General features: G+C 45.7%; 67 protein-coding genes (1 of these 67 running past the window's edge). 61 read left to right on the top strand and 6 right to left on the bottom strand.

Translation table 11 applies throughout. The annotated features are described in order from the left end of the window. From K401_RS0105040 to K401_RS0105030, 3 genes are all read right to left on the bottom strand, one after another. Positions 1 to 1108, bottom strand: partial view of an ABC transporter ATP-binding protein gene (locus K401_RS0105040; RefSeq protein ID WP_024291934.1) — the 5' portion only. The gene continues 677 nt to the left of window position 1, outside the view; the window shows 1108 of its 1785 coding nt (coding positions 1-1108); its start codon is at positions 1106 to 1108; its stop codon lies beyond the left edge, outside the window. Continuing rightward, positions 1105 to 2856, bottom strand: a complete 1752-nt coding sequence (locus K401_RS0105035) for an ABC transporter ATP-binding protein (RefSeq protein WP_024291933.1) — start codon at positions 2854 to 2856, stop codon at positions 1105 to 1107. The genes K401_RS0105040 and K401_RS0105035 overlap by 4 nt, the downstream gene beginning before the upstream one ends. 89 nt (positions 2857 to 2945) lie before the next feature. Beyond that, positions 2946 to 3557, bottom strand: a complete 612-nt coding sequence (locus K401_RS0105030) for a TetR/AcrR family transcriptional regulator (RefSeq protein ID WP_027352184.1) — start codon at positions 3555 to 3557, stop codon at positions 2946 to 2948. A 300-nt stretch (positions 3558 to 3857) separates the two neighbouring features. On the opposite strand from K401_RS0105030, the gene K401_RS32740 reads away from it, so the two are divergent. The 12 genes from K401_RS32740 (at position 3858) to K401_RS0104960 (ending at position 17355) form a co-directional block, all read left to right on the top strand. Continuing rightward, positions 3858 to 5552 (top strand): DUF5722 domain-containing protein, encoded by a 1695-nt coding sequence (locus K401_RS32740; protein ID WP_024291932.1) that lies wholly within the window; start codon positions 3858 to 3860, stop codon positions 5550 to 5552. 302 nt (positions 5553 to 5854) lie between these two features. Further along, on the top strand, positions 5855 to 6754 hold the full coding sequence (locus K401_RS0105015) for a LysR family transcriptional regulator (protein WP_024291931.1): 900 nt from the start codon (positions 5855 to 5857) through the stop codon (positions 6752 to 6754). Positions 6755 to 6862: 108 nt separating this feature from the next. Continuing rightward, complete coding sequence (nikA, locus tag K401_RS0105010) at positions 6863 to 8479, top strand: nickel ABC transporter substrate-binding protein (RefSeq protein WP_024291930.1); 1617 nt, start codon at positions 6863 to 6865, stop codon at positions 8477 to 8479. A gap of 46 nt (positions 8480 to 8525) precedes the next feature. Next, entirely contained in the window at positions 8526 to 9467 is a 942-nt protein-coding gene (gene opp1B / locus K401_RS0105005) for a nickel/cobalt ABC transporter permease (RefSeq protein ID WP_024291929.1), read from the top strand. A 2-nt stretch (positions 9468 to 9469) separates the two neighbouring features. Continuing rightward, entirely contained in the window at positions 9470 to 10294 is an 825-nt protein-coding gene (gene opp1C / locus K401_RS0105000; RefSeq protein ID WP_024291928.1) for a nickel/cobalt ABC transporter permease, read from the top strand. Further along, positions 10291 to 11121, top strand: coding sequence for an ABC transporter ATP-binding protein (locus tag K401_RS0104995; RefSeq protein WP_024291927.1), 831 nt, complete (start codon positions 10291 to 10293; stop codon positions 11119 to 11121). The genes opp1C and K401_RS0104995 overlap by 4 nt, the downstream gene beginning before the upstream one ends. After that, positions 11114 to 11902, top strand: coding sequence for an ABC transporter ATP-binding protein (locus K401_RS0104990; RefSeq protein WP_024291926.1), 789 nt, complete (start codon positions 11114 to 11116; stop codon positions 11900 to 11902). Before K401_RS0104995 ends, K401_RS0104990 begins: the two co-directional genes overlap by 8 nt. Beyond that, positions 11902 to 12837 carry a M14 family metallopeptidase gene (locus K401_RS0104985; RefSeq protein ID WP_024291925.1) on the top strand — a complete coding sequence of 312 codons (936 nt, stop codon included), beginning with the start codon at positions 11902 to 11904 and terminating at the stop codon, positions 12835 to 12837. Before K401_RS0104990 ends, K401_RS0104985 begins: the two co-directional genes overlap by 1 nt. A 227-nt stretch (positions 12838 to 13064) precedes the next feature. After that, the gene (locus K401_RS0104975) at positions 13065 to 13922 is read left to right on the top strand and encodes a MurR/RpiR family transcriptional regulator (RefSeq protein WP_024291924.1); all 858 of its coding nucleotides are present in this window, start codon (positions 13065 to 13067) and stop codon (positions 13920 to 13922) included. Continuing rightward, a complete protein-coding gene (murQ, locus tag K401_RS0104970; RefSeq protein ID WP_024291923.1) occupies positions 13915 to 14808 on the top strand; it encodes an N-acetylmuramic acid 6-phosphate etherase in 894 nt (297 codons plus the stop codon). Before K401_RS0104975 ends, murQ begins: the two co-directional genes overlap by 8 nt. 66 nt (positions 14809 to 14874) lie before the next feature. Next, a complete protein-coding gene (locus K401_RS0104965) occupies positions 14875 to 16305 on the top strand; it encodes a PTS transporter subunit EIIC (protein ID WP_034619907.1) in 1431 nt (476 codons plus the stop codon). Then, positions 16306 to 17355 (top strand): MupG family TIM beta-alpha barrel fold protein, encoded by a 1050-nt coding sequence (locus K401_RS0104960; protein WP_024291921.1) that lies wholly within the window; start codon positions 16306 to 16308, stop codon positions 17353 to 17355. A gap of 261 nt (positions 17356 to 17616) precedes the next feature. Here the strand turns inward: K401_RS0104960 and K401_RS0104955 are convergent, their stop codons facing one another. Then, entirely contained in the window at positions 17617 to 18909 is a 1293-nt protein-coding gene (locus K401_RS0104955; protein WP_024291920.1) for a S8 family peptidase, read from the bottom strand. A gap of 318 nt (positions 18910 to 19227) precedes the next feature. Then, positions 19228 to 19695 (bottom strand): hypothetical protein, encoded by a 468-nt coding sequence (locus K401_RS0104945; RefSeq protein WP_024291919.1) that lies wholly within the window; start codon positions 19693 to 19695, stop codon positions 19228 to 19230. A 615-nt stretch (positions 19696 to 20310) separates the two neighbouring features. Here K401_RS0104945 and K401_RS0104940 point away from each other — a divergent pair. Next, positions 20311 to 21348: an acyltransferase family protein gene (locus K401_RS0104940; RefSeq protein WP_024291918.1), complete on the top strand. Its 1038-nt coding sequence runs from the start codon at positions 20311 to 20313 to the stop codon at positions 21346 to 21348. A 6-nt stretch (positions 21349 to 21354) separates the two neighbouring features. Here the strand turns inward: K401_RS0104940 and K401_RS0104935 are convergent, their stop codons facing one another. Beyond that, a complete protein-coding gene (locus K401_RS0104935) occupies positions 21355 to 22215 on the bottom strand; it encodes a class I SAM-dependent methyltransferase (RefSeq protein ID WP_024291917.1) in 861 nt (286 codons plus the stop codon). A 393-nt stretch (positions 22216 to 22608) separates the two neighbouring features. Between K401_RS0104935 and K401_RS32735 the strand changes: the two genes are divergently transcribed. From K401_RS32735 to rpsI, 48 genes are all read left to right on the top strand, one after another. Next, entirely contained in the window at positions 22609 to 22761 is a 153-nt protein-coding gene (locus K401_RS32735; RefSeq protein ID WP_156945248.1) for a hypothetical protein, read from the top strand. A 274-nt stretch (positions 22762 to 23035) separates the two neighbouring features. Continuing rightward, a complete protein-coding gene (locus tag K401_RS0104925) occupies positions 23036 to 24388 on the top strand; it encodes a PspC-like choline-binding domain-containing protein (protein WP_024291916.1) in 1353 nt (450 codons plus the stop codon). A gap of 196 nt (positions 24389 to 24584) precedes the next feature. Next, positions 24585 to 25445 (top strand): SAM hydrolase/SAM-dependent halogenase family protein, encoded by an 861-nt coding sequence (locus K401_RS0104920; protein ID WP_024291915.1) that lies wholly within the window; start codon positions 24585 to 24587, stop codon positions 25443 to 25445. Positions 25446 to 25726: 281 nt separating this feature from the next. Next, on the top strand, positions 25727 to 27220 hold the full coding sequence (locus K401_RS0104915) for a GNAT family N-acetyltransferase (protein WP_024291914.1): 1494 nt from the start codon (positions 25727 to 25729) through the stop codon (positions 27218 to 27220). A 14-nt stretch (positions 27221 to 27234) separates the two neighbouring features. Next, complete coding sequence (locus K401_RS0104910; RefSeq protein ID WP_024291913.1) at positions 27235 to 28953, top strand: ABC transporter ATP-binding protein; 1719 nt, start codon at positions 27235 to 27237, stop codon at positions 28951 to 28953. Further along, positions 28950 to 29783: an energy-coupling factor transporter transmembrane component T family protein gene (locus K401_RS0104905; RefSeq protein ID WP_024291912.1), complete on the top strand. Its 834-nt coding sequence runs from the start codon at positions 28950 to 28952 to the stop codon at positions 29781 to 29783. The genes K401_RS0104910 and K401_RS0104905 overlap by 4 nt, the downstream gene beginning before the upstream one ends. 98 nt (positions 29784 to 29881) lie before the next feature. Then, positions 29882 to 30724 (top strand): SAM hydrolase/SAM-dependent halogenase family protein, encoded by an 843-nt coding sequence (locus K401_RS0104900; RefSeq protein WP_024291911.1) that lies wholly within the window; start codon positions 29882 to 29884, stop codon positions 30722 to 30724. A 33-nt stretch (positions 30725 to 30757) separates the two neighbouring features. Next, the gene (locus K401_RS0104895) at positions 30758 to 31321 is read left to right on the top strand and encodes an ECF-type riboflavin transporter substrate-binding protein (RefSeq protein WP_024291910.1); all 564 of its coding nucleotides are present in this window, start codon (positions 30758 to 30760) and stop codon (positions 31319 to 31321) included. 352 nt (positions 31322 to 31673) lie between these two features. Continuing rightward, positions 31674 to 31991, top strand: coding sequence for a 30S ribosomal protein S10 (gene rpsJ, locus K401_RS0104890; RefSeq protein ID WP_013274341.1), 318 nt, complete (start codon positions 31674 to 31676; stop codon positions 31989 to 31991). A gap of 214 nt (positions 31992 to 32205) precedes the next feature. Further along, the gene (gene rplC, locus K401_RS0104885) at positions 32206 to 32841 is read left to right on the top strand and encodes a 50S ribosomal protein L3 (protein WP_024291909.1); all 636 of its coding nucleotides are present in this window, start codon (positions 32206 to 32208) and stop codon (positions 32839 to 32841) included. Positions 32842 to 32870: 29 nt separating this feature from the next. Next, on the top strand, positions 32871 to 33491 hold the full coding sequence (gene rplD, locus K401_RS0104880; RefSeq protein WP_024291908.1) for a 50S ribosomal protein L4: 621 nt from the start codon (positions 32871 to 32873) through the stop codon (positions 33489 to 33491). Then, positions 33491 to 33790 (top strand): 50S ribosomal protein L23, encoded by a 300-nt coding sequence (rplW, locus tag K401_RS0104875; RefSeq protein ID WP_024291907.1) that lies wholly within the window; start codon positions 33491 to 33493, stop codon positions 33788 to 33790. The genes rplD and rplW overlap by 1 nt, the downstream gene beginning before the upstream one ends. A 220-nt stretch (positions 33791 to 34010) precedes the next feature. After that, positions 34011 to 34859 carry a 50S ribosomal protein L2 gene (rplB, locus tag K401_RS0104870; protein ID WP_024291906.1) on the top strand — a complete coding sequence of 283 codons (849 nt, stop codon included), beginning with the start codon at positions 34011 to 34013 and terminating at the stop codon, positions 34857 to 34859. Between the two features lie 19 nt (positions 34860 to 34878). After that, entirely contained in the window at positions 34879 to 35160 is a 282-nt protein-coding gene (rpsS, locus tag K401_RS0104865; RefSeq protein ID WP_013274336.1) for a 30S ribosomal protein S19, read from the top strand. Positions 35161 to 35231: 71 nt separating this feature from the next. Beyond that, complete coding sequence (gene rplV / locus K401_RS0104860; RefSeq protein WP_027352185.1) at positions 35232 to 35618, top strand: 50S ribosomal protein L22; 387 nt, start codon at positions 35232 to 35234, stop codon at positions 35616 to 35618. A gap of 11 nt (positions 35619 to 35629) precedes the next feature. Continuing rightward, positions 35630 to 36286 carry a 30S ribosomal protein S3 gene (rpsC, locus tag K401_RS0104855; protein ID WP_024291904.1) on the top strand — a complete coding sequence of 219 codons (657 nt, stop codon included), beginning with the start codon at positions 35630 to 35632 and terminating at the stop codon, positions 36284 to 36286. Beyond that, on the top strand, positions 36286 to 36711 hold the full coding sequence (gene rplP / locus K401_RS0104850; protein ID WP_024291903.1) for a 50S ribosomal protein L16: 426 nt from the start codon (positions 36286 to 36288) through the stop codon (positions 36709 to 36711). Before rpsC ends, rplP begins: the two co-directional genes overlap by 1 nt. A 2-nt stretch (positions 36712 to 36713) precedes the next feature. Continuing rightward, positions 36714 to 36920 (top strand): 50S ribosomal protein L29, encoded by a 207-nt coding sequence (rpmC, locus tag K401_RS0104845; RefSeq protein ID WP_024291902.1) that lies wholly within the window; start codon positions 36714 to 36716, stop codon positions 36918 to 36920. A 95-nt stretch (positions 36921 to 37015) separates the two neighbouring features. After that, on the top strand, positions 37016 to 37270 hold the full coding sequence (rpsQ, locus tag K401_RS0104840; protein ID WP_024291901.1) for a 30S ribosomal protein S17: 255 nt from the start codon (positions 37016 to 37018) through the stop codon (positions 37268 to 37270). A gap of 26 nt (positions 37271 to 37296) precedes the next feature. Beyond that, on the top strand, positions 37297 to 37665 hold the full coding sequence (gene rplN, locus K401_RS0104835; RefSeq protein ID WP_024291900.1) for a 50S ribosomal protein L14: 369 nt from the start codon (positions 37297 to 37299) through the stop codon (positions 37663 to 37665). Between the two features lie 14 nt (positions 37666 to 37679). Beyond that, positions 37680 to 37985 carry a 50S ribosomal protein L24 gene (gene rplX / locus K401_RS0104830; protein WP_024291899.1) on the top strand — a complete coding sequence of 102 codons (306 nt, stop codon included), beginning with the start codon at positions 37680 to 37682 and terminating at the stop codon, positions 37983 to 37985. A 21-nt stretch (positions 37986 to 38006) separates the two neighbouring features. After that, positions 38007 to 38546 (top strand): 50S ribosomal protein L5, encoded by a 540-nt coding sequence (gene rplE / locus K401_RS0104825; protein WP_024291898.1) that lies wholly within the window; start codon positions 38007 to 38009, stop codon positions 38544 to 38546. 15 nt (positions 38547 to 38561) lie between these two features. Beyond that, on the top strand, positions 38562 to 38747 hold the full coding sequence (locus tag K401_RS0104820) for a type Z 30S ribosomal protein S14 (RefSeq protein WP_024291897.1): 186 nt from the start codon (positions 38562 to 38564) through the stop codon (positions 38745 to 38747). Between the two features lie 24 nt (positions 38748 to 38771). Next, a complete protein-coding gene (rpsH, locus tag K401_RS0104815; protein WP_024291896.1) occupies positions 38772 to 39173 on the top strand; it encodes a 30S ribosomal protein S8 in 402 nt (133 codons plus the stop codon). 67 nt (positions 39174 to 39240) lie between these two features. Then, the gene (rplF, locus tag K401_RS0104810) at positions 39241 to 39783 is read left to right on the top strand and encodes a 50S ribosomal protein L6 (RefSeq protein ID WP_024291895.1); all 543 of its coding nucleotides are present in this window, start codon (positions 39241 to 39243) and stop codon (positions 39781 to 39783) included. A 17-nt stretch (positions 39784 to 39800) separates the two neighbouring features. Further along, the gene (gene rplR / locus K401_RS0104805) at positions 39801 to 40169 is read left to right on the top strand and encodes a 50S ribosomal protein L18 (RefSeq protein ID WP_024291894.1); all 369 of its coding nucleotides are present in this window, start codon (positions 39801 to 39803) and stop codon (positions 40167 to 40169) included. 20 nt (positions 40170 to 40189) lie between these two features. After that, positions 40190 to 40699, top strand: coding sequence for a 30S ribosomal protein S5 (rpsE, locus tag K401_RS0104800; protein WP_024348300.1), 510 nt, complete (start codon positions 40190 to 40192; stop codon positions 40697 to 40699). 13 nt (positions 40700 to 40712) lie between these two features. Next, the gene (gene rpmD / locus K401_RS0104795) at positions 40713 to 40895 is read left to right on the top strand and encodes a 50S ribosomal protein L30 (RefSeq protein ID WP_024291892.1); all 183 of its coding nucleotides are present in this window, start codon (positions 40713 to 40715) and stop codon (positions 40893 to 40895) included. A gap of 26 nt (positions 40896 to 40921) precedes the next feature. Further along, on the top strand, positions 40922 to 41362 hold the full coding sequence (rplO, locus tag K401_RS0104790) for a 50S ribosomal protein L15 (protein ID WP_024291891.1): 441 nt from the start codon (positions 40922 to 40924) through the stop codon (positions 41360 to 41362). Position 41363: 1 nt separating this feature from the next. Further along, a complete protein-coding gene (secY, locus tag K401_RS0104785) occupies positions 41364 to 42686 on the top strand; it encodes a preprotein translocase subunit SecY (RefSeq protein WP_024291890.1) in 1323 nt (440 codons plus the stop codon). Between the two features lie 98 nt (positions 42687 to 42784). Next, positions 42785 to 43429, top strand: coding sequence for an adenylate kinase (locus K401_RS0104780; protein ID WP_024291889.1), 645 nt, complete (start codon positions 42785 to 42787; stop codon positions 43427 to 43429). 3 nt (positions 43430 to 43432) lie between these two features. Continuing rightward, positions 43433 to 44197, top strand: a complete 765-nt coding sequence (gene map, locus K401_RS0104775; protein WP_024291888.1) for a type I methionyl aminopeptidase — start codon at positions 43433 to 43435, stop codon at positions 44195 to 44197. A gap of 10 nt (positions 44198 to 44207) precedes the next feature. Further along, positions 44208 to 44489 carry a KOW domain-containing RNA-binding protein gene (locus tag K401_RS0104770; RefSeq protein WP_051153238.1) on the top strand — a complete coding sequence of 94 codons (282 nt, stop codon included), beginning with the start codon at positions 44208 to 44210 and terminating at the stop codon, positions 44487 to 44489. A gap of 5 nt (positions 44490 to 44494) precedes the next feature. Beyond that, positions 44495 to 44713 carry a translation initiation factor IF-1 gene (gene infA / locus K401_RS0104765; RefSeq protein ID WP_013274317.1) on the top strand — a complete coding sequence of 73 codons (219 nt, stop codon included), beginning with the start codon at positions 44495 to 44497 and terminating at the stop codon, positions 44711 to 44713. A gap of 348 nt (positions 44714 to 45061) precedes the next feature. Beyond that, the gene (gene rpmJ / locus K401_RS32275; protein WP_003497809.1) at positions 45062 to 45175 is read left to right on the top strand and encodes a 50S ribosomal protein L36; all 114 of its coding nucleotides are present in this window, start codon (positions 45062 to 45064) and stop codon (positions 45173 to 45175) included. Positions 45176 to 45201: 26 nt separating this feature from the next. Next, positions 45202 to 45570 carry a 30S ribosomal protein S13 gene (rpsM, locus tag K401_RS0104760; protein ID WP_024291886.1) on the top strand — a complete coding sequence of 123 codons (369 nt, stop codon included), beginning with the start codon at positions 45202 to 45204 and terminating at the stop codon, positions 45568 to 45570. 108 nt (positions 45571 to 45678) lie between these two features. After that, positions 45679 to 46080, top strand: a complete 402-nt coding sequence (gene rpsK, locus K401_RS0104755) for a 30S ribosomal protein S11 (protein ID WP_024348298.1) — start codon at positions 45679 to 45681, stop codon at positions 46078 to 46080. Between the two features lie 16 nt (positions 46081 to 46096). Then, positions 46097 to 46690 (top strand): 30S ribosomal protein S4, encoded by a 594-nt coding sequence (gene rpsD / locus K401_RS0104750; protein ID WP_024291884.1) that lies wholly within the window; start codon positions 46097 to 46099, stop codon positions 46688 to 46690. A gap of 107 nt (positions 46691 to 46797) precedes the next feature. Beyond that, positions 46798 to 47766 (top strand): DNA-directed RNA polymerase subunit alpha, encoded by a 969-nt coding sequence (locus K401_RS0104745; protein ID WP_024291883.1) that lies wholly within the window; start codon positions 46798 to 46800, stop codon positions 47764 to 47766. A gap of 98 nt (positions 47767 to 47864) precedes the next feature. Next, positions 47865 to 48401, top strand: a complete 537-nt coding sequence (locus K401_RS0104740) for a bL17 family ribosomal protein (protein WP_024291882.1) — start codon at positions 47865 to 47867, stop codon at positions 48399 to 48401. 408 nt (positions 48402 to 48809) lie between these two features. Continuing rightward, a complete protein-coding gene (locus tag K401_RS0104735) occupies positions 48810 to 50036 on the top strand; it encodes a cell wall-binding repeat-containing protein (RefSeq protein WP_024291881.1) in 1227 nt (408 codons plus the stop codon). Between the two features lie 24 nt (positions 50037 to 50060). Beyond that, a complete protein-coding gene (locus tag K401_RS0104730; RefSeq protein WP_024291880.1) occupies positions 50061 to 51086 on the top strand; it encodes a cell wall-binding protein in 1026 nt (341 codons plus the stop codon). 384 nt (positions 51087 to 51470) lie between these two features. Further along, positions 51471 to 52376, top strand: a complete 906-nt coding sequence (locus K401_RS0104725) for an energy-coupling factor transporter ATPase (protein ID WP_024291879.1) — start codon at positions 51471 to 51473, stop codon at positions 52374 to 52376. Then, the gene (locus K401_RS0104720; RefSeq protein WP_024291878.1) at positions 52366 to 53214 is read left to right on the top strand and encodes an energy-coupling factor transporter ATPase; all 849 of its coding nucleotides are present in this window, start codon (positions 52366 to 52368) and stop codon (positions 53212 to 53214) included. Before K401_RS0104725 ends, K401_RS0104720 begins: the two co-directional genes overlap by 11 nt. A 13-nt stretch (positions 53215 to 53227) precedes the next feature. Continuing rightward, positions 53228 to 54028 (top strand): energy-coupling factor transporter transmembrane component T family protein, encoded by an 801-nt coding sequence (locus tag K401_RS0104715; RefSeq protein WP_024291877.1) that lies wholly within the window; start codon positions 53228 to 53230, stop codon positions 54026 to 54028. Positions 54029 to 54053: 25 nt separating this feature from the next. Continuing rightward, positions 54054 to 55079, top strand: a complete 1026-nt coding sequence (truA, locus tag K401_RS0104710) for a tRNA pseudouridine(38-40) synthase TruA (protein WP_024291876.1) — start codon at positions 54054 to 54056, stop codon at positions 55077 to 55079. Positions 55080 to 55338: 259 nt separating this feature from the next. Further along, the gene (gene rplM, locus K401_RS0104705; RefSeq protein WP_024291875.1) at positions 55339 to 55773 is read left to right on the top strand and encodes a 50S ribosomal protein L13; all 435 of its coding nucleotides are present in this window, start codon (positions 55339 to 55341) and stop codon (positions 55771 to 55773) included. A 28-nt stretch (positions 55774 to 55801) separates the two neighbouring features. Then, positions 55802 to 56194, top strand: a complete 393-nt coding sequence (gene rpsI, locus K401_RS0104700) for a 30S ribosomal protein S9 (RefSeq protein ID WP_024291874.1) — start codon at positions 55802 to 55804, stop codon at positions 56192 to 56194. The last annotated feature ends 224 nt before the right edge of the window (positions 56195 to 56418 follow it).

The raw sequence follows: 56418 nt of genomic DNA, 5'->3' as shown, positions 1-56418 counted from the left end.
GACCGACCAGCGCCAGCATCTGCTCCTTTGATAAGTCAAAGGTGACGTCATGGAGCACTTCCTTTTCGCCATAGGCAAAGCTGACATGCTGAAACTGAATCTCCGGAACATTTCCGGTTTCCGGAATGATGTCTGTACCGTTGTCCGGAAGTTCCGGCTCTGCAAATACCCCTTCAATGCGGTCCATGCAGCTGTTCATGACCGTGAGCCGCGCACTTTGGCCATAGAGAGCCTTCAGTGGGCCGAAAAGATCAAACACAAAAAGCATGATGCCCACGAGGAACGTTACATCCAGCAGGCCGCAGGAATTTAAATAAACGGAAAGGGCAATTATGGCGGTGGCGCCAAATCCGTAGAGGATATTCAGACGGCGCTGCCATGGTGTATGGTTTTCCTCAAACGCAATGCTGGTGCGGCAGGTCTCACGGAAGTTGTCGGTAAGTGCCTTTGATTTTTCTCCTATCAGGTTATAGGCTTTTATGATCCCTATTCCCTCGGTGAAATCCAGAACTGCCTCGGTCAGGCTTTCGCTCTGTTCCTGCCGGATAGCGGAATCCATAAGCGCCTCTTTTTTCAGTCCCTTTGCCGTCAGAAGCAGAAGCAGCACAATTCCAATGGCCGCAAGACCCAGCCATATATTAAACATCAGCATAAATACCAGCATAATGCCCTGGGCAAAGATATAACTCATCATATCTGCCAGCACTGTCATGCAGTTTTCTTCGATAAACACCATGTCAGTGGAAAGAACCGAGCTGATTTTGCCGATATTGCCCTCGGTAAAGTACCCCATGGGCATTTTTCGCAGATGCCTGCCCAGCTCCATGCGTTTCTCTGCAAATACCAGGAATCCTGCCGCCGATTGCAGACGGTCGGCAATGTGATGGAACAGCATTTGAAGCAAAAGGCAGGCTGCCATGGCAAAACCGATCCACAGGCACATTTCTGTGGTAGCCGTACCGTGATAAAAGGCGGCAAGGACGAAAAATCCGAAGCCGATGGGCGCTTTAGCCAGAATTGATTTTAAAAAGGAAAATACAAAGGCCAGCTTGATCCTGCCCTGATAATTTCCTGAAACAGCGAGAATGCGTCTCATTAAAGCGATCATTGAGCATTTCCTCCTTTCGCAGTGGTGACCTTCCACTGGGCGCTGCCCTGGGCGGCCTGCCAGAGTCTTTGGTAGACAGGGCAGCTGTTAAGCAGCTCTTCGTGGGTTCCGGCAGCGGCCAGCCTTCCTGAGTCCAGAACACAGATCTGATCCGCGCCTACTATGGAATGCAGGCGGTGGGCGATAACAATGACGGTTTTCCCCTGAATGACCTGGGCAATAGCCTCATTCATCTTTTCCTCATTTTCAGGATCCATAAAAGCGGTGGCTTCATCCAGAACAATAATGGGTGCATTTTTTAAAATGGCACGGGCCAGTGAGATACGCTGGCGTTCACCTCCGGAAAGCTGCTTTCCGCCGTCACCTGCAATGGTGTGAATGCCGTTTTCCAGCCTGGCCAGAAATTCGCCGCACTGGGCCTTTTCTGCTGCTTCCATCACCTGGGCATCCGTTGCCTCCGGCTTGCCGAGACGAATATTTTCCAAAAGGCTGATGTTAAATAAAAACTGTTCCTGGGCAACATAAGAGATTTCATTATTAAGAGCTTCCAGACTCATGTCCCGGATGTCCTGTTCTCCTATTTTGACAGCACCTCCGGTCACGTCATAAAAATGGACCAGCAGCTTGGCGAGGGTAGACTTGCCGCCGCCGGATTCCCCTACCAAAGCGGTCAGCGTGCCCTCCGGTACATCCAGTGTGATACGGTGCAGAACGTCAGCCTCCTTGTAGGCAAAGCGCACATCCTCAAAACGCACCCCATGGTCCTTTCCGGTAAAGGGCTTATTGGATTGCTGAAGGGGCGGCGCGTTCAGCATCTGCTCCAGGTTGGTGATTTTATGATTGATCTGAGGCAGTGTGGACATAAAGCCAAGGGCTCTGAGAAGGGGGCCTCCCACCCCAAAGGACATACACAAAACCAGGGCCAGATCCGGAAGTGTGGAATATCCCTGAATGACGAAGTAGGAACCTACGGGCAGAACAAAAAGCGCCACGCAGGGCACAAGGCTGGAATAAAGCGCCATCCAGGGCCAGCAGGCCTTATACCATGCCAGGGTGAAATCCCGGTAGCTTTTTACATCTCCCTCAAACCGGTGATAGGACTCCCCATCCCGGTTGAACACCTTGACGACCTCCATGCCGTTTATGTATTCCACAATGGTATTGTTCATCTTCTGTGCCGCAGCATAGTAATTGCCCATATCTTTCATGCCGATCCGGTACATCACCATCATGGCAATCATTCCAAGAGGCAGGGAGCACAGGGCCAGAAGAGCCAGCTTGGGATCCACAAGAAACATTCCGGCAAATACCAGAGCCGGGATGGCCAGGTTTGCAATTCCCTCAGGAAGCGCATGGGCCAGCAAAAGCTCGATGGTTTCGATGTCGTCGATAAACATTTTCTTTATGGCGCCCACTCCCTTTTCCTCAATAGCGCCAAGGGGCTGCTTCTCCAGCTTGCCCTGGAGGGAGATGCGCAGATTTTTCAGCGTGTTGTAGGCTGAATGGTGAGAGAGGGAAAGGCCCCAGATATAGAACAGGGCATACAGCAGTGCGCAGATGGCGATGGCGGCGATGCGCCAGGCCACATACCCGCCCGTGATTTCCTCCCTCATGAGCAGCGGGCGGATGATCTGGTAGATGAACCAAAACGGCAGTACGTTCATGACCATGCCTATGAGCATGGCGGCAATTGCCCGGTAGGTTGTTTTCCGGTAATCACCTGCATATTCCAGCACTTTTTGAAACACGTTCGTTACCTCCTTTATATTTTATATAAGTTAGTTAAAACTAACTAACAGATAAACAGGAACCCCTCCGCAGGAGGGGCTGCGGGGCGTTAAAACCCCAAAACCTGGCGCCAGTTAAACAGGCCGCAGATGAGTTTGTTATGGGATTCTATCTGTTCCCATGTAAAATCGTGGATAAACGGCTCATAAATTGTCGTCCAGAATGCAGAAAGCAGGATATGAAACTCCTCAATGGAGGTGTTTGTGCGGGTCAGCCCCCGTTTTTGTGCTTCCAGGAAATACTCATAAGTCTTTTCAGTCATTTTCTCAACCCAGTCATGCTGAAAGTTGGAATGGGCCGTTCCCTCCGCACATGTTAAGAGCAGAATAAAACCGTCGCGGTATTCATGGAAGAACCGGAAATAATCCAACGTGTTTTCTTCGTCCATATCCCACGCCTTTACCAATGCGTCATCGGACAGGGAGCTGGCTTCTACCTTGCATCGCTGTTCAATAAAATCATCAAGTGCTGCAACCGTCTCCGCCACCACTGCGTTAAACAAGGCTTCCTTTCCTTTGTACCGCTTATACAGGGCACCCGTGGTGATTCCGGCAGCCTCGCAGATTTCCTTTAAGGATGCATTCTGAAACCCATGTGTTAAAAATACTTTTTTTGCGCTGCTTAGAATCCGCGGATCAATGGAACGATCAGGTTTGGACATTTGTCTGTTTTACCTCCTGCTGTTATACTGATAATCTGATTATCGGTAATTCGATTATCAGTTTATCAGGTGATTTATCATATGTCAAGCATTATATACAGAGTTTGGTTACCTTTTTTAGGTTCACATATTCATTTGGCCTTCTTTGAAATATCCCGTATTTGCAGCATTTTAATGCGTTGAAGCGTACGGTCCTTAAGGTTTTTTTACAAATACGTAATAAAAACGTTATTGTAAAAAGCAGGAAAATTGGTTATCATTGTAAAGAACCTGATTAAGACAACATGGAGGGATGCGAAAATGAAGGAAAGAAAAATAGGCAGAACCGTGACCGGATTTTTAACCGCTGCATTTTTATGCTGCGCTTCTGCCTTTGTTTCATTGGCAGATGCAGATACAGCCGCAGACACAGCTGCAGCCGCAGCAGTACAGGCGGCGATTCAGTCCTGCCTGATCAATTCTGATAAGAACAGCGTGACAGTTCAGGCAGAAATCAATGCCGATATGACGGGAACGGATGGCGTCCTCTATCTGGTAGAACTGCAGCCATACCAGAATAATCTGGACGGCAGAACGGATTACGCGGCTTCTTCAGCGCCGGGAGGCAAGGTCAGCTTTACGTTTCCGTTAAACCGCAATACGGCTGAGGACAGACTTTACAGCAAATTCGTCATTGCAGTTTGGGATGGAACGAAATATATTGAAATCAGCAAACCTCATTATATTACAAATCCTGAGATGGTTGCGGCCAACACCCAGCCATTTAATGATCCCCTTACCAAGAAGGGCTTGAATATCCAGCTGAACATGCTGGGAGATGCCTTTGAATTAGGGGTGAAGCACGTTGCAACCAATATTTCTTTCCATCAGATCCTGGGCCAGGGAATTGATTACCAGTACGATGGAAAGACCTACCATTTCGATAAAAATGCCATCACAAGCTACGATGAGACCATCAGCGCACTGTCCGGGAAAGGAATGACGGTAACCGCCATTATTTTAAATGGCTGGAATGATGCCACACCGAACTTAATCTACCCTGGAACAAAGAAAAATGCCAATGCATTTTACTATATGTTCAATCCGGCCACCCAGGAAGGGCTTGACCAGACGAGGGCTATTGCCTCCTTTTTAGCGGAGCGGTACAATGGTTCCAATCCAAACCACGGAAAGATATCCAACTGGATCGTTGGAAATGAGATCAACAACCAGCAGTGGAATTACATGGGAGAAAAGGATATTACCAGCTATGTGCAGGCTTACCAGGATGCCTTCCGGATCTTTTATACAGCCATCAAGAGTACCAGCGCCAATGACAGGGTGTATTATTCCCTGGACTACAACTGGAACAATGAGATCGATAATAAGCTGAAATACGGCGGAAGAGCCATCGTAGATACTTTTAACTCCATTGCCAATGAACAGGGACAGATGGATTGGGGCTTATCCTATCATCCCTATCCCTGCCCCATGACGGAGCCGGAATTCTGGGATGATGACCAGACCGGACTGATCACCAATGATTATAACTCTCCTGTCATTAACTTTAAAAACCTTACCACTCTGACGGATTACATGGCTCAGGATCCATTAAAATCTCCTGCCGGCCATGTGCGTCACATCATTCTGACAGAGCAGGGCTTTACGGCCACCAGCCAGACAAGGGGCAATGTGGCCCAGATTCAGGCAGCTGCTTATGCTTATTCCTATTACATGGTTGACAGCAATCCTTATATTGACGCTTACATCTTAAGCCGCCAGGTGGATGCCCCTCTGGAGGTGAGGAGCGGCTTATCCTTTGGACTTTGGGAATGTAACATGAACAGGGGAGACGATATTGTAGCAACAAAACGCCGTAAGATCTGGCAGGTGTTCCGGGATATTGATAAAAAGAAATATACCCTGGAATCAACGGAATTCGCCAAATCCATCATAGGAATTGAGAAATGGTCTGATGTGGTTCCAAACTTCCGGTGGAGATCATTGGAGAAATAATAGCAGGAATAAAAAAATCATGCCGTAACGGTATGCAGTGAATATCGGCCTTTTAGCATTAAAACCGCCTTTAAAAATATTTTAAAGGCGGTTTTAATGTGTTAAAAACAGGCTGGAAGGGAAGTAACCGTATGAAAGGGATAATTAAATCAGGAAGGCTGAAGAATGCAAAGAAAAATAGGTAAAGTCTAAGAATGATCGGGGGTCTCATCATTGACAAACTGGTATGATTCTAATACAATAATGGTTAGCTTTTACTAACCGATTATAATTGATTTTGTTTTATATGAAAAGGAGAGAGTATGGAATTAAAGCAGCTGGAATATTTTCTTGTGGCTTGTGAACGCGGAAGCCTTAACAAGGCGGCGGAAGCATTATTCACATCCCAGCCGAATGTCAGCAAGGCGATCTCAGCATTGGAAAAGGAACTGGGCTACACGGTATTTGAGCGTACGAGCAAGGGACTTCGCCTGACAGAAAAAGGGAAATCCACGCTTACATACGCACAAAATATTGTAAAGAATCTCTCTGTTATGAAGAGCCTCAATAAATTCAATGCTCCTGCGGCCCTGTCCCTGTCCTCTTACCCCAGCAATATGATTGCTCACATTCTTGTGGACTTGTGCAAGGAGAATGCGGAGCTTGTCATGCGGCACCAGCAGGGATCTGTGGAGGAAATCACAAGTCAGGTGGGGTGCGGGGAGGCTGAGATTGGAATCCTGTATGTGGCGCAAAAGCAGTTACAGGCATTCCGCCACATCATTGCCCATAAAAAGCTGGAATATCAGGAATTGGATATCAAAGAAGCTTGTATCTATGTTGGTCCCCATCATCCCATGTATCAACGGGATTCCATCGATATTTCCGAGCTTGGAAATCTGCGTTTTGTCAGGGGAACACAAGAATATTTTTCCATGGAACATCATCTTGAGCAGGTGAGTCTTGGAACCATCAGCACGGAACAGCTGCATTATGCTGCACTTACCAACAGCGATCACCTGACCATTGACCTCCTGTTGCATACAGACGTATGCAGTCTCAGCATTAACTTTATGTGTTCCAAGTACGAGCAGTATGATATCCGGATGCTGCCAATCCGAAACTGTGAACCCTTTTTGTCCATTGGGTATGTTTACGAGCAGGGGCATGAGCTTTCTCCTATTGCGCGAAAATTTTTACAAAACTTTCAGGCTGCGTTATAACATATTGGAATAACGCAGCCTGCTTTTTTGGTCACTGGTTAGATAAGCCTAACCGATGTATAATATTTCCTGCTAAAACTATTTCAAATGAGACGTGAGGAGAATATTATGAAAAAACATCGTTTTGGAGCCCTGCTCCTGACAGGGGCACTGTTTATATCGCTGATGACTGGCTGCAGCGGCAAGGCTGCGCCTGAAGTTTCAACAAATACCCCCAATGATTCTGTGGTATCGGACGGAAAAAAAGAGGAACTGGTTTTTGTCAATTACCGGGATATCCGTGATTTAAATCCTCACTTGTACGCCGGTGAGATGTATGCACAGGAGATGCTTTATGAAAGTCTTGTAAATATTACGGAGGCTGGTTATGAAGGCTGTCTGGCAGAAAGCTGGGAGATCAGCGAGGATGGAAAGGTTTATACTTTCAAAATCCGGGAGGGTGTAACTTTCTCTGACGGAACGGCCTGTGATGCCAACGCCATTTTAGCAAACTTCAATGCCATTCTTGAAAACAAGGATCGCCATACATGGCTGGAGATGATGAATCTGCTGGTAGGGGTCTCCGCTCCTGATAATAATACTTTTGTGATCCAATTGTCTGAGCCATATTATCCCATGCTTACGGAACTTGGAGTTACCCGTCCCTTTGCCATGATCTCTCCGGCAGCCATGAAGGATGGCAGCACCAAGGACGGTGTGGAAGCCTACATAGGAACAGGGCCTTATGTTCTGAGCGATTTTGTAACCGATGAATACGCAATATTTGAGGCCAATGAGAATTATTGGGGGGAACAGCCTGCCATTAAGAAAATCACGGTCAAGGTGATTCCCGACAACCAGACCCGGATTTTGGCTTTGGAAAAAGGTGAGATCGATTTAATCTTCGGCAAGAACATGATCGATGCCGACGCAGTCAATAAGTATGTGGACAGTGAGAAATTTAAGGTGTCCTTATCTGATCCCACCTCCACCAGACATATCGTTTTAAATACCGCCAACAGCATCTTATCCGACACTGCCGTGCGTCAGGCTTTGCAGCACGCCACCAACCGGCAGGCCATCTCTGACGGTATTTTCTACGGTTTGGAGCAGCCTGCCGACACCCTGTACTCCACCACCATTCCCTATTGTGATGTAAACCTGAAACCCTATGCATATGATACGGAGGCTGCCGGACAAATGCTTACGGATGCAGGCTGGATCCTGGGAACTGATGGCATCCGGGAAAAGGACGGTAAGAAGATGACGCTGGCTCTGCTGTATAACAGTGACAGTGTGACTGAAAAATCCATTGCAGAGTATCTGCAGGCTGAATACGCCAAGCTGGGAATCAAAATTGATATCACCGGCCAGGAGGAGCAGTCCTACCGTGATAACATGAAGGCCGGTCACTTTGACATGGTGTTTAACATCTGCTGGGGCACACCTTATGATCCTCAGTCCTCCCTGGCAGCCATGCGCGCCCCTGTATACGGCGACTACGCTGCTCAGCAAGGTCTTCATGACAAGGCTGAGATTGATGAAGCGATCACCAATATTCTGATTTCTACCGATGAAGAGAAACGGCAGGAGCTGTACAGCTTCGTGCTCACCCGCCTTCACGAGGATGCGGTGTACATTCCTCTGACCTTTGAGTGCAATAAGGCTATTTACCGCACCGATCTGAAGGGGGTAGGCTTCACTCAGACTCAGTATGAGGTTCCTTTCGCAGATATGTATTACTAAAACATGAGAAACAAGGATCACCTTTCTTTTGAAAAAGGAGAAGCCTATGAAGCATTATGTCATCAAACGAATCCTGGCGGCCATCCCGCTGCTTCTGTGTATTTCGTTTATCTGCTTTGTATTTATTAATTTAATTCCCTCTGATCCTGCGGAGGTTGCTCTCCGTGTACGTCAGGTACCGGTCATTACAGAGGAGGCCATTGCAGAGGTACGGGCAGAGCTGGGACTGGACAAACCTTATCTGGTGCGTTATGCTGACTGGCTTCTGGAATGCCTGCGGCTGGACTTTGGCATCAGCTATACCAATCCCTCCCGCACGGTGGCAGGGGAATTGCTGCGATGTCTGCCTGCCACCCTGATGCTGGCAGGCGCGTCACTGGTACTGGTCATCCTGCTGAGTCTCCCCGTGGGATTTCTCTGCGCGGTTTATAAGGACAGCTGGTTTGACCGTCTGACCCGGGGTTTTATCTTTATGACCACTGCCATGCCGGCTTATTGGGTGGGTCTGCTTCTGATGTGGTTTGTGTCCATCAGGCTGGATCTTCTGCCCACCAGCGGAAGCGGTACCTGGAAGCATTTGATTCTACCGGCGTTCACCGTATCGCTGACCTATATTTCCACCTATATCCGTCTGATCCGCAACAATATGCTGGAAAATATGAGAGAAGATTACGTGCTTTACGCCAATGTGCGGGGACTGACCCAAAGGTCGATTCTCACCAGGCACATCCTGAAAAATTCTCTGCATACCTGTATTGTAGCCATTGGTATGAGCATTCCCCAGCTGATTGCCGGCACGATTGTAGTGGAAAACGTATTTGCGTGGCCGGGACTTGGCACCCTTTGCATCACTTCCATCTTTAACCGGGATTATCCGGTTATTCAGGCCTATGTGCTGCTCATCGGGGTGTTGTTTGTGGTTTTTAATCTCCTGTTCGATATCCTGCAGACGCTGGCAGACCCGCGTCTGAGAAACGAGGTGGCCTGACCATGATGAAAAAATTCCTTGGAAACAAGGTGGCGGTCCTGACCACTCTGGTGGTGGCGGCAGTTGCCCTGCTGGGCCTTATGGCCCCTGTCATTGCACCCCATGATCCCTATGAAACGGACATTCTTAATAAATTTGCGGCCTTCAGCGCCGGTTATCCTCTTGGCACCGACCATTTGGGACGCTGTGTTTTATCCCGTATGCTTTATGGTATCCGGCCTACCCTGGGACTTGCGGTGCTGACCATGCTGGGGACCATCGGGCTCGGCGCCCTGATGGGCCTTTTGGCCGGTTACTTTCGGGGATGGACAGACGAGCTTATCATGCGGGTGGTGGATGTGATGCTGTCCTTTCCCAGCCAGATCATGGTGTTTGCCGTGGTCGCTCTCCTTGGAGTGGATGTACGCAATGTCATTTTAGCTAATGTCTTTATTAAATGGGCCTGGTATGCCCGTATGATCCGTACCGGAGTCTTGAAGTACCGGGACCGGAATTTTGTTCTCTTTTCCCGGTGCATCGGCAACCGGGAGAGCTTTATTCTGGGGCGGCATCTGCTGCCCAGCATTGCCTCAGAAATGGCGGTGCTGGCATCACTGGACATCGGCTGGGCAATCATTAATATTTCTACCTTATCCTTTCTTGGCCTTGGGGTCCAGGCACCCACTCCGGAGTGGGGGGCAATGCTCAATGAGGCAAAAAATGTACTCACTACCAATCCGGTGCAGATGCTGGCGCCCGGCATTGCCATTGTTATTCTGGTAACTGCATTTAATCTGCTGGGTGATGCCCTGCGGGATGTGCTGGATCCAAGGGAGGCGGCAGTATGAACATAATTTTAGAGGTATCCGGCCTTTCTGTTTCCCTAAGGAAGAGGAAAGACTCCCAGATGATACTGGAAAATATCAGTTGTTCTGTCCGGAAAGGAGAATGTCTGGGAATTCTGGGAGAGAGCGGCAGCGGAAAAAGTATGACAGCCAAAGCGATCCTCGGATTGCTGGACGATGATTTTGCAGTATCAGGCAAAGTTCTGTATCAGGGAAAGAATCTGCTGGATCAGAGCGGGGAAGCCCTGCGGCAGCTGCGCGGGAAAGAGATTGCCATGGTGCTGCAAAATCCCATGACCTGCTTTGACCCGCTGTACAGGATCGGCTATCAGCTGGCAGAAACTCTGGCGGTGCATACGGACTGGAGCAAGGATGAGATTTACACACGGTCTGAAGAAATCCTCCATACCATGCAGATCCGGGATCCTGCCCTGGTGCTGGAAAAATATCCCCACCAGCTTTCCGGAGGTATGCTTCAGCGCATCATGATCGGCCTGGCTATGGCTTTAAAGCCCGCCCTGCTCATTGCAGATGAACCGACGACAGCCATTGACGCCATCACCCAGTACGCGGTCATGGAGGAGTTCCGGAAAATCAAGTGTGAACACGGTACGGCAATGATATTCATTTCCCACGATCTGGGAGCTATCTCCTGTGTGGCGGACAAGCTTTTGGTTTTAAATCAGGGTAAAGTGGCGGATCAAGGCAGTTTCCGCCAGGTTCTACACCACCCGGCAGATCCGTATACCCGTCTGCTCATTGAAAAGAGGGCGGCGGTCATGGGAAAATACCGCACCGCGCTCCAGAAAGGAGAGGTGATCTATGCTTGAACTACGCGATGTTAATGTCAGCTTCCGCAGTGAGAGGCAGGATACCCTGCTCCGTACCAAGCGGCAGCAGGTGCTTTATCATGTATCTCTGACTGTTCCGGAGGGGTGCTGCCTGGGTGTGCTGGGAGAGAGCGGCAGCGGAAAATCCACTGCCGGCCGGGTATTGTGCGGTTTGCTGAAGCCGGATAAGGGGCAGGTTTTGTTTCGCGGCCAGGATATCTATCGCACCAAAAGCGGCCGCCGGGCGTTACAGGAATCCATCAGTGTCGTGTTCCAGGACTACACCACTTCTGCGAATCCCCGCTTTCATGTGAGGGATATCATTGCCGAAGGGCTGATGGTCTATCAGCGCCGCACAGGCAAAAGACTTGATATTTCAGAAGAGGTCACGGCCCTGCTGGAGCAGGTGGGCTTAGATGGCAGCTATGCCTCCCGCTATCCCCATCAGCTTTCCGGCGGACAGCTTCAGCGGGTATGCATCGCCAGAGCCATCGCCTGCCGGCCCAAGGTCATTTTGCTGGATGAGGCCATCAGTTCTCTGGATGCCCACACTCAGGTGCAGATCATGGATCTGCTGGTGGAGCTGAAAGACCGTTATGGCCTGACCTATGTGTTTATCACTCATGATCTCACAGCCATCACTTATCTGTGTGACCGGGTACTGTTCCTGTATCAGGGACAGATAACAGAACAGTGTGAAGTGGCGGAAATCGCAGGAGTGCAGGACAGCTATGCCCAAAAGCTGCTGTCTTCCATCATTGACTTTGAGGAGGTTTCTTAATGCTGTTTTGTAACCTTGCTTTTCAGCCAGGCGAAAAGAATAAAACACTGCTTCCGGTAATGCCGGGAACAGACATTCCGGTTTGGGTGGTCTGCGGGAAAGAAAGCGGCCCCACGCTGGTGGTGACCGCCGGTGTTCACGGATGTGAATTTGTGGGCATTCAGGCGGTGCGCCGGTTTTATGAGCACATTGATCCTGCAACCTTTCGGGGGCGGCTTATTATGCTGCCGCTGGTAAACCAATCCGGTTTTTATCATGGAAAAAAACAGATTGTACCCGAGGATGGGAAGAACTTAAACCGGGTCTTTCCGGGGGACCGCTTTGGTACCGTCAGCCAGCAGATGGCTTATGTCATTGAGCAGGAAATATATCCTTTGGCAGACTTTCTTGTGGATCTCCATGGAGGCGATATTAACGAGGCCCTTACGCCCCTGATATTTTTCCCGGCCGCTGTGGAGGAGCATGTCAGCACCCGCACCCGGGAGGCAGCCATGCATTTGCCGGTAACCTACCGGGTACGGTCCACCTCAGGCAACGGGCTGTACAGCTACGCAGCCAAACGGGGGATCCCGTCATTTCTTCTGGAAATCGGAGGGGGCGGCCGATGGAGGGAGGAAGAAGTGGCTCTGTGCCAGGTTTGCTTAACACGGCTGATGGGTTATTTGAAAATGAGAGATACGGCTCAGCCAAATCCGGGCCAGCTGGAAGGGGTGGAAGCGGTCTATGAGGAGGCGGAAGCCGACGGTTTCTGGCAGCCCTGCATCGCACCGAACCAGAATGTCCAAAGAGGGATGCTGCTGGGTCAGCTATGGGATTTAGACGGACGGCTGATCCGGGAATACACCGCCGGTTTGAATGGTGTTGTCTGGTATCATACTACCACCCTGGGGGTTCAAAAAGGAGATCCTTTGGTTGCTTATGGCCGATGTGAATGACCGGATTCCTGTTTGGGATTAAACAACAAAAACATAAACTGCAAAAGCAGATGCTGTTAAAAATCATGACGGCATCTGCTTTTTCCTTATGTGCTAAAACATCATATTATGAAAAAAAGTTTCATAAACTATCAAGTATATTGAAAAAATAATACAACAAAGCTAGAATGTAAATAGGTAAAAAATATGTAAATTTCTTCTGGCTTTACAGAAAGGAGAAGAAATGTATGAAAGGTTTACTTGTAAGGATTGACAGCTATATCCAAAATGCGGGAGAAGCAGAAAAAGAGCTGATAAAGAGACTTCATAAACATCCCGAATCAGTCCTCAGAAAAAGTATTAAGGAGATTGCCAAAGAAACCTATACTTCCCCGGCAACGGTTGTGAGGCTTTGCAAAAAGCTGGGCTGTAAGGGGTATAAGGATTTTCAGAACACCCTGGCCTATGAGGTGGCCTTATTTCAGGAGAGCAGGAACATTGCGTTTCAGAAGATCACGCGGGAAGATTCCATGGAAGACATTATTTATAAGGTCACAAAGAAAAATATTGAATCCCTGGAAACCACTCAGAAGCTGATTGAGCCAAAGGTTGTGACAGAATGTGTAAAGCTCTTGGAAAACAGCAGAAGCGTCACTCTGTTCGGGCTGGGAACCTCCCTTTTAGCGGCAAGAGATTTGTACTTGAAGCTCTTAAGGGCTGATGTGCTGTGCAATGTCTGCGATGACTGGCATACACAGCTGCTGGCCGCCAGAAACTTAAAAAAAGGCGATCTGGCCATTGCCATCAGCTATTCCGGGCTTACGGAAGAGATCCTTCAATGTGTAAAGGAAGCAAAAGGAAACGGAGCAAAGGTGATTGCCATAACAAGGGCGGTGGAATCGGAACTGGCCTTGGAAGCGGATTTCGTTCTTCCTGTTGCGGCAACAGAGCTGATACACCGAAGCGGCGCCATGTCATCCCGTATTTCACAATTAAATGTAATAGACATTTTTTTTACTGCTTATGTTAATAGAAATTATGAAACCTGTATGAGCAAATTTTCAAAAAATTATATACAGAAGAAAGGAAGTACAGAGCATGATTGATTTATCAGTGCTGACAACAGAATCCCGTAATCCGGATACCATGAATCTGGATGAAATGACGCCACTTGAAATTGCTGCTGTCATGAACAAGGAAGATGAAAAAGCGGTAAAAGCCGTAGAGGAAGTGCTCCCTCAGGTTGCGACGGCGATTGAATGGGCGGCAGAGAGTCTGAATGCAGGAGGCCGTATCATTTACATCGGTGCAGGAACCTCCGGGCGTCTGGGAGTGTTGGATGCAGTGGAATGCCCGCCCACCTTCGGGGTCCCCAGGGAGATGGTGGTAGGCTTGATCGCGGGCGGAGAAAAAGCCTTTGTAGAGGCTGTAGAAGGAGCCGAGGACAGTGAGAACTTATGCGAGGAAGATCTAAAGACGGCCGGCCTGACTTCAAAGGATATTGTGATCGGCCTGGCGGCATCAGGCAGAACGCCCTATGTAATCTACGGCCTTGATTATGCAAATAAAATGGGCTGCCGAACCGCGGCCATTGCATGTAACAAAGGATCTGATATAGGAAAAACAGCACAGCTTGCCATTGAACCGGTGACAGGACCTGAGGTATTAACAGGTTCCACCAGATTAAAGGCCGGAACGGCACAGAAGATGATCCTCAATATGATCTCAACAGGAAGCATGGTGGGGATCGGGAAAGCTTATGAAAACCTTATGGTGGATGTAAAGCAGAGCAATGAAAAGCTGGTGGTAAGGTCCCAGAATATCCTGATGACGGCCACCGGATGCAGCAGAGAAGAGGCTGAAAGAGTATTAAGCCAGGCAGAGGGGCATGTTAAAACTGCTGTTGCCATGATTTTACTGGATTGCGGACCGGAGGAAGCAAGACAAAAGTTATCACAAGCCGGAGGGAAGATCCGAGAGGCTTTGAGATAAAAAGAAAGGAGTTTTAAGGATTCTTTTTAAGTGTAATTTAAATAAAATTATTAAAGGAGGATTATCGTGAATTACAAGCAAATCAGTGAACAATTATTAACGCTGCTTGGGGGAAAAGCGAACATAACTTCCAATGCTGCCTGCATGACAAGGCTTCGTGTCGGCTTAAGAGATACATCCAAAGCTGATATTGAAGGTGTGAAAAAGGTAGAGGGAGTTCTTGGAGTGGTGGAAAGCGACACCATCCAGATTGTATTTGGTCCGGGAAAAGTAAACAAGGTATTGGACGAATTTTACATGCTTACAGGACTTGCAAAGGGCCAGGCGGAAAATGGTACGGAGCAGGATATCAATGAGGTTGCAAAGGAGAACAAGGCTCTTCAAAAAGCGAAATATGATAAGCCGGTCCAGAGGTTTTTAAAGAAGATCTCCAATATTTTCGTGGCTCTGCTTCCCGGCATCATTGCTGCAGGTCTGATCAACGGTATTTGTAATGTTATCAATGTTTCTACCGGCGGGAGCCTTTTAGGAGTATGGTGGTATCAATGCATCCGGACCATGGGCTGGGCTCTGTTTGCCTACCTGCCCATTCTGGTGGGATACAATGCGGCTAAGGAATTCGGCGGTTCAGGCGTTCTTGGGGCCATTGCAGGAGCCATGTCTATTGCAAATCCCGGGATGCCTTTGCTTGCTACGGTAAACGATGCCCAGATACTACTTCCCATTACCAATACAGTATTTAATCCGGCATCAGGCGGACTTTTGGCTGCGCTGATTGCAGGCGCGTTCTTCGCCTTTCTTGAAAAAAACATCAGAAAGCGTATGCCTGACATTATTGATACCTTTATAAGCCCTCTTTTAGTGCTTATCATTGGAGGCATCATTGCACTCCTGGTAATCCAGCCTTTGGGTGCAGGATTAACAAAGGTGATCTTTGCCATATTAAGTTTTGTATATGAAAAAATGGGCGTTGTCGGAGGTTATATTTTATCCGCAGGCTTCCTTCCTCTGGTGGCTGTAGGCCTGCATCAGGCCCTGACTCCTATTCATGCCCTTTTAAATGATCCTGCAGGCGCGACAAAGGGAATCAACTATCTCCTTCCAATCCTTATGATGGCAGGCGGCGGACAGGTGGGCGCCGGTATTGCATTGTATGTGAAAACAAAGAACGTAAAATTAAAGAGATATATAAGGGATTCCATCCCAGTAGGTATTCTTGGAATCGGAGAGCCCATGATGTATGCAGTGACGCTGCCGCTTGGAAGGTCCTTTATTACCGCTTGTGTGGGTGCAGGCTTTGGAGGAGCTGTTGCAGCTCTTATGCACCTTGGTACGGTTTCCCAGGGAGTATCCGGTTTGTTCGGCTTGCTGATCGTTCAGCCAGGCCAGCAGATTGGCTACATAGTATCCATGCTCATCGCTTATGCAGGCGGCTTTCTGGTGACCTATTTCTTTGGAGTGGATGAAGACAGAATCAATGAAGTATATGGAGAATAAATGAATACAGGAATTTCAATATATTTTTCAAATGGAATGGAAAAGAATGAACGCCTGATAAAAAAGGCGGTGGAAAACGGAGTGAAGTATGCCTTTACTTCACTCCACATTCCGGAGGAAACAGGAGTGGATTACCGCCGGGATGTACAAAGGCTGCTGGAGATATGCAGGGAAGGCCAGTTAAACCTCATTGTGGATGTGGGCCCGGAAACCCTGGAAAAGTTGGGAACAAGCAATATCTCGGAGCTGAAGGACCTTGGGATCACCCACGTCCGCCTTGATTACGGCTTTGATGCCAAAGAAACGGTACAGATATCCAAAGACTTTTATGTGGTATTTAATGCCTCCACCATTATGGAGGAAGAGCTTTTGGAGTGGAAAAGGTATGGAGCTGATTTCACCAGATTTGCAGCGTGCCATAATTTTTATCCAAAGCAGTTTACTGCCCTGTCCCTTAAGCAGACAAAGGAAATGAACCAGAGGTTAAAGTATCTTGGCTTTACCACCATGGCTTTTGTGCCTGGGAATCTGGAACTGAGAGGACCTTTGTTTGAAGGACTTCCCACAGTGGAAGCGCACAGGGGAAGGAAAGACCAGGTACTTTTAAACATGCTGGAGCTTTATTATGAGGGCTTCTGCGATGTGGTGCTGATCGGCGATGTGGATGTGGAAGAACAGGACTGGAAGGATATTCAATGCTTAAGCAATGATTATGTAGAGCTTAAGGCAGACATCCTTCCTTCCTATGATTATGTAAAAGACATCATTCATCATGACAGGCCGGATTCCAGCGAGTACGTCATCCGTTCCCAGGAATCGAGACAGTATAAGCAGAAAATCAGGCCTGAGAACGAGAATCAGGCACAAATAAGGAATCAGGGAAGCATTTGTATTTCCAATAAAAATTATTTAAGGTATATGGGTGAGCTTGAGATTGCCAGAATTGACCTGCCCGGGGAAGACAGGGTAAATATCATTGGGCAGGTGCAGGAGACTCATATGAAATATTTGCCCTATATTCAAAAAGGTCTTGGAGTGAAGCTTGTATAATTTTTTCCCTATGCTCCGGTCTTTAACTAAGGCGCCGTAAAATAGGAAAGATTACAATAAATCAACAGAAAAAGTTTATATAAAAAGGTCTGTAAACCGGGTATTACCAGTGTTTACAGACCTTTTATATATTAATAGCTATTATCAATTGGTGTAAAATAAACGATCCGATGCATGTTGATCCCTTAGATATATGGCTATTTTAGTTTTATCAACATATTGTTGTAATTTGTATACTTCGCCGCAGCTGCATTGCCTAATTTACTGCCAGGACAGGGCCCCGTAGGCATCCAACAGGCCTCCGCTTACCATCTTTCCTGTAAGGGTATCCAGTTTTCTGCTGGAATTTAAAAGAATATTTTTTACATCAGACAGGGAAATATCCGGCCGGTAAGAATAGAGCATGGCGGCCACACCTGTTACCATGGGCGCTGCCATGGAAGTTCCGCTCATAAAGCCATAGGCATCTCCGGGAACCGTGCTTAAGATATAGCTGCCGGGGGCGGCTATGTCAACGCTGTTGGCACCATAGTTGGAATCCTTGCTTAAGCTTCCGTCAAATAAGAGGTTTGCAACGGAGATCACGTTATCATAAGGAAGGGAAGCCGGATAAACAGGGTAAATGTCTGTATCATATCCAAGTCCGGAGATTCCACCGTTTCCGCAGGAAACCACAAATAACATGCTGGAATTTTTAATAGTCTGTGCCAGTTCTTCGCTGTAGGCGGTGGTACCCATGCTTAAATTGCAGATGGAAGCGCCGTGTGCTTCGGCATAATGGATTGCCTGGATCACCGTTTCCGGGGAGCCGACACCCTTTTCGCCGCCAAGGGCTTTTAGAGGCATGATCTTCACATAATTATTATCCGTGATACCGGCAATGCCGTAGGAACCGCGGACAGCACCGATGGTTCCCGCTGCATGGGTTCCATGAGTATCCTCACTGCCGGAAAAGACCTGGTTATTTCCGGAATAAAAGTTCCAGCCGTGCACATCATCTATGTATCCGTTGCCGTCGTTATCAATTCCATCTCCATCGATTTCACCTGGATTGGTCCAGATGGCATTTTTAAGCTCAAGGTGATTGATGTCAATGCCCGTATCAATGATGGCCACAATGACGGATCGCTTGTTCACTGCCTGGTCGTAAAGCTTCCATGCAGGCTGTATGTTGATGTCAACTCCGGTGGAAGCTCCGATTACTGTGGATTCAAAATCTCCGGGGCCAGGGGTGGAAGCACCGCTGCCTGATTTCCGTCCATCGTAAATGTTATCAATTGCTTGAAATTTGGATTTCAGCTCAACAAGGCGGAATTCCCCGTCATTTTTCAATCCCCACTGATAGGTGGAAAATTCATCCGAGGGGGATAGGTTTATCAGGCCGGGGCCAAGGGCCAGAGCATGCAGTTCTTGTCCACTCTGGGAAGAATATGCTAAAAGCGGGCTGTCGAAGGTCTTTTCAGGGCCTATCCCGGAAGAGGGACTGTTAAAATAGGGCAGGCCTGTAAAAAGAAGAGCGAGGATCAGACAGGCAGCGCAAATTGTTTTTTTCATAATTTCTATCTCCTTATATGTGAAACAATCGTTGAAATTGTTCCTATTATATCAAAGTGCCGGCTTACTGACCAGCCCTGCACATTAATACGGTTACTATTAACACTCCTTTTCCTTTTTAAATTATAATACATTGTAAAGAATCCCGGCCAGAGCAGCAGGAGTTTGTCTCATTCTGTGTTTTGGGGCAGCGCCGGATTTGGTGCTTCGTTTAAGCATTATACCATAACCTTACGCTGTAAGCTTGAAAAATATGTGAAAATTATTTTAATATTTTTATATGAGAAATGCCCGGCCGGAGCCGGGCATTGTCTGATGTTATTCAACTGATTCCAGTGGATTCTTTTCCATCTCTGTTTCTGGGGCTTTATCTGCCTCTCTTCTGGCAAGTTCCGCATTGGCTTCGGCCTGTGTGATGGTCCCGGCATCTACCAGCTTCTGGATCTCGTCCTCGGTCAGAGTGGAGAGATCTTTGCTGCTGTCTCCGCTTTCTGATTCTTCTGTCTGGGAAGCGGGTTTTGCAGAGGGCGCAGGTTTGTTCCCGGTTACTGCCTGGCTTTCCTGGAATGCTCTGCCTTCACTGCTGATTTCAATGGTATCCACGGGAGCCGAGGTTACGGTACGGGTTTCCTGGGTCTGGCCACTGCTTTCATTTCCGATTGCCTCAATCTGTGCGGCTTCTGCTGCGCCGGTTTTTGCAGAGGCTGCCTGTGCTTTTTCCTTCTGGGCCTGAAGGAGCTGCCATTCTTCATAGGATGAAGGATTTGAAATTCCTGAGATTCCCATGATTCTTTCCTCCTTATGTAATTTTATAACGGGCATTTGTTAAATACCGGACTCCCCTGGTTTTACTGGCGCTCTCACATTTTTATATAAATGCTCTCTTCACCCGCGATAAAATAGAATTATCATGATCCATCAGGAGCCGGAAGCCTTTCGTTATCTGAAAAAACAATTTAACCGAATCAAGTAAGTCCCTCACTTCAAATGCAAAATGTATTAAGTTTGGGGAGGGGACTTACTCCGATCAGGTGTAGTACAAGCTCCGCCTGACAAGCAGCGATAGCTGCTATTCGGTTATGCCCGATAAAGCGGGGCACGCCGTGAACAAATAGCGAAGCGGATTGCGAATATCCGCTTGGCCAATGATGTATTATTATATAAGGAAAGAATATCACTATTTACTGAAAATAGTCTGAAAGAAGTCTGGAAATCTACTCTGCAAGAATTAAAAACGGCTCTTCACGCCGTTCTGATTCCTTATCAGAGTTTCCCGAAGATTTCCAGAGGATGTGGGAAATAAAGTCTCTTTCTCAGTAGTTGCCATTTTGTACGTCAAATGATAATATAATTCTATATATCGTTTTGCCTTTGATGGGAAAAGCGGGAAAGGAGGGGCCTGTGGAGGAAAAGAGATTCCGCAATAAGATTAACTGGTTTACATTCTTTTTCAGCGTTCTGGTCATATGGGTCCATTCCTACAATGCAGTTCTTTTCCTGGGTAAGACCAGGATTGCTTATGAAGTTGATGCTCTGGAACGTTTTTTGGGAGACCAGGTGGCTCAGATCGCCGTACCTGGATTTTTTCTTATATCCTCCTACCTTTTCTTCAGGAATTTTACTTTGGACCGCCTTTGGATCAAATGGAATTCCAGGATCAGGAGTGTGCTGGTTCCCTATATCGTATGGAACCTTTTGTATTACTTGGGCTATGTCATAGGGAGCCGTTTGCCTGCAATGTCCGGAATTATCGGAAAGGGAAGGATCCCCTTCCGCTTTACGGTAGCAGCAGACGCTGTCCTTCATTATACGTATAACTATGTGTTCTGGTATTTAAACCAGCTGATTGTTTTGATTCTTCTGGCACCGGTGATTTACCTTATTATCAGGAGGAGGCTGACAGGAGTTATGCTTCTGACCGGAATACTGGCTGCAATTTACAGCGGCGGCGCTTTGCCTCTTGTGAATCTGGATGCCCTTTTTTATTACAGCTTTGGCGCCTTTGCCGCAGTTGTGGAGAGAGAGCTTGCCGAACAGACCTGGAACCGGAAAAGCCTTCTGGCAGGGCTCGCCATTTTAGCTGCCGGACTTCTCATAAAGGACTTAGACCTTCCCGGAAGCATTAAGGGTGAGGTTGCCGCGACAACTGTAATCTTCCGCCTCTTTATTCCGGTAGGCTTATGGCTCCTGGTTCCGGAAGGTCTTTTGGGAGAGGCGAAGGATTGGATGAAGCAGAATTTCTTTCTCTATGCCGTTCATTTTGCCATGGTGCGTCTGATAAATAAAACGGGAGCATTTCTGCTCCCTGCATTTCCGGCGCTGCCCCTTGGGTTTTTCCTGCTTATGCCGGTATTGTGCGTGATATTCAGTTACTGGGCAGGCCTTTTTTTACGCCGTTACCTTCCTGTTTTGTGGAATCTTCTTAACGGAGGCCGGTGAGCCCTCTTAAGCCCACCATCTGCCTGAGGCCCCGCAGGGAAGAACCAGTCCGGTCCGGGTAACAGGAAGTCCCACTTCTTCAGATTGTACGGTGCCTCCGAATTTCCCGCCGATTTCGGTGGAAATCATATAGGAAAGTACAGAAGGTGCCAGCCCTGTGGTATAGGAGTTGATTAAGAAGAAGAGAGGCTGGTCGGACAGAAGCTGGGAGCAAAGCTTTACAAAGGGATAAATGGAGTCTTCAATTTTCCAGATTTCTCCCTTTGGCCCTCTTCCATAGGAGGGAGGATCCATGATGATCCCATCGTAATGATTCCCTCTTCTGATCTCTCTTTCTACGAATTTTGCGCAGTCATCCACGATCCAGCGGATGGAAGCGGACTCCAGATTGGAGGAACGGGCATTTTCCTTGGCCCAGCCAACCATTCCCTTGGACGCATCCACGTGGGTGACAGAGGCTCCTGCCTTTGCAGCCGCCAGGGTGGCGCCTCCTGTGTAGGCAAATAAATTAAGCACCTTTACAGGCCGTCCGGCCTGTTTAATTTTTTCACTGAACCAGTCCCAGTTTGCAGCCTGTTCCGGAAAGAGCCCTGTATGCTTAAAGCTGAAGGGCTTTAACTGGAAGGTCAGATCCTTATAGCTGATGGTCCACTGTTCCGGAAGGTCAAAAAACTCCCACTCCCCGCCGCCCTTGGCGCTGCGGTGATAGTGGCCGTTCATCTTTTTCCAGCCTTTCTCCGTCCTGGGAGTGGACCAGATCACCTGTGGATCAGGGCGTACGAGGAGATATTTCCCCCAACGTTCCAGCTTTTCTCCTTCTGAACAATCTATCACTTCATAATCTTTCCAGCTGTCTGCAATCCACATAATCGGTGCCGCCCTTTCCATAATTAATAAATAGTAGTTTCATCAAATGATTCCATAGCGTGATTTACTGATCAAAGGCAAGCTAAGAGCAGGCTGAAAGCAGTAAATTAGCCGTTCAATGAACCAAAGGTAAATTGAACTTCCTTGATTATACTGGATAGAATTAAGAGCGTCAAGTACAGGCAGAGTCATGAGAAAAGCCCCTCAATCACGCCTTGTCTATATGTTCTATATAATATAGTATAAATTGAAAAATGAGGTGTAAATTTATGTGCTGTTTTAATATAGGCTTTACCGTCGGTAACTGCGGCTGTAACCGCTGGTGCAGCTGGGGAATCAATAACGGCTGCGGCAACTGGGGCTGTAATAACAGCTGCAACTGTGGATGGAACAATGGCTGTAATTGGGGCTGTAATAACGGCTGTAATTGGGGCTGCTGCAACCGATGCAACCGGTGCAACAGATGCTGCGGCAACTGGGGCTGGAACAATCGCTGTAATTAGTGGAAAAGTAATGCTCTTTTTTCTATATTTATATGAAGTTTAAGGCAAGGTCTGGTTTTACCGGACCTGCCTTATTTTTTACCTTAACCAGAGTTCACAGTTGATGGAAAGAAGATGAGCTGTGCTTTCGAAGGATGAAACCATGATATAGAAAAATTTCGGACCAGATAAAAGCCAAAGTGATAAGAGAAGTAGGGCAGAACAAGGGGAGAAATAATTTCGTAATAGAATTGAAAGATTAAAACAGTTGAATAATCTAAGATTAATTGTTAAAATAAATATTAACAGAAAAGGAAATCCCTGTAAGGAGTGAAGATATGAAAAGAAAAGGTCTCATCATGCTGGCTGTTACCGCCATGCTGGCGATTGGTGCTGCATCTATGGATGCCTGGGCTGCGGAAGGTTGGGCTCAGTCAGGAAGCACCTGGGTTTATTATGATTCAAGCGGGAGTAAGGTGACAAACACCTGGAAAAAGGGCGCGGACAACCTGTGGCGTTATTTAAACACCAATGGCGAGATGGCTGTAAACACCTGGGTGGAAAATACCTACTATATGGACTCCAACGGGATTCTGGTCACGGATAAGTGGATGAAATTCCAGGATTCAGGCAGTTCCCTTTACAAATGGTATTATTTCGGAAGCAGCGGAAAAGCGATTATGGATAACTGGTCCAAGATCAATAATAAGTGGTATTACTTCGATCCAAACGGTGAGATGCAGACCGGCTGGGTCCTTGATGATATGTATTATTGCGGAACCGACGGAGCCATGCGCACCGGCTGGCAGAAGCTTTTTTCACCGAACAGTGATTACGACGGGGACCGTGTCACTCCCGGGGATAATGATGACGGAAAATTCTGGTACTATTTTAATGACAGCGGCAAAAAGTATGTTCCAAAGGATATGTCCGGCGATTATGCAACCTATAAGATAGACGGAGTTGCTTACTGCTTTGATTCCGATGGAGCGCTTCAAACCGGCTGGAAGAACGTAGGAATTGATAATGCCGAATATGACATCCAGAATTATAAATATTATGACAGCAACGGAAAGCTGAGAGTGGGCTGGTATTCCGTGGAACCGCCCGAGGATTTGTCCGGCTATGAAGAGAGTGTGGAGTGGTTTTATTTTTCCAATTCCGGGGTTCCAAAGACCGGACCAAAGGAGGGAGAGGCCAGCACCCAGAATTTAACCAAGATAAACGACAAGACTTATTTGTTTAATAGCCTGGGCAATCCTGTATATGGACTGCAGAAGGTGAACATTGGAAGCACTTCAGAGTATACTGCCTTCTATTTCGGAGATAAGAAGACCAGCACCATGCAAAAGGGCAAGGTTAAGGTGATCGAAGGGGATGGCAGTGATGCCACCTATTATTTCAGTGACAGCGGCCGGGGCTATACCGGAGTCAAAGACGGTTCCTTATATTATATGGGCAAGCTTCAATGTGCAGATGAAGGAACCAAGTATGAAGCCATTGCCATTCCTACGGGAAGCACTACCACCACTTATGTGGTGAACACTTCCGGCAAGGTGGCAAAAAGCACAACGGTAAAAAATTCCGAAGGAGTGAAATATAAGACCGGAAGCAACGGAAATTTATTAAAGGTGGATGATGAAACGCCAAGCGGAGAAGGCAGAACCCCTACGGAACCGGTCTGGGAATAAGAAAATCAGGGATCATATTTAGCAGCAGAACGTATTTTACGTTCTGCTGTTTTTTCAGTAAGATGCTGTCAGCATCCTAAATTGATGATACTGAAAGTGAAATCAGTTTGGAAATCTTGACAGAGAAATAAAAAACTTTTATACTGACCTTGCAAGGGCATTCTCGAAAACCCTTAGCCAAAAGGAAAGATAAATCATGAAGAAACCACTTATTTTACAGTCGGATTTTGGAATGGCAGACGGCGCGGTCAGCGCCATGTACGGAGTTGCTTACGGCGTATCAGGAGATTTGAATATTTCAGATCTGACTCATGAGATTCCCCAGTATGATATCTGGGAAGCCTCCTACCGGCTGATTCAGACTGTGGGCTACTGGTCAGAGGGTTCAGTTTTTGTCAGTGTGGTTGATCCGGGGGTAGGTTCTACCAGGCGCAGTATCGTGGTGCGGACAAAGAACGGGCAATACATAGTTTCCCCGGATAACGGAACCCTGACCCATGTAAAGAGGATTACCGGCTTGGAAAGCGCTCGGGTCATTGATGAGAGTGTCAACCGTCTCCCCAATTCAGGTGAAAGCTATACCTTTCATGGACGGGATATTTACGCTTATACAGGAGCAAGGCTGGCAGCAGGGATCATCACTTTTGAGGAAGTAGGGCCGGAGGTTCCCACGGAAAGCGTCATTGAGCTGCCGGTTGTGGAGGCTGTCTATGATGGAGAAAAGGTAAGCGGAACCATTGATGTGCTGGATGTGAGGTTTGGAAGCCTATGGACAAATATTCCGAGAGCGCTTTTTAAAAGCCTGGGAGTAAGCCACGGCGGAAGGGTGGAAATCAGCATTGAAAATGAGACCCGTACCTTATATAAAAACATTTTGGTTTACGCTAAAAGCTTTGCCGATGTATATGTGGGAGAACCACTGGTATATGTGAACAGCCTGGACTGCATGGCAGTGGCGATTAACCAGGGGAATTTCTCAAGGGCATATAATATTGGAACAGGAACAAACTGGAGAATTACAATAAGAAAGGCTCCCCGGATAATTTACGATGACTGATATTCCGGCTTGACAATTAAAAATGCATAGATTATACTGAAACCAGCTTGTTCAACAAGCTGGTTTTTGACAAGGACAAGCAGAACGAATCTTCACAATCACGTGAATATTTGCTCTGCATTTTTTTTTAATAAAATCAGCGAAGATGTTTTCAACCTCTGCAGGCGTCAGAGAAACCGCCAAAACAAGGTTGACGGCAGTGCAGCTGCCGGTCCATTCTGTGTTTGTATGTGAATGCAGGATGAGGATTGAAATAGATCATGTCAAAGGAGGGGCACTTTATGGTGAAAGAATGCGGGTCGCAGGACCGCCCTGCCTTGCTTGCCTATCTGAAGCAGGAGCCTGTCTACAATACGTTTATGCTGGCAGATATAGTGGACTTTGGGTTTGACGAAAAATTTCAGACAGTTTATATGGATATTGAGGAGGAAGAGTGCCAGGGAGTTTATCTTTGTTTTTACCAGAACCTTCTCCTTTACAGCAAGAATGGGAATATTAATATTTCCTTTTTAAAACAGCTGCTTTCGGAGTACATACCGGATGTGGTCATGGGAAAGATAAAGGATGTAAAAGCGGTGCAGCGGATTTTGTCCGATCACAGGCTGGAAGCAAGAGGGCTGTATTTACTCTGTGATCCAGGCAGCCTGATGGAGGAAAATACCGGAATCCAGCAGGCTTCAGGGGAAGATGTGGATGATATATTTGCATTTCTCCAGAGCATTCCTGAGATGAGAAGCCTTTATGCATCAAAGCAGATGATTGAAGACCGGATTCGCAGGAACTGCGGAATCCATTACCTGATCCGGGAAAACGGAAGGATCATTGCCCATGCAAACAGTACTGCAGAATGCGAGGAGACCACTATGATCGGCGGGGTGGCAGTGGAGTCTGCGGCAAGAGGGAAGAAGCTGGCGAGCCAGGTGGTGAGCGCACTGTGCAGGCAAATACTTGCTAAGGGCAAGCTTCCCTGTCTGTTTTGCAGCAGGGGAGAGGAGCATAACCTTTATTACCGGATCGGATTCAGATACATGGGAGAATGGGCGACACTGACGGCAGAAGAAAATTCAGGGGCAAGGGGCAGGCTCCCCTCCTATATTCCTGCCTATAACCAGATATACAGCGATATCGTGTCCGGGGTTTACGAAAAAGGAAGCAGGCTTCCCTCAGAGACGGTGCTTTCGGAAAAATACCGCATCAGCCGCAACACACTGAGGCAGGCCCTTGCAATCCTGACTCAGGATGGTTATATCCATAAGCATCAGGGAAAGGGCACATATGTGTCCTATGATAAGGAAAAGAGGCGTAAAAGGAAGATTTATAATTTCCTTTCAGAAGACGCATTGGAGGATATCGTTCATATCACCATGGATTATAATTTCGGGCCTCCCACCCGGATTGCCCGTGAAAAACTGGGGCTTTCCGAAGCTGAGGATGTATTGGCAAGCAATAATGTATATGAAAGTGAAAACGGCCCCATAGGCCAGAGTTTCCTGCAAATACCGGTAGATATATTGACTAAATGGCAGATAGACCTTGATTCGGAAGAAGCATTGCTTGAGTTCATGGATCAGGATATTTATAGAAAGGCAGAAAATGCCCAGGTGAACATCCAGGTGATCGAGGCAGACGAACAGGTGATTCCCTATCTGGGAGTAAAGCCGAAAGCTCCGCTTCTCCATATTGAGCAATTGCTGTATGATGAAGGAAACCGGGCCATTGGCAGAATCAAATATTATTTCCGTTTGGGAAAATATCAGATACAATGCCGACTATAAAGGAGGGGGAGTCTATGAGTCAGACAGAGAAAACGCCGGTTATAGAATTTGAGCACTTTCAGTTTCAATATTTCAGCCAGGCAGAGCCTACACTTCATGATATTAATTTAAAAATATATGAAGGAGAAAAGGTCCTGATAGTCGGTTCCAGCGGCAGCGGGAAAAGTACGATTGGAAACTGCTTAAATGGTCTGATCCCATTTTCTTATAAAGGAGAGATACAGGGGAGTCTGAAAATCAGCGGAAAAGACACACGGGAAATGAATATTTTTGAGTTGTCCAAAAGGGTAGGGACTGTGCTGCAGGATGCGGACGGTCAGTTTATCGGTCTGACAGTGGGGGAAGACATTGCATTTGCCCTGGAAAATGACTGTGTTCCCCTTTCGCAAATGAAGGAAACGGTCCAGAAGGCAGCTGACATTGTGGACATGGGAAAGCTGCTGAAATCCTCTCCCTTTGAATTGTCCGGGGGACAGAAGCAGAGAGTTTCGTTTGCCGGAGTGATGGTAGACAACGTGGACATTCTGCTGTTTGATGAGCCTCTTGCCAATCTGGATCCTGCTACGGGAAAAACAGCCATTGATTTGATTGACCGGGTATGGAAGGAATCGAAGAAAACCGTTATTATCATAGAGCACCGGCTGGAAGACGTGCTTTACCGGGAAATAGACCGCATGATTGTAGTCAATGAAGGCCGGATTGTGGCGGATATGACTCCTGATGAGCTGATGGCGGCCCACATTCTTCCAAAGCTTGGAATCCGGGAACCCCTTTATGTCACTGCAATGAAATATGCAGACATTAAAGTGACTCCCCAGATGCGCGCCGGACGCATCCATACCCTGGATATCTCCCAGGTGAAGGAGCCTTTGCAGAAGTGGAACCGGGAACAAAGGGAGGTGCCTGGTGAAAAGGAGCGCCGGATCATACTGGAAGCGAAACATTTAAGCTTCCAGTATACAAGGAAGCGGAAAATTCTGCAGGATATCAATTTTAAGATCCGGGAGGGCGAGATGGTCAGCATTGTTGGGACCAATGGTGCCGGAAAAAGCACCCTTGCAAAGGTTATCTGCGGATTTGTCACAGAGGATGAAGGAAGGCTCCTGTACTGCGGAGAGGATTTGAAAGGCCAGACCATTAAGGAACGCTCACAGAAAATAGGATTTGTAATGCAAAATCCCAATCAGATGATCTGCAAGCCCATGATTTATGATGAGGTGGCCTTAGGGTTGCGTATCCGCAAGGTCCCGGAGGAGGAAATAGAGCAGAGGGTACATAAAGCGCTGAAAATATGTGGTCTTGCCCCGTTTAAGAAATGGCCGGTGTCTGCCTTGAGCTTTGGACAGAAAAAGCGTGTGACAATTGCATCCATGCTGGTGCTGGAGCCTCAGATACTGATTTTAGATGAGCCGACAGCAGGACAGGATTACCGCCATTATACGGAAATTATGGAATTTTTAAAGAGCTTAAACCAGCTGGGAGTGACCATCCTGCTGATCACCCATGATATGCATTTGATGCTGGAATACACTCCCCATGCTATTGTGCTTTCCCAGGGAAAGAAAATCGGAGATGCCAGTGCGGCTTACATTCTTACGGATGAAGATATTGCCGCCCGGGCCAATCTAAAGATCACATCCTTATATGATCTGGCGATAAAGGCTGAAATTCCGGACCCGACTGCGTTTGTGCAGAATTTCATCAATTATGAAAGGGGGGCGCACCGTTCATGAAGGCAAAGCTGTTTGACTATATTGACAGGGATAATTTCATTTATAATCTGTCAGGACTGACAAAATTGATCTGTTTTATCTGTATGACGTTTTCCGTTATGTTTTCCTACGACATCAGGTACATCCTGTTTGTTATGGTGCTGTCTGTGATTTTTTTCAGACTGTCCCAATTGCAGTTTAAGCAGATCAAGGTGATGACCATCTATGTGGCCGTTTTTTTACTGATAAATTTTATTTTGACCTATTTATTCAGCCCCCAGCATGGCACCCAGATCTACGGAACAAGCCATGAGTTGTTCCGGTTCAGCAGGCGTTATACGGTGACATCGGAACAATTGCTCTATCAGGTGACAAAGACTGTAAAATACGCATCAGTAGTGCCTTTGGGAATGATTTTTCTGCTGACCACCAATCCCAGTGAGTTTGCAGCTTCCATAAACCGGGCGGGCTGTAATTACAAAGGGGCATATGCACTTTCCCTGACACTCAGGTATTTTCCTGATATGATCCGGGATTACCAGGATATTGCCCTGGCACAGCAGAGCAGAGGATTGGATATGTCCGGCAAGGAAAAGCTGGGCACCCGCATAAAAAATGTGATGAATATCTGCGTTCCCCTGATATTTTCCACATTGGACAGGATTGAGTTAATCAGTAATGCAATGGATTTGAGAGGCTTCGGAAAGCATAAGAAAAGGACCTGGTATGTGGCAAAGCCCCTGGGAAAGGGAGACTGGGGTGCGATTGTCTTTGGCATACTTATCCTGGCAGGATCACTGTCCATGACATTCTTTGTAAATGCTTCCAGATTTTATAATCCATTTGTATAATCCCGGCAGTGAAGGGGCTGGGTTCCCATATGAATGCAGAAGACGGACAAAAATGGCCTGTAGAAAAAATATAAAATAAGAGAAAGGAATCAATGATCATGAAACCAATTTTAGTATTTCAGACAGACTTTACTTATAAGGAGGGCGCTGTCAGCTCCATGTACGGAGTTGTAAAATGTGTGGACAGGGAGCTGGAAATCATGGACGGAACCCATGAACTTCCCCAGTATGATACATGGAGCGCCAGCTACCGCTTATACCAGAGCCTGCAGTTCTGGCCTGAGGGAACCATCTATGTATCCGTTGTGGATCCCGGAGTGGGAACCGGCAGACGTCCCTGCGTGGCAAAAACGGTGGATGGCTATTATATTGTATCACCGGACAATGGCTCCCTGACTCATGTGAAGAGAAAGATCGGGATTGAATCGGTGCGTGAAATAGATGAATCCGTCAACAGGCTGCGTGGAAAAGGAACAGAGGGTGTTGCTATTTTCCATGGGAGAGATTTATTTGGCTATACAGCAGCGCGCCTGGCCAGCGGAATCATTGATTTTGAAGGGGTGGGTCCGGAATACCCGGTAGAGGAAATCGTGGAGCATCCTATTTTAGAGCCAACAGTAACGCCTGGTAAGGTGGAAGGAATTTTTGAAATCAATGATCCCAACTTCGGAAACCTGTGGACAAACATTCCCTTAAAGGATTTTAAAGAAGCTGGATTTGAGTATGGAGATTTTGTGAACCTTGTGATAAAATATAAAGATAAGATTGTATTTGAACAGAAAGTGCTGTTCCATCAGAGCTTTGGATTTGCCAAAAAGGGGGATCCCATGATTTACAACAATGAATTGATGAAGGTGGCGGTTGCTGTCAGTCAGGGGGATTTTTGCAGTGAATACCATCTGGGATACGGAGCGGAGTGGACAGTAGAATTTACAAAATAACCCTATAACAGTGATCTCATTGGAGGAAGAGCTATGGAAAAGAAGATGTTTGAGTTCAAGACTAAAACAATTGTTGCCACCGGGCTTGGCGCGGCCTTGTTCACGTTACTGTTTATGTATGTGAAGGTTCCCACAGGAATCCCGGAAACAGATATTCAGACTGCCTATGGAATCGGCGCGTTTTTCGCTGCTCTGTTCGGACCCATTGCAGGAGGCCTGATTGCATTTATCGGGCACGCATTGTCGGATTCCATTCAGTATGGCTCCGCATGGTGGAGCTGGGTGATCGCCAGCGGCGTATCCTGCTTTCTTATTGGGCTGGTTTATCCCAAAATGAGGGTGGAAGAGGGAGAATTTGAAGTAAAGGATGGGATTCGCTTCAACATTTATCAGCTTGCTGCAAATGTGATTGCATGGGTGGTTGTGGCTCCTGTGCTGGATATTGTGATTTATGCAGAGCCTGTGAACCTGGTATTTACCCAAGGCATTGTGGCAGCCATTACAAACACTGCCTCAGCTGGGATTATCGGAACAATCCTGCTGGTACTCTACAGTAAGACACGGTCAAAAAAGGGCAGCCTTTCTAAAGAAGGATAACAGGGAAAGATGAGAACGTTTTACATGGACAGGATCTGCCTGACAGCAGATCCTGTCCATTTATAAAATTATCCGTTTTTTTGAAAAAAGTGCTTGCAATGTAAAAAAAAATATGATATCATACAAAGGCTGTGGCATGATAGCTGTGAAACGTGAGGTTGCTGCTTATATAAGCAGGTTTTCCGTGGAGCGAATGTCAAGTTAGGAAACTGGCGACAAGTCACTGTACAATTTAAAATTCTGTTTTATGAAACAGGAAGTCAGTGTGTGATCCTGAAGGACACACACGGGAACGTGTACAGTCACCGCTTGTCGTACTTCTACTAAGTGCGAAAAGGAGGCGACTTTTTTTATGGCAAGTCAAGTAATGAGAATCACATTAAAGGCGTACGATCATCAGTTAGTTGATCAGTCTGCAGGCAAAATCATCGACACTGTAAAAAAGACAGGATCTAAAGTGAGCGGCCCGGTGCCGTTACCAACCAAGAAGGAAGTGGTGACCATCTTAAGGGCGGTTCACAAGTACAAAGATTCCAGAGAGCAGTTCGAGCAGAGAACGCATAAGAGACTCATTGATATCATTACACCAAGCCAGAAAACTGTTGATGCATTATCCAGACTGGAAATGCCGGCAGGTGTGTACATCGATATCAAGATGAAGAATAAATAATCTTCATCAGAAGCATTGTGGAAAATATTCCATGCATGTCCTGAAGGGTTTTAATATAGAAGCAACACTTTTCCTGTAAGGAATCAACATCTCCATAATCGGACTTCAGTCATGATGCCGCCGAATGGAGTCATAGTGTTCCACGTATATTGGACTGTTCTAGGATGATTGCGAAAGCAATCCGCTGTAGAATTAACAAACAGGAGGTAAAAACATGAAGAAGGGTATTTTAGCTACCAAAGTCGGAATGACACAGATCTTCAATGAAAACGGAGTATTAACTCCAGTAACAGTTCTTCAGGCTGGTCCTTGTGTAATAACACAGGTTAAGACCGTAGAGAACGATGGTTACAGTGCAGTACAGGTTGGTTACGTTGATAAGAGAGAAAAGCTTGTCAGCAAGCCAATAAAGGGCCATTTTGATAAGGCCGGTGTATCTTACAAGAGATACGTAAGAGAGTTTAAGCTTGAGAATGCTGACCAGTATTCTGTAAAAGATGAAATCAAAGCTGAAATCTTCGCAGCAGGCGATAAGATCGACGCAACCGCAATCTCCAAAGGTAAAGGTTTCCAGGGTGCTATTAAGAGACACGGACAGTCCAGAGGACCTATGGCTCACGGTTCCAAGTTCCATCGTCATGCAGGTTCCAACGGTGCATGTTCTGATCCGAGCAAGGTATTCAAGGGCAAAAAGATGCCTGGCCAGATGGGTAATAAGAAGGTAACAATCCAGAACCTTGAAATCGTTAGGGTTGATGCAGAAAACAACCTGATTCTGGTTAAGGGTGCTGTACCAGGACCTAAGAAGTCTTTAGTAACAATCAAGGAAACAGTAAAAGCATCTAACTAATGCTTTTATAAGAAAGGAGGATCACACAGATGGCAAACGTATCTGTTTACAATATGGAAGGTAAAGAAGTTGGCACATTAGAGTTAAACGATGCTGTGTTCGGTGTAGATGTAAATGAGCATCTCGTACACATGGCAGTCGTAAGCCAGCTTGCAAATAAGCGCCAGGGCACACAGAAAGCAAAAACACGTGCAGAAGTATCTGGCGGCGGAAGAAAACCGTGGAAGCAGAAAGGAACCGGTCATGCAAGACAGGGTTCAACAAGATCTCCCCAGTGGACAGGCGGTGGAGTTGTTTTTGCTCCAACACCAAGAGATTACACAATCAGACTCAACAAGAAGGAAAGAAGACTTGCTCTTAAGTCCGCTCTTACAAGCAGAGTGAATGATAACAAGTTCATCGTTGTTGATGAGTTAAAGTTTGATGAGATCAAGACAAAGAAGTTCCAGACTGTTTTAAATAACTTAAAGGTATCCAAGGCACTTGTTGTTATGGGTGAGGACAGCACAAACGCAGTACTGAGTGCAAGAAACGTCGCTGCTGTTAAGACTGCTTTTGCTAACACCATCAACGTGTACGATATCTTAAAGTACAACACAGTTGTTGCTACCAAGACTGCTGTTGCAGCAATCGAGGAGGTGTACGCATAATGGCAGATATTAAGTATTACGACGTAATCCAGAAGCCTGTAGTAACTGAGAAGAGCATGAACGCTATGGCGTCCAAGAAGTACACATTTTTAGTGCACACAGATGCTAATAAGGCTATGATCAAAGAAGCTGTTGAGAAGATGTTCCCAGGTGCTAAGGTTGCCAGCGTGAACACCATGAACTTAGAAGGAAAGACCAAAAGAAGAGGAACGACTTTTGGAAAGACCTCTAAGGCAAAGAAAGCTATTGTTCAGCTGACAGCTGACAGCAAAGACATCGAAATCTTCGAAGGACTGTAAGATCGGAACGCTTGGCGGGAATTTATTCAAGCCCGGCGTAAACGGTTTTTCAGTTTTCTATGTGATGAACATTATATCACGATAATTGAGATACGCCAGGCGGCGTTGAAGTACTTCTGATTCTTTGTGTTTCAAGAGCATGGACGAATAGAGAAGAAACGCCCACGGCATACCTTTATGCCCGGGAAATACGGGCAATAAAGAAGAAAGGAGAAATATCATGGGAATTAAAAAGTATAACCCATATACCCCTTCCAGAAGACACATGACCGGTTCTGATTTCAGCGAAATCACAAAGTCAGCTCCTGAGAAGTCCTTAATCAGCAAAACGATCAATAAGACAGCCGGCCGTAATAACCAGGGTAAGATCACGGTAAGACATCGCGGAGGCGGCGTTAAGAGAAAATATAGAATCATTGACTTTAAGAGAAACAGCAAAGACGGCATTGCAGCAACTGTTATCGGTATCGAGTACGATCCAAACAGAACTGCCAACATCGCGCTGATCTGCTACGAAGACGGTACAAAGGCTTATATCCTTGCTCCGGCTGGTTTAACAGATGGCATGAAGGTTATGAGCGGTGCGACAGCAGAAGCAAAAGTCGGCAACTGTTTACCATTAAGCCAGATCCCGGTTGGTGCTCAGGTTCATAACATTGAGCTTTATCCTGGAAAAGGCGGACAGTTAGTTCGTTCCGCAGGAAATGCTGCTCAGTTAATGGCAAAGGAAGGCAAATATGCTACTCTTCGTTTACCCTCCGGCGAGATGAGAATGGTTCCGATCAACTGCAGAGCCACCATCGGTGTTGTAGGCAACGGTGATCACAACCTGATCAATATCGGTAAAGCCGGCAGAAAGCGTCACATGGGCTTCCGTCCAACAGTACGCGGTTCCGTAATGAACCCCAATGACCATCCACACGGCGGTGGTGAAGGCAAGACCGGTATCGGACGCCCAGGCCCAAGTACTCCATGGGGCAAACCAGCGCTCGGCTTAAAGACCAGAAAGAAAAACAAACACTCTAACAGGCTGATCGTCAGAAGAAGAGATGGAAAGACCGTTAAATAATTGAAGGAGGTTAGAACCTATGGCTCGCTCACTTAAAAAAGGACCATTTGCAGATGCTCATTTACTGAAAAAAGTAGATGTAATGAACGCAGCAGGACAGAAGCAGGTAATTAAGACCTGGTCCCGCCGTTCTACAATCTTCCCGCAGATGGTTGGACATACAATTGCAGTTCATGATGGCAGAAAGCACGTTCCGGTATATGTTACAGAAGATATGGTTGGACATAAGCTGGGTGAATTCGTTGCCACAAGAACCTACAGAGGACATGGCAAAGACGAGAAAAAGTCAGGCCGTAAGTAGTAGAGAAACAAACACCTTTGGGCATTCTTACGGATTCCCGGGGGCGTTAAAGTTGAAAGGAGGATTCACCAATGGCTAAGGGACATAGAAGCCAGATTAAGAGAGAAAGAAATGCTGTGAAGGACACCAGACCATCAGCAAAGTTATCCTATGCTAGGGTTTCTGTTCAGAAAGCATGCTTCGTATTAGACGCCATCAGAGGCAAGGATATTATGACAGCACTTGGTATTGTAACTTACAATCCCAGATATGCTTCTACTTTAATAGAGAAGTTATTAAATTCAGCAGTTGCTAACGCTGAGAATAACAACGGTATGGACCCTGCAAAACTTTACGTAGAGGAATGCTTTGCAAACAAGGGACCGACAATGAAGAGAGTAAAACCGAGAGCACAGGGCCGCGCTTACAGGATCGAAAAGAGAATGAGCCATATCACCATCGTGCTTAATGAAAGATAAGGAGGCAAATAATGGGACAGAAAGTTAATCCACACGGCTTAAGAGTCGGTGTTATTAAAGACTGGAACTCAAAATGGTATGCTGAAGCTGATTTCGCAGATAACCTGGTAGAAGATTATGCGATCAGAAAGTTTCTTAAGAAGAGATTATACAGCGCCGGCATTTCTGATATCGAAATTGAAAGAGCATCTGACCGCGTGAAGGTTACAATCCACACAGCGAAACCAGGTGTTGTTATCGGCAAGGGCGGATCTGAGATTGAAAAATTAAAAGTTGAAGTTCAGAAGCTTACAGATAAGAAGTTATTTGTTGATATCAAGGAAATTAAAAGACCTGACAAAGATGCTCAGTTAGTAGCTGAATCCATTGCACAGCAGTTAGAGAACCGTGTATCCTTCCGCCGGGCGATGAAGTCCACCATGGGACGTTCCATGAAGTCTGGCATAAAGGGCATCAAGACTGCAGTTGCAGGACGTCTTGGCGGCGCTGATATGGCTCGTACAGAGTTCTACAGCGAAGGAACCATTCCGTTACAGACACTCAGAGCAGATATTGACTATGGTTTCGCTGAAGCAGATACAACCTTCGGTAAGATCGGTGTTAAGGTATGGATCTACAATGGCGAAATACTTCCAACTAAAGGAAACAAGGAAGGGAGCGATAAATAATGTTAATGCCTAAAAGAGTTAAACGTCGTAAACAGTTCCGTGGATCCATGGCTGGTAAAGCGTTAAGAGGCAATACCATCAGCAACGGCGAGTTTGGTTTAGTTTCCACAGAACCATGCTGGATTAAATCGAACCAGATCGAGGCAGCCCGTGTTGCTATGACCCGTTATATCAAGCGTGGCGGTAAAGTCTGGATCAAGATTTTCCCGGATAAACCTGTAACAGCAAAGCCAGCAGAAACCCGTATGGGTTCCGGTAAGGGCGCTCTGGAATACTGGGTAGCAGTAGTAAAACCAGGCCGTGTATTATTCGAAATCGCTGGAGTACCTGAAGAAACAGCACGTGAAGCTTTACGTCTTGCTATGCATAAGTTACCGTGCAAGTGTAAGATTGCTGCTAAAGCAGATTTAGAAGGCGGTGAATGACAGTGAAAATTGATAAGTATGTTGAAGAATTAAAAGGAAAATCCGTTGCAGAGCTGCATGTAGAATTAGTAGCTGCAAAGAAAGAACTTTTCAACTTAAGATTCCAGAATGCAACCAACCAGCTTGACAACACAAGCAGGATCAAAGAGGTTCGCAAGAACATTGCCAGAATTCAGACTGTTATAACTGAGAAGGCTAAATTAGCTTAAGTTGCAGTTTTTTTAAAAAAGCACGACACACACGAGCGTGTGTAAACTTATAGATTGGGCCGCCAGGGCCAAAACTCGAAAGGAGAATACCGAACGTGGAAAGAAATTTAAGAAAAACCCGTACTGGTAAGGTTGTGAGCAGCAAGATGGATAAGACTATCGTTGTAGCGATTGAAGACCATGTAGAACATCCTTTATACGGCAAGATCGTAAAAAGAACGTATAAATTAAAAGCCCATGATGAGAAAAACGAATGCAATATGGGCGATACAGTGAAAGTAATGGAAACAAGACCGCTGTCAAAAGACAAGAGATGGAGACTTGTTGAGATTATCGGAAGAGCGAAATAATTTATTTCCAGGAAGGAGTAACAGGTATGATTCAGCAGGAAACCAGATTAAGGGTTGCCGACAATACCGGTGCAAAAGAGATCCTTTGTATCCGTGTTATGGGCGGCTCTACAAGAAGATATGCTAATATTGGTGATGTTATCGTTGCCAGCGTAAAAGATGCAACGCCTGGTGGTGTTGTTAAAAAGGGCGACGTTGTAAAGGCCGTAGTTGTACGCACCGTTAAGGGTGCACGCCGCAAAGACGGTTCCTATATCAAGTTCGATGAGAATGCTGCCGTAATTATCAAAGATGACAAGACTCCAAAAGGAACTCGTATCTTTGGACCGGTTGCCAGAGAGTTAAGAGAGAAACAGTTCATGAAGATTGTTTCCTTAGCTCCAGAAGTATTATAAGGAGGTGTCGGACTGTGCATAAAATTAAAAGAGATGACCTGGTAAAGGTTATCGCAGGAAAAGATAAAGACAAACAGGGCAAAGTTCTTCACATAGATACGAAGAATAACAGAGTGGTAGTGGAAGGCATCAACATGATCACAAAGCATGTAAAGCCAGGCCCAGGCAGCCCACAGGGTGGTATCATACAGAAAGAAGCTGCACTTGATATCTCCAACGTAATGCTTGTTGTTGACGGAAAAGCGACCAGAGTTGGTTTTGAAGTAAAAGACGGCAAAAAAGTCCGTGTTGCAAAAGCGACCGGTAAAGTAATTGACTAATTCGGAGAGGAGGAATAAAAATTGGCTAGATTAAAAGAGATATACCAGACAGAGATCGTAGAAGCTATGATCAAGAAATTTGGATATAAGAACGTCATGGAAGTGCCGAAGTTAAATAAGATTGTCATCAATATGGGTATTGGTGAAGCAAAGGAAAATGCCAAGATTTTAGACTCTGCAGTAAGAGATTTAGAAATCATCTCCGGTCAGAAGGCAGTCTTGACAAAAGCTAAGAAATCAATTGCAAACTTCAAAATCAGAGAAGGTATGCCGATTGGCTGCAAAGTAACCTTACGCGGTCAGAGAATGTATGAATTTGCTGATCGTCTGATCAACCTTGCGCTTCCTCGTGTACGTGACTTCAGAGGTGTAAATCCTAATGCATTCGACGGCAGAGGAAACTACGCTCTTGGCATTAAGGAACAGCTTATTTTCCCTGAAATTGAGTACGATAAAGTTGACAAGGTAAGAGGTATGGACGTTATTTTCGTTACTACCGCTAAGACAGACGAAGAAGCCCGTGAACTTTTGACATTATTCAATATGCCATTTGCAAAATAGTAGGAGGAAGAATCCATGGCAAAGACTTCAATGAAGATCAAACAGCAGAGACCTGCAAAATTCTCCACAAGAGAATACAATCGCTGCAGAATCTGTGGTCGTCCACATGCTTATTTAAGAAAATACGGAATCTGCAGAATCTGCTTCCGTGAATTAGCATACAAGGGCCAGATCCCAGGCGTTAGAAAAGCAAGCTGGTAAAATAAGGAAGGAGGCAATTTCAAAATGACTATGAGCGATCCAATCGCAGATATGCTTACAAGAATCCGTAATGCAAATACTGCAAAACATGATACAGTAGATGTACCTTCATCTAAGATGAAATTAGCTATTGCTGATATCCTTGTAAAAGAGGGATACATTAAAAAATATGATGTCGTAGAAGACGGTGCATTCCAGACCATCAGGATCACCTTAAAATACGGTAAAGATAAGAATGAGAAAATCATTACAGGTATTAAGAGAATCTCCAAGCCAGGTTTACGTGTATACGCAAACAAGGAAGAGTTACCTAAAGTACTTGGCGGTTTAGGAACAGCTATTATCTCCACAAACCAGGGCGTAATTACCGATAAGGATGCACGCACTATAGGTATCGGCGGAGAAGTACTGGCATTTGTTTGGTAATTAACAGAAGCATCTGAAAACAGAAGGAGCGCAAAGTTCTTTCCGAAAATTTAAGGAGGTAAACGGCATGTCACGTATAGGAAGAATGCCTATCGCGGTTCCGGCAGGCGTAACTGTTGCAATCGCAGAAAATAATAAAGTGACTGTAAAAGGTCCTAAGGGAACTCTTGAAAGAGTGTTGCCATCTGAGATGACAATCAAAGAAGAAGATGGTCATATCGTTGTTACAAGACCTAACGATTTAAAGAAGATGAAATCCTTGCACGGTCTGACAAGAACCTTAGTAAACAACATGGTCGTTGGTGTTACCAACGGTTATGAGAAAAAGCTTGAAATCAATGGTGTTGGCTACAGAGCACAGAAGCAGGGCAAGAAACTGGTTCTTTCTCTTGGCTATTCCCACCCGGTAGAGATGGAAGATCCCGAAGGCATCGAATCTACCATGGAAGGACAGAACGTCATCATTATTAAAGGTATCGATAAAGAAAAAGTTGGCCAGTACGCTGCTGAAATCAGAGATAAGAGAAGACCTGAACCGTATAAGGGCAAGGGTATCAAGTATGCTGACGAAGTGATCAGACGTAAAGTTGGTAAGACTGGTAAGAAATAATTAAGGAGAGTGTAAAGATGGTTAGCAAACAGTCAAGAAGCGAAGTTCGCGTTAAAAAACACAACAGATTACGTAACCGTTTTGCAGGCACTGCAGAAAGACCGCGTTTAGCTGTGTTTAGAAGCAATAATCATATGTATGCTCAAATTATTGACGATACAGTTGGTAAGACTTTAGTCGCTGCTTCTACAGTAGAAAAAGAAGTAAAGGCAGAATTAGAGAAAACTAACGACGTTGATGCTGCAGCATATGTAGGTACCGTAGTGGCAAAGAGAGCCATTGAAAAAGGAATCAAAGAAGTTGTCTTTGACAGAGGCGGATTTATATATCAGGGTAAGATTCAGGCATTAGCAGACGCAGCCAGAGAAGCTGGTCTGGAATTCTAAGTAGAGAGGAGAATGACAGCGTGAAACGTACAATTTTTGAGGCAAGTCAGTTAGAATTAAACGACAGAGTAGTTGCTATCAAGCGCGTATCTAAAACCGTTAAAGGTGGACGTACCATGAGATTCTCTGCTTTAGTAGTCGTAGGTGATGGCAATGGCCACGTAGGTGCTGGTCTTGGCAAAGCCGGTGAAGTTCCAGAAGCAATCCGTAAGGGAAAAGAGGCTGCCGTTAAGAACATGGTTGCGGTTCCCATTGATGAGAACAGCAGCATTCCTCATGACCTGATCGGTAAATTCGGAAGTGCATCTGTACTTCTTAAGAGAGCTAACGAAGGTACAGGAGTTATCGCAGGAGGCCCTGCACGTGCGGTTTTAGAGCTTGCAGGTATTAAGAATATTCATTCTAAGTCCTTAGGTTCCAATAATAAGACCAATGTAGTTTTAGCTACTATCGAGGGATTAACCCGGTTAAAAACTCCTGAGGAAGTTGCAAAGCTTCGCGGCAAATCTGTAGAAGAGATTTTAGGCTAAGGAGGATATGAAAATGGCAGATAAATTAAAAATCACATTGGTGAAATCCCCGATCGGCGCAGTTCCGAAGCATAAAGCAACCGTTGAAGCATTAGGCTTAAAGAAGCTTCATAAGACAGTTGAAATGCCGGACAATAACGCGGTCAGAGGTATGATCGCCAACGTGCGTCATTTAGTAAAAGTTGAAGAGATTTAAGAGAATACAGTAAGGAGGTGCAAGCGATGGATTTATCAAATTTACAGCCTGCGTTAGGTTCCAAACACAGCGACAACTTCAGAAGAGGCCGCGGACATGGTTCAGGAAACGGCAAGACAGCAGGTAAGGGTCATAAGGGACAGAAGGCACGTTCCGGTGCTACCAGACCAGGTTTTGAAGGCGGCCAGATGCCTTTATACAGACGTATTCCTAAGAGAGGCTTTACAAATAGAAATACTAAAACCATTATCGGTATCAATGTAAATGCATTAGAGGCATTCGAAAACGATACGGTTGTTACTGTTGAAACTTTAATAGAGAGCGGTATTGTTAAGAATCCGCGTGACGGTGTTAAGATCCTTGGAAATGGAGAATTAACCAAAAAGCTTACAGTAAAGGTAGATGCTTTCAGCGAAGGCGCAAAAACCAAAATCGAGGCTTTAGGTGGAACCTGCGAGGTGATCTAATATGTTAAAAACACTCCGTAATGCATTCAAGATCAAGGACTTAAGAAAGAAACTCATCTTTACGTTCCTGATGCTGGTGGTTACCAGAATCGGTTCTCAGCTGCCGATTCCAGGAGTTGAAACAAGCTTTTTCAAAGATTTTTTTGCTCAGCAGAACAACGATGCGTTTGGATTTTTCAACGCCATGACTGGCAGCTCTTTTACCAACATGTCCGTGTTCGCTCTGAGCATTACCCCTTACATCACATCTTCCATCATCATGCAGCTTTTGACCATTGCGATTCCAAAGCTTGAGGAAATGCAGCGAGATGGTGAAGACGGAAGAAAAAAGATTGCAGAATACACCCGTTACGTAACAGTTGGTCTGGCTTTGATCGAGTCCGTCGCTATGGCGGTCGGATTCGGCGGCCAGGGTCTGTTAAAAGAATTTAATGCCTTAAGCATTATTATCGCTGTTGCAACCATGACGGCAGGAAGTGCTCTTCTGATGTGGATCGGTGAGCGGATTACGGAAAAGGGTGTAGGCAATGGTATTTCCATGGTCCTGTCATTTAACATCATTTCCAGCTTTCCGACTGATGCGTCAACCTTATATACCAGATTTATGTCTGGAAAATCGGTTGCCGTAGCAGCAGTTGCAGCCATTGTTATCATTGCTGTTATTGTGGCAATCGTGGTATTTGTTATTATCCTTCAGGATGGAGAGAGAAGGATTCCAGTACAGTATTCCAAAAAGATGCAGGGACGGAAGATGGTCGGCGGCCAAGCCACCAATATTCCGTTAAAAGTGAATACAGCCGGCGTTATTCCGGTGATTTTCGCTTCCTCCATTATGTCGTTCCCGGTTGTAATCTCCCAGTTCTTTGGGGCGAGTATCAACTACAACAGCATTGGAGGCCACATTTTGGCGGCGCTGAACTCTTCCAGCTGGTTCAAGCCGGAAAGACCGGTGTATACTATCGGCCTGGCCGTTTACGTGGCACTTATTATTGTGTTCGCTTACTTCTATACATCAATTACGTTTAACCCGCTTGAAGTTGCGAATAACATGAAGAAGTCCGGCGGCTTTATCCCGGGTATCCGCCCAGGAAAGCCTACCAGCGATTACCTCAATTCTATTTTAAACTATATCGTATTTATAGGCGCATGCGGCCTGACGATTATCTGTATCGTTCCGATCATGGTGTCCGGTTTATTCAATGTAAGCCGTTTATCATTCGGCGGCACATCCTTGATCATCATCGTCAGCGTAGTCTTAGAAACGTTAAAGGCGATTGAATCTCAGATGCTTGTGCGCTATTATAAAGGCTTTTTAAACGATTAGAGGACAAACCAAGAGAAACACGCGCGGCGTGTTTTTCTTGGAATTTGTATTATTATCCTTAAAGAAGTTATGTATTTCATGTAAGGGAGGGACTGTCTATGAAAATTATCATGTTAGGTGCTCCTGGTGCCGGCAAAGGCACCCAGGCAAAAAAGATTGCCGAAAGGTATCAGATTCCCCATATTTCTACCGGAGACATTTTTCGCTCCAACATCAAGGAGGGGACAGAGTTAGGCAGGAAGGCAAAGGAATACATGGATCAGGGTGCTCTTGTGCCGGATGAACTGACCATTGGGATGCTCATGGACCGCATTCAGAAGGAAGACTGTGTAAACGGATACGTACTGGATGGTTTTCCTAGAACCATTCCGCAGGCTGAAAGCCTTAAAAAGGCACTTTCTGAGATGGGGCAGAAGATTGACTTTGCGATTAATGTAGACGTACCGGATGAGAAGATTATAGACAGAATGGCAGGCCGCCGTGCCTGTATTGCCTGTGGAGCTACATATCACATTGTGTATAATCCAAGCAGGGTTCCCGATGTATGTGATGTATGCGGGGCAGGTCTTGTCCTGCGGGATGATGATAAGCCGGAAACTGTTAAAAGACGTTTGTCGGTCTACCATGATCAGACGAAACCTCTGATCGATTATTATAAGGAAGCAGGTGTACTGGTGAATATCGATGGAACACAGGATTTAAGCAAGGTGTTCTCGGACATCTCTGCTGTTTTAGGAGCATAGTTTATGTCAGTTACGATCAAATCTGCAAGAGAGATAGAACTTATGAGAGAGGCAGGAAAGATTCTTTGTAAAACTCATGAAGAGCTTTCAAAAGCCTTGAAGCCGGGAATGACAACCTGGGATATTGATCATCTGGGAGAAGAAATCATAAGGAGTTATGGCTGTACGCCCTCTTTCCTGAATTATAATGGTTATCCTGCATCCATCTGCGTTTCCGTAAACGATGAGGTGGTTCACGGGATTCCAAGTAAGAAGCGTGTTTTAGCAGAGGGCGATATCGTAAGTCTGGATGCCGGAGTTATTTACAAAGGATATCATTCCGATGCAGCAAGGACTTACGGGATCGGAGAGATCACTCCTTTCGCAGGACAGCTCATAGAAGTGACAAGACAATGTTTCTTTGAAGGGATTAAATTTGCAAAATCTGGCAATCATCTGAATGATATATCTGCTGCAATCCAGAACTATGCGGAAAAGTTTGGCTTTGGAGTTGTCCGGGATCTGGTAGGCCATGGAATCGGCTCTCATTTGCATGAGGAGCCAGAGGTACCGAACTTTGCACGGAAAAGACGGGGAATCAAATTAAAGCCGGGAATGACTCTGGCCATCGAACCCATGATCAATGGGGGAACGCCTGAGGTCGTATGGCTTGACGACGATTGGACCGTTGTAACAGAAGATGGAAACCTTTCCGCCCATTACGAAAATACCGTACTGATCACGGAGGGTGAACCGGAGATCCTTTCTCTGGTTTCCCATGTCCGATGAGGAAGTGTCCATGATGTTAGGCACCGGAGCATTTGTAAGATCTGTGGCAGGACACGATAAAGGCGGTTATTTCTTCATATTACGGGAGGAAGGGGAATATATATATCTGGTGGACGGAAAATACAGACGTCTGGACTGCCCGAAGAAGAAAAAGAAAAAGCATGTGGAAGCCCTTTTATGGGAGAAACATTCCCCTGGAACGAAAATCAGGGAAAATAAATCAGTCACCGATGAAGAGATCAAACATTTCATCAGATGTTTCAAAAGAGAAGAACAGGTTGTTAGGAGGTAAGCTTTATGTCAAAAGCAGATGTTATTGAAATTGAAGGAACCGTTGTGGAGAAGCTTCCCAATGCCATGTTCCAGGTAGAACTGGAAAATGGCCATCAGGTACTGGCTCACATCAGCGGAAAACTTCGCATGAACTACATTCGTATTTTACCGGGAGATAAAGTGACCATTGAGATGTCCCCCTATGATTTAAGCAAGGGACGTATCATCTGGAGAGACAAATAGGGCGCCTTTTCATAAAAGGCTGCCTGTTTCTCAGGCGCGACACGCCAGGGTAAAGGGTTAATAAATATATAGGAAAAAGTGCTTGCATTTTAAAATAAAGAGTGTTATAATGCTATAGCGACTTTGTTGAAATACTGGGTGTATTATGCCCTTATGGGCAGCACTGGTTTTACGATAAAAACACACTGCGGGTATACTCAGAAAGCTCTTTGCAAGAGGAGACTCCATCGCCGCTGGGCTTGTTGAGAGACTTGTCCGAGTGTCGGAGGAGCGCTTTCGCACGGAAACGCCTATAAACGGCGCAAAGTGCTTAATGTGAAAGGGCGCATAACGGAAAGGAGAATTGCTGTGAAGGTTAGATCATCAGTCAAACCGATTTGCGAAAAATGCAAAATCATCAAGAGAAAAGGCAGTATCAGAGTAATCTGTGAAAATCCTAAGCATAAGCAGAGACAAGGTTAAAAAAATAATGGAGGTGTAATACACAAATGGCTCGTATTTCAGGTGTTGATTTACCAAGAGAAAAACGTGTTGAGATCGGCTTGACCTATATCTACGGTATCGGCAGAACAAGTTCAAACCGCATCCTGACAGAAGCTGGCGTTAGTCCTGACACTCGTGTTAAGGATTTAACTGACGACGAAGTAAAGAGAATTTCATCAGTGATTGCTGATTCTCAGATTGTTGAAGGTGATTTACGCAGAGAAATCGCTATGAACATCAAGAGACTTCAGGAAATCGGCTGCTATCGCGGAATCCGTCATAGGAAGAGTCTGCCTGTTCGTGGTCAGAAAACAAAGACCAACGCAAGAACACGTAAGGGTCCTAGAAAGACTGTAGCAAACAAGAAGAAATAAGTAAGGATAATAATATCCTCACCCAATAACAGCGAATCACGTTACATGTTTTAAAAACAGGAATAACAGGATTCAGATGCAAGTAAAAAGAAAGTAGGTTAGTTTAAAATGGCTAAAAAAATGTCCACTACTAAAAAAGTGACAAAAAAGCGCGTAAAGAAAAACGTTGAACGCGGACAAGCACATATCCAGTCATCTTTTAATAACACGATCGTGACATTAACAGATACACAGGGTAATGCATTATCCTGGGCAAGTGCTGGTGGTCTTGGCTTCAGAGGTTCAAGGAAATCTACTCCATATGCAGCTCAGATGGCGGCAGAAACTGCTACTAAGGCAGCTCTTGTACATGGTTTAAAATCAGTAGACGTCATGGTCAAAGGTCCTGGTTCAGGCCGTGAAGCAGCTATTCGTGCACTTCAGGCATGCGGATTAGAGGTAACCAGCATTAAGGATGTAACTCCGGTTCCACATAACGGTTGTCGTCCACCAAAACGTAGAAGAGTCTAATTAGGAGGTAATTACAGTGGCAGTTGACAGAGTTCCTGTTCTTAAAAGATGTAGATCCCTTGGTCTTGATCCGATCTATTTAGGAATAGATAAAAAATCAAACAGAGAATTAAAAAGAGCTAACAGAAAGATGAGTGAGTACGGCATTCAGCTTAGAGAAAAGCAGAAAGCTAAATTCATCTACGGTGTTCTTGAGAAACCTTTCCGTAACTACTATGCAAAGGCTTCCAGAATGAATGGTCTGGTAGGTGAAAACCTGATGATCCTTCTGGAGAGAAGACTTGATAATGTAGTATTCCGTATGGGATTCGGAAGAACAAGAAGAGAGACCAGACAGATGGTTGACCATAAGAGCATTCTTGTAAACGGCAAGTGCGTAAACATTCCTTCCTATTTAATTAAGGCTGGAGATGTGATCGAAGTAAAAGAGAAGAGCAAAGCCAACCCAAGATTTAAGAGTGTTCAGGAAACAACCGCAGGACGTATGGTTCCGGCATGGCTTGATGTTGACCATGAGAATTTACGTGGTACTGTAAAAGAGTTACCAACAAGAGATGAGATTGATGTTCCGGTGAATGAAATGCTTATCGTCGAGTTGTACTCCAAATAATTGAAAGTCTGTTGATTGAAGCCGGCTTTCGCCCGGGGGGATACCCCTCCGGGCAAGGTTTGAGTATAAGACCCTCGATACAAAATACCCAAAAGGAGGGGCTATTAGTGTTCGATTTTGAAAAACCAAACATTGAGATTGCTGAAATCTCAGAAGATAAAAAATATGGCAAGTTTGTAGTTGAACCGCTTGAAAGAGGTTATGGCACGACTTTAGGAAATTCCTTAAGAAGAATCATGCTTTCTTCCTTACCGGGCGCTGCAGTGAGTCAGGTAAAAATCGACGGCGTTTTGCATGAATTCAGTTCTATTCCAGGTGTTAAGGAAGATGTAACTGAGATCATCATGAACATCAAGAGCTTATCTATTAAGAATAACAGCGACACCAACGAAGCAAAGGTTGCTTACATTGAGTTTGAAGGCGAAGGCGTTATAACGGCTGCGGATATTCAGGCAGATCCTGATATCGAGATCATGAATCCGGAGCAGGTCATCGCCACCTTAAGCGGCGGCACGGACAGCAAGTTCTATATGGAGCTTACTATTACCAAGGGCCGCGGCTATGTAAGCGCAGATAAAAATAAGAGTGAAGATTTACCCATAGGCGTGATTGCCGTTGATTCTATTTATACACCAGTGGAACGCGTCAACATGACGGTAGAAAACACCCGAGTAGGTCAGGTTACGGATTACGATAAGCTGACATTAGATGTATTTACAAATGGTACCTCGGCACCCGATGAGGCAGTCAGTCTTGCCGCAAAGGTGTTAAGCGAACATTTGAACCTGTTCATTGATTTATCTGAGAACGCTAAGACTGCAGAAGTCATGGTGGAAAAAGAAGATAATGAAAAGGAAAAGGTTCTGGAAATGAACATTGATGAACTGGAGCTTTCTGTCCGTTCATACAACTGTCTGAAGAGAGCCGGTATCAATACGGTGGAAGAACTGTGCAACCGTACCTCCGAAGATATGATGAAGGTTCGTAATCTGGGCCGCAAGTCTTTAGAAGAAGTGCTGGCCAAATTAAAAGAGTTAGGCTTGCAGCTTAACCCAAGCGATGATTCCGCTGTATAACCGGACCGCTTGAAGCAGCTGATTTATGGAGATAAAGCATTGGTACAATAAGTCCGAAGAAGCATGTACCAGTGTTCCACAAATGGAGGAATATTAAAATGGCAGGATATAGAAAGCTGGGAAAAACTTCCAGCCAGAGAAAAGCATTAATCAGAAGCCAGGTAACTGCATTATTATATAATGGCAAAATCGTGACAACAGAGGCTAGGGCAAAAGAAATCCGCAAGGTGGCTGAAGGCCTCATCGCTTTAGCGGTAAAAGAGAAAGACAATTTTGAGAATGTTAAGGTTACCGCAAAAGTTGCACGTAAAGATAAAGACGGTAAGAGAGTGAAAGAAGTCGTTAACGGCAAGAAAGTTACCGTTTACGATGAAGTGGAGAAAGAGATCAAGAAAGATCTTCCTTCCAGACTTCACGCTAGAAGACTGATGTTAAAGGTTCTTTATGACGTAACAGAGGTTCCGGCAGAAGCTGCAGGAAGAAAGAAAAACACAAAATCTGTTGATCTGCCAAAGAAGCTGTTTGAAGAAGTTGCCCCAAAGTACGTATCCCGCAACGGCGGCTACACCCGTATCGTTAAGATCGGCCAGCGTAAAGGCGACGGAGCCATGGAAGTAGTACTGGAGTTGGTATAACCACGAAAGCAATGAGCAGTGTTGAAAAAAGGTTCGATAGAATTTTCGTTGTGCTTGCACATAAGAAAATTCTATCGAACCTTTTTTCATAGGGCGAATGCCCGTGGGCTGGGGTATCCGCAGGATACCCCAGCCCACACTGCGGACTTATTGCAGATCCCCCATATCAAAGTACATTCTCCATCATATTTTTTAATTCAAAAATCCCCGCCAAAACGCCTCCATTCCATAAATCTCCCCAACCATCAAGCTTTTATCCATTTCCCTCCTCCCATTTAAAGAACCGCAAGAATAAAGAAAGAATATCGTAAGTTGACGGTCAATTGGTTTCAGGGATATAATGTCAGTAATAGAAGTAGATGACTGTTTTGTCAGAATACGTTAAATAGGAGAGTGGGAGGTTTTTTTATGAAACATTTTAAACGGTTAGTTGCTTTGGCTTCTATGGTGAGCCTTTTGGGGCTCAGCATTCCATTTGAGTCCCTGGCTGCTGTAAAGACCATAACATCAGTGACCATTTACGCAGGGCTGGAGGAACTGGAATCGGGAGAGACGCTGCCATCAGAAGACAGCTTTAAAATGAATGAAGCAACAGGAAACTATGTTTATACCAATAACGACAGATACGAAGTGACAGAGGTGGACTGGATCACATCCGATACAAAGGAGATGAAAGTGGGATCTGAACCTAAGATGAAGGTGACTTTAAGGGCAACTAATTCCGATGAATATGCCTTTAAGGGAGGATATCAGTCCAGTAACATTACCATTAAGGGAGGAACTTATGTTTCTGCCAGCCGTTCAGGGTCAGATACACTGTATGTCACATTTACCTTTAAACCCATAAAGGGCACATATGAATCACCGGAAGATGCTTACTGGAGAGAATCAGGATACGGCAATGCCAAATGGAGCTCCGTGGATAACAGCTCAGGTGCTTATGACGTTTATTTATACAGAGGAAGCAGCATAGTGAAAAAGGTTGAGAAGCTTAAGGCTACCTCTTACAACTTCTTTCCTTATATGACAAAGGCAGGTACTTACAGCTTTAAAGTGCGTACCGTACCATATACGGAAAGCGAACAGAAATATGGAAAGAACAGTGACTGGACAGAATCTGATGAAGTATATCTGCCCGAGGAAAAGGTATCCGATGGAAGCGGCCAGGATAACGGCACTCCAACAAGCGGGCAGGTAGGCTGGATCAAAAACGGCAACTCCTGGTATTACCGCTATCCCGATGGAACCTATCATAAAAACAACTGGGCAAAGATCAATAATAAGTGGTATTTATTTGATTCCAACGGTGCTATGGTGACCGGCTGGCAGCAGAGAAATAACTTATGGTATTTCTTAAACAGCGACGGAGCCATGACATCCGGGTGGATCGTTTCTAATAATAAATGGTATTACTTAAATCCTTCCACTACCAGCGGTGTGGAGGGTGCCATGGCGACCGGCTGGATCAATTACAATAATAAATGGTATTATACGGATTCCTCAGGAGTTATGCAGGAAGGCTGGAAGCAGGTAGACGGAAACTGGTATTATTTCTATCCAGGTGAGGGGTCAAAGGCTGTCAATACTACCATCAGCGGATTTCCGGTAGATGGCAACGGTATATGGCGTAAGTAACAGCAGGAAAGGAAGTAGATATCGATGAAGTGGATGCAGGGGAAAGGGAAGTGGCTGGTGCTTTTATGTGCCTTAATGGTTCTGGGAACAGGGATGACAGTCCCGGCTTCCGGAAGCTTGAAGATCCGCCTGGATCATGGAAGCAAAAGCAGCTGGACGGAAGGAATCCAGGTTCCGTCTGTAACGGTCAACTATTCAGAGGTAGGTCCGGAATGGAGCAAGGAGAATGTGGATGATTGGGTCCCCGGAAAGAAGATAACCGGTACCATAAGAGTGAGCGGCACTTATACCAGATCTGACTGTACCGTTTATGGAGGAAGCCTGGTTTCTGTAAATGCAGAAGATGAGGAAACTGTAATAAAGGTTTCCTACGTCCCGGTGGCAATGCTGGAAAGCCCGGAAAGGGCAGGATGGAGCGACAACACGAAGACAAAGGCTTCCTGGAAAAAGGTTCCGTTTGCTTCCAGGTATCAGGTGATCCTGTACAAGGAGGGCGGTATCTGGATCAAGAGCCTGACCACTTCATCGACTTCCGTGGATCTATTACAGTACATGGATGGAGGTTATAAGTATTTCTATACCGTAAAGGCAATTCCAAAGGATTCTTCTGAGGAAGATTATCTGAAAGAAGGAGAAGTGACCACCTCTGATGATTCTGTGGTCCAGGAGCTGGGAGATACCACGGGAACCTGGGCAGAGTATCAGAACGGGAAAAAATACCGGGGCGAGGATGGAAACTACGTTATGGGCCAGTGGAAAATGGTCAGCGGAAAATGGTATTATTTTAACAGTGATGGTTACGCGGCCGTTGGCTGGCAGTATATAGGTGATAAATGGTACTATATGGGCCCAGATGCCCAGATGCTGACCGGCTGGCAGCAAGTAAATGAAAAATGGTATTATTTAAATACTGACGGTGACATGGCTGTTGGCTGGATCCAGCCTCAGCCTGGAAAATGGTATTATCTCTATAGTGACGGCAGTATGGCAGTGAATACAAAGGTGGAAGGTATCTACCAGGTAGACGGCTCGGGACTTTGGGTTCCGTAATAGAAATGGCACAGATGGCTGCATCTGTGCCGTTTTTTATCGTATAGGAAAGTTCGTCCTATACGATAAAAACCCTCCGGGAGGATCGCACTGCGGCGGCAGGGGTGGATGTCGCCGGGGCGACCCGCCGCAGGCGGAGAATCCCGCAAGCGGGATTCTTTCTTGTTCTGGAAACGTGCACCCTATTTCACTCCACCCCATTGAAATATTAAAAAAACCTTATGAAAGCAGCATGTGAGGCTGAAAATTATCATTTATCAAGAAAATTTCTCCGATCACCCCTGGAATTTACAAAAGATTCGTGCCGATGCTTGACTGTTATGAAATATTCAACTAAAATTATGTGGCATATGAATGTTTGAATCTATCAGAGAAAGGTCCGCTATGGGAATAATAAAAACGTCAAAACTGATATTTGATTATATCAGAAGAGATGAAGAAGAAAATATTGAAGAAATTAAGCGTGCCATTGACGGCGTCAGCCTGGATATTGAAGCCGGGAAGTTTGTGGCCATACTTGGACACAACGGCTCCGGAAAGTCCACTTTTGCAAAACAGCTGGATGCGATTTTGCTACCTACGGAAGGGACTGTGTGGATTCAGGGGATGGATACCTCCGTGGAAGAAAATTTATGGGAAGTTCGGAAAAAGACCGGGATGGTATTCCAGAACCCGGATAATCAGATCATCGGAAACATTGTGGAGGAAGATGTGGGTTTTGGTCCTGAAAACCTGGGCGTTCCCACGGATGAGATATGGAAGAGGGTAGATGAAAGTCTGGAGAGTGTTGGAATGGCTGCATTCCGGATGAAGTCCCCCAATAAGCTTTCTGGAGGCCAAAAGCAAAGGGTCGCCATTGCAGGTGTTATGGCTATGCGCCCTCAGTGCATTGTTTTAGACGAGCCTACGGCCATGCTGGATCCTAACGGCCGGAAGGAAGTTGTAAAAACGGTCAGGGAATTGAATCGTAAAGAAGGGATCACAGTCCTTCTGATCACCCACTATATGGAAGAGGTCATAGACGCAGACAGGGTCATTGTCATGGACAATGGCAGGATCGTTATGGATGGCACTCCAAAGGAAATCTTCTCAAGGGTAGAAGAACTGAAATCCTACCGTCTGGATGTTCCTCAGGTAACGGAGCTGGCTTATGAGCTTCAAAAGAATGGCATAGACTTACCTGCTGGGATACTGACACTGGAGGAGCTGATGGAAAATCTTCTGCCAAAGTTTGCAGAGCGTTTTCCAGGATCAGTGACTCTGGAGAATGGAGTAAAGGATGGCAATTAAAGCAGAGCATTTGAACTATGTTTACAGCCTTGGAACAGCCTTTGAGCAGCAGGCGTTAAAGGATATAAACCTGGAAATAAAAGACGGGGAATTTGTGGGCCTGATCGGGCATACAGGCTCTGGGAAGTCGACCCTGATCCAGCATTTAAACGGATTGATGAAAGCCACTTCAGGGGCCATTTATTATAATGGAAGGAACATTTATGAGGGAGGTTACGATCTGCGGGCTTTGAGAAGCAAGGTGGGACTTGTATTCCAGTATCCCGAGCATCAGCTTTTTGAGATCAATGTGTTTACGGACGTTTGTTTTGGGCCAAAGAATCAGGGGCTTTCCAAACAGGAAACCGAGAATCGGGCAAAGGAAGCATTGACCATGGTAGGGCTTGATGAAAGCTTTTACAGCCGGTCGCCTTTTGAGCTTTCGGGAGGACAGAAGCGGCGGGTAGCCATAGCAGGCGTTCTTGCAATGAATCCTGAGGTGCTCATACTGGATGAGCCGACCGCAGGCTTAGACCCAAGAGGAAGAGATGAGATCCTGGATCAGATTCATAGGCTTCACCGGGAAAGGAATATGACCATTATTCTGGTTTCTCACAGCATGGAGGACATTGCCCGGTATGTGGACCGGATTCTGGTTATGAATCATGGGGAAAAGGTGTTTGACGATACACCCAAGGAGGTATTCAAGCATTATAAGGAGCTGGAAGCCATGGGCCTTGCAGCGCCCCAGATCACCTATGTGGTCCATTCCCTGCGGGATCATGGCGTCCCCATTGATGATAACATTACAACTGTAGAGGAAGCCAGAGACGAGATTTTGCGGCTTCTGGAAAAATAGATGGGGAGATATTATGCTGAAAGATATTACTTTAGGGCAGTATTATCCGGTGGATTCCAGACTTCACAGGCTGGATCCACGGACAAAGCTGTTTGGGACTATGGTTTTCATCATATCCCTTTTTATTGCAAATGACATATGGGCGTATCTGATCGCCACCCTTTTTCTGATTATGGCGATCCGGTTGAGCGAAGTCCCATTTAAGTTCATGGTGAGAGGATTAAAGGCGATCGTATTTCTGCTTCTTATCAGCGTCAGCTTTAATTTGTTCCTGACTCCGGGGGAGCCGATCATCAGGCTGGGATTTTTGAAAATAACAAAGGAAGGCGTTAAAATAGCGGCATTTATGGGAGTCCGGCTCATTTACCTGGTGATCGGATCTTCCATCATGACTCTTACCACCACGCCAAACCAGCTGACTGATGGCCTGGAAAAAAGCCTGGGATTTTTAAAGAAGGTGGGAGTTCCTGTCCATGAGGTATCCATGATGATGTCCATTGCCTTAAGGTTCATCCCCATCCTTGTGGAAGAAACAGATAAGATCATGAAGGCTCAGATGGCCAGGGGAGCTGATTTTGAAACAGGAAATCTGATCCAGAAGGCAAAGAACATGATCCCCCTTCTGGTTCCATTGTTTATTTCCGCTTTCCGCCGCGCCACGGATCTGGCGATGGCCATGGAGGCCAGATGCTACCGGGGAGGAGAAGGAAGGACTAAAATGAAGCCCCTCCGGTATGGAAAACAGGACGGAGTCGCCTATCTGGTGTATCTGGTATATCTGGCCGCTATCGTAGGAATTGGAATCATGGGATAAGACTTCCTATGAAAAAGGAGGATATATGAAACGGGTTAAGATGATTGTTGCCTATGACGGCACCAATTACTGCGGCTGGCAGATCCAGAATAACGGGATCACCATTGAGGAAGTACTTAATAAAGAACTGACTTGTCTTTTAAAGGAGCCTGTTACCGTGATCGGTGCCAGCAGGACTGATTCCGGGGTTCATTCTGAGGGAAATGTGGCAGTCTTTAATACGGAGAATCGGATGCCTGCCGATAAAATATGCTTTGCCTTAAACCAGAGGCTGCCGGATGATATCCGGATTCTGCAGTCTGAGGAGGTAGCGCCGGATTATCATCCAAGAAAGCAGAACTGTGTTAAAACATATGAATATAAAATCATGAACCGGAAAATCGAAGTGCCTACCATGAGGCTGTACAGCTATTTCTGCTATTTTCCCCTGGATGTGGAACGGATGCGGGAAGGCGGTGCGTATCTGGTGGGAGAGCATGACTTTAAAAGCTTCTGTACGGCCCGGGGACAGGCAGAAGAAACGGTGCGTACCATTTACAGCCTGGACATTGAAAAGGCCGGGGATCTCATTACGATCCGCATTAAGGGAAGCGGTTTTTTGTATAACATGGTGCGGATCATTGCCGGAACATTGATGAAGGTGGGAATGGGAGTGTATCCGCCGTCTTATGTAGAAGAGATCTTAGATGCCAGGGACCGGAAAACAGCAGGGCCAAAGGCGGCTGCCAAGGGACTTACTCTGGTAAGCCTTGATTATGAAACAGAACTTAAGAAACAGATCAGGGGAGAAAATAAGGAATGGAGTTATACTCTTTTCCAGGATCAGATCATTTCGGAAGGAAAGGCCTGGCTTAATATCCACAGGTGCCGGGAGGAAGATTTTGAAAGACTTTTGATCCGGGTGGTCCATCAGGCGGTACAAAACGGCGCCAGGACCATTTTTGTGAGAGATGAGGAGAAGGCTGGAAGGATCATTTTGGAGAAAGCTTACGGATTTTATACTTTTCAGGCTGATTCTGAGAACAAGGGCTGGTATATGACGCAAAAATAAGCCGAAAAATCTTGATTGATGCGAGCAGGAAGTCAAGCAATCGTGATTGCAGGTTCATTTGGTGATTAAGGAAGCGACAAGAAGGGCCTGCAAAGCGAGTTTCTTCATATATTATGGGAAAAGAGGTTGACACATCCGGCTGAATGTAATATAATGTATAACTGTGACGTTAGACGAAAATGTTCAGCCAAAGCCCCGGAGTGAGCATTTTGTAATATAGTTATGCTTATAAAAACCATAATTTACAGGAGGTTGTCCAATGAAGACTTTTATGGCTAGTCCAGCAACAATTGAAAGAAAATGGTACGTAGTTGATGCTACAGGATATACATTAGGACGTTTGGCTTCAGAAGTAGCTAAGGTATTAAGAGGTAAGAATAAACCGATCTACACACCGCATATGGATTGCGGCGATTATGTGATCGTTGTAAACGCAAATAAGATTACCGTAACCGGTAAGAAATTAGATCAGAAGATTTACTATAACCACTCTGACTATGTAGGTGGTATGAAAGAAACAACTTTAAGAGAAATGATGGCTAAGAAGCCTGAAAAAGTCATTGAACTGGCTGTTAAAGGTATGCTTCCAAAGGGACCTTTAGGTAGAAGCATGATAACAAAACTTCACGTATACGCAGGTGCAGAACATGACAATGCTGCTCAGAAACCAGAAGTTTTAGAGTTCAAATTTTAATCAGAGGCGCTGAAAGGAGGAAGTTATCATGGCTAATGCAAAATTTTATGGAACAGGTAGAAGAAAAAAATCTATCGCTAGAGTATATTTAGTACCAGGCACTGGTAAGATTACCATCAATAAGAGAGATATTGACCAGTATTTAGGTCTTGAAACATTAAAGCTTGTTGTACGTCAGCCGTTAGTTGCTACAGAGACAGTTGATAAGTTTGACATTCTTGTAAACGTTCACGGAGGCGGATTCACCGGACAGGCCGGTGCAATCAGACACGGCATCTCAAGAGCTTTGCTTCAGGCAGACGCGGACTATCGTCCGGTTCTTAAGAAAGCAGGTTTCTTAACAAGAGATCCAAGAATGAAAGAAAGAAAGAAGTACGGCTTAAAGTCAGCTCGTCGTGCTCCGCAGTTCTCAAAGAGATAAGCACACAGAAAATCGAATATCACCAGAACCCCGAAAAACATTATGTTTTCGGGGTTTTTTTATATGATGAAACAACAAGAAACGCTTGTAAATAGTATCAAAATTCAGAGGTAACTGACATGTAACTAACAGGTAACTTACAAATAAAAAGATATACGAAATAGAAAAATTATCGATTGTAAGGAAAGGAATCCATATGATAGAATATGCACAAGGACAATCGT

Source organism: Lacrimispora indolis DSM 755 (assembly GCF_000526995.1).
Lineage (GTDB): Bacteria > Bacillota > Clostridia > Lachnospirales > Lachnospiraceae > Lacrimispora > Lacrimispora indolis.
Note: the sequence above shows the minus strand (reverse complement) of the source record. Positions and strands in the feature narration are given on the sequence as shown.

Bases quoted from the DNA above. Each gene is read 5' to 3' on its own strand.
- K401_RS0105030 (WP_027352184.1), bottom strand. From the start codon at position 3,557: ATGTCCAAACCTGATCGTTCCATTGATCCGCGGATTCTAAGCAGCGCA.
- K401_RS32740 (WP_024291932.1), top strand. From the start codon at position 3,858: ATGAAGGAAAGAAAAATAGGCAGAACCGTGACCGGATTTTTAACCGCT.
- K401_RS0105015 (WP_024291931.1), top strand. From the start codon at position 5,855: ATGGAATTAAAGCAGCTGGAATATTTTCTTGTGGCTTGTGAACGCGGA.
- nikA (WP_024291930.1), top strand. From the start codon at position 6,863: ATGAAAAAACATCGTTTTGGAGCCCTGCTCCTGACAGGGGCACTGTTT.
- opp1B (WP_024291929.1), top strand. From the start codon at position 8,526: ATGAAGCATTATGTCATCAAACGAATCCTGGCGGCCATCCCGCTGCTT.
- opp1C (WP_024291928.1), top strand. From the start codon at position 9,470: ATGATGAAAAAATTCCTTGGAAACAAGGTGGCGGTCCTGACCACTCTG.
- K401_RS0104995 (WP_024291927.1), top strand. From the start codon at position 10,291: ATGAACATAATTTTAGAGGTATCCGGCCTTTCTGTTTCCCTAAGGAAG.
- K401_RS0104990 (WP_024291926.1), top strand. From the start codon at position 11,114: ATGCTTGAACTACGCGATGTTAATGTCAGCTTCCGCAGTGAGAGGCAG.
- K401_RS0104985 (WP_024291925.1), top strand. From the start codon at position 11,902: ATGCTGTTTTGTAACCTTGCTTTTCAGCCAGGCGAAAAGAATAAAACA.
- K401_RS0104975 (WP_024291924.1), top strand. From the start codon at position 13,065: ATGAAAGGTTTACTTGTAAGGATTGACAGCTATATCCAAAATGCGGGA.
- murQ (WP_024291923.1), top strand. From the start codon at position 13,915: ATGATTGATTTATCAGTGCTGACAACAGAATCCCGTAATCCGGATACC.
- K401_RS0104960 (WP_024291921.1), top strand. From the start codon at position 16,306: ATGAATACAGGAATTTCAATATATTTTTCAAATGGAATGGAAAAGAAT.
- K401_RS0104955 (WP_024291920.1), bottom strand. From the start codon at position 18,909: ATGAAAAAAACAATTTGCGCTGCCTGTCTGATCCTCGCTCTTCTTTTT.
- K401_RS0104945 (WP_024291919.1), bottom strand. From the start codon at position 19,695: ATGGGAATCTCAGGAATTTCAAATCCTTCATCCTATGAAGAATGGCAG.
- K401_RS0104935 (WP_024291917.1), bottom strand. From the start codon at position 22,215: ATGTGGATTGCAGACAGCTGGAAAGATTATGAAGTGATAGATTGTTCA.
- K401_RS32735 (WP_156945248.1), top strand. From the start codon at position 22,609: ATGGCTGTAATTGGGGCTGTAATAACGGCTGTAATTGGGGCTGCTGCA.
- K401_RS0104925 (WP_024291916.1), top strand. From the start codon at position 23,036: ATGAAAAGAAAAGGTCTCATCATGCTGGCTGTTACCGCCATGCTGGCG.
- K401_RS0104920 (WP_024291915.1), top strand. From the start codon at position 24,585: ATGAAGAAACCACTTATTTTACAGTCGGATTTTGGAATGGCAGACGGC.
- K401_RS0104915 (WP_024291914.1), top strand. From the start codon at position 25,727: ATGGTGAAAGAATGCGGGTCGCAGGACCGCCCTGCCTTGCTTGCCTAT.
- K401_RS0104910 (WP_024291913.1), top strand. From the start codon at position 27,235: ATGAGTCAGACAGAGAAAACGCCGGTTATAGAATTTGAGCACTTTCAG.
- K401_RS0104905 (WP_024291912.1), top strand. From the start codon at position 28,950: ATGAAGGCAAAGCTGTTTGACTATATTGACAGGGATAATTTCATTTAT.
- K401_RS0104900 (WP_024291911.1), top strand. From the start codon at position 29,882: ATGAAACCAATTTTAGTATTTCAGACAGACTTTACTTATAAGGAGGGC.
- K401_RS0104895 (WP_024291910.1), top strand. From the start codon at position 30,758: ATGGAAAAGAAGATGTTTGAGTTCAAGACTAAAACAATTGTTGCCACC.
- rpsJ (WP_013274341.1), top strand. From the start codon at position 31,674: ATGGCAAGTCAAGTAATGAGAATCACATTAAAGGCGTACGATCATCAG.
- rplC (WP_024291909.1), top strand. From the start codon at position 32,206: ATGAAGAAGGGTATTTTAGCTACCAAAGTCGGAATGACACAGATCTTC.
- rplD (WP_024291908.1), top strand. From the start codon at position 32,871: ATGGCAAACGTATCTGTTTACAATATGGAAGGTAAAGAAGTTGGCACA.
- rplW (WP_024291907.1), top strand. From the start codon at position 33,491: ATGGCAGATATTAAGTATTACGACGTAATCCAGAAGCCTGTAGTAACT.
- rplB (WP_024291906.1), top strand. From the start codon at position 34,011: ATGGGAATTAAAAAGTATAACCCATATACCCCTTCCAGAAGACACATG.
- rpsS (WP_013274336.1), top strand. From the start codon at position 34,879: ATGGCTCGCTCACTTAAAAAAGGACCATTTGCAGATGCTCATTTACTG.
- rplV (WP_027352185.1), top strand. From the start codon at position 35,232: ATGGCTAAGGGACATAGAAGCCAGATTAAGAGAGAAAGAAATGCTGTG.
- rpsC (WP_024291904.1), top strand. From the start codon at position 35,630: ATGGGACAGAAAGTTAATCCACACGGCTTAAGAGTCGGTGTTATTAAA.
- rplP (WP_024291903.1), top strand. From the start codon at position 36,286: ATGTTAATGCCTAAAAGAGTTAAACGTCGTAAACAGTTCCGTGGATCC.
- rplN (WP_024291900.1), top strand. From the start codon at position 37,297: ATGATTCAGCAGGAAACCAGATTAAGGGTTGCCGACAATACCGGTGCA.
- K401_RS0104820 (WP_024291897.1), top strand. From the start codon at position 38,562: ATGGCAAAGACTTCAATGAAGATCAAACAGCAGAGACCTGCAAAATTC.
- rpsH (WP_024291896.1), top strand. From the start codon at position 38,772: ATGACTATGAGCGATCCAATCGCAGATATGCTTACAAGAATCCGTAAT.
- rplF (WP_024291895.1), top strand. From the start codon at position 39,241: ATGTCACGTATAGGAAGAATGCCTATCGCGGTTCCGGCAGGCGTAACT.
- rplR (WP_024291894.1), top strand. From the start codon at position 39,801: ATGGTTAGCAAACAGTCAAGAAGCGAAGTTCGCGTTAAAAAACACAAC.
- rpmD (WP_024291892.1), top strand. From the start codon at position 40,713: ATGGCAGATAAATTAAAAATCACATTGGTGAAATCCCCGATCGGCGCA.
- rplO (WP_024291891.1), top strand. From the start codon at position 40,922: ATGGATTTATCAAATTTACAGCCTGCGTTAGGTTCCAAACACAGCGAC.
- secY (WP_024291890.1), top strand. From the start codon at position 41,364: ATGTTAAAAACACTCCGTAATGCATTCAAGATCAAGGACTTAAGAAAG.
- K401_RS0104780 (WP_024291889.1), top strand. From the start codon at position 42,785: ATGAAAATTATCATGTTAGGTGCTCCTGGTGCCGGCAAAGGCACCCAG.
- map (WP_024291888.1), top strand. From the start codon at position 43,433: ATGTCAGTTACGATCAAATCTGCAAGAGAGATAGAACTTATGAGAGAG.
- K401_RS0104770 (WP_051153238.1), top strand. From the start codon at position 44,208: ATGATGTTAGGCACCGGAGCATTTGTAAGATCTGTGGCAGGACACGAT.
- infA (WP_013274317.1), top strand. From the start codon at position 44,495: ATGTCAAAAGCAGATGTTATTGAAATTGAAGGAACCGTTGTGGAGAAG.
- rpsM (WP_024291886.1), top strand. From the start codon at position 45,202: ATGGCTCGTATTTCAGGTGTTGATTTACCAAGAGAAAAACGTGTTGAG.
- rpsK (WP_024348298.1), top strand. From the start codon at position 45,679: ATGGCTAAAAAAATGTCCACTACTAAAAAAGTGACAAAAAAGCGCGTA.
- K401_RS0104740 (WP_024291882.1), top strand. From the start codon at position 47,865: ATGGCAGGATATAGAAAGCTGGGAAAAACTTCCAGCCAGAGAAAAGCA.
- K401_RS0104735 (WP_024291881.1), top strand. From the start codon at position 48,810: ATGAAACATTTTAAACGGTTAGTTGCTTTGGCTTCTATGGTGAGCCTT.
- K401_RS0104730 (WP_024291880.1), top strand. From the start codon at position 50,061: ATGAAGTGGATGCAGGGGAAAGGGAAGTGGCTGGTGCTTTTATGTGCC.
- K401_RS0104725 (WP_024291879.1), top strand. From the start codon at position 51,471: ATGGGAATAATAAAAACGTCAAAACTGATATTTGATTATATCAGAAGA.
- K401_RS0104720 (WP_024291878.1), top strand. From the start codon at position 52,366: ATGGCAATTAAAGCAGAGCATTTGAACTATGTTTACAGCCTTGGAACA.
- K401_RS0104715 (WP_024291877.1), top strand. From the start codon at position 53,228: ATGCTGAAAGATATTACTTTAGGGCAGTATTATCCGGTGGATTCCAGA.
- truA (WP_024291876.1), top strand. From the start codon at position 54,054: ATGAAACGGGTTAAGATGATTGTTGCCTATGACGGCACCAATTACTGC.
- rplM (WP_024291875.1), top strand. From the start codon at position 55,339: ATGAAGACTTTTATGGCTAGTCCAGCAACAATTGAAAGAAAATGGTAC.
- rpsI (WP_024291874.1), top strand. From the start codon at position 55,802: ATGGCTAATGCAAAATTTTATGGAACAGGTAGAAGAAAAAAATCTATC.